Source organism: Dyadobacter sp. SRI_021 (assembly GCF_057586235.1).
Map to the genome: position 1 here is coordinate 863626 of NZ_JBYCZM010000001.1, position 57671 is coordinate 921296.

A 57671-nucleotide genomic window follows, 5' to 3' on the forward strand; every position below is an offset into this window, starting at 1 on the left:
ATGACGACGCAACACCGGGCAGCACCTGACTGCGCAGGAAGGTCTTTACGGTAGTAGTGCCCACTTTCACCGAATCAGGCATTTCTTTTCTTAAATCGGTCAAAAAAACCGCTGATTCACCTGCATACAGGTTAGGGACTTTCTTCTCTTCTTTTCCTTTAATATAAAATATCGCGAACGGGTCCTGGCTTCGGTAGAACTTCGCTTTCACCACGAGCGTATTCTCCCGGATTTCGGTTTGTACATATTCCGGGTTTACCTCCGTATTAAACACAGGAAGCTGCGGGTTCTGAGGCTCTCCTTTAATTGTGAATATCAGCTCAGAAAAGTTTTCGTAAGAGTCCGAGATACGAACCTTCACCTCATGACTCAGAGTATCCGCGATATTCAGCTTGCCGTTAATCGCATTCGTTTTATATAAATTGAATTGATTCCCGTCCGGAACGTAGCATTTCAGAAAACGCTGGCCAGTTGCCTGCTCGGTTTCGTAGTCGATGAGGTTGTTATAATCACGGGTCGAAGCATTGGGAAATACCTCAATATTATAGGAAAACACTTCCTGCCCGTCCATTTTGATTTCAATGCACTGCAAACCATAGCGAAAACCGGTCCCGGTCATCTGGTCAAATGCAACGAGGTCAAGGCCGACGATGCCTGTCGCGGAAACCGGCTCAGTCAATCGCCACGTGCCATCTTTGAGTTTCACCGGCGTATAGACCCGGCGATCAAATTGCCCGTTCACCCGGCCGTTAATGTCCATCGGCCGGATCGCCAGGTTTACGAACTTGGGAGGTGTAACATCCTTGATTTCATTAAACCCAAAATACAGCGGGTTCAGATAGTTATCCTTCGAATCGCGCACTTCGAAATGCAAATGCGGCCCGACCGAACCGCCCGTATTCCCCGACAACGCAATTACCTCCCCTTTTTTGAAGGTAAACTGCCCCGCCTCCGGAAAAAGATCTATTTCAAATGTCTGCTTTTTATATTGCTCCCGCCGCACCCATGTCGCCAGAGGATCACTGAATTTCAGCAAATGGCCATACACTGTCGTTTGCCCGTTCGGGTGGCGGAGATAAATTACATTACCATAACCCGTGCGCTGAACCGCCACTTTGTACACATAACCTTCCGCAGCCGCGTACACAGGCAAGCCCTCGCGCTGCTGCGTGCGGATATCCAGGCCCGCATGGAAGTGGTTGCTCCGCAAATCGCCCAGGCCACCGGCCAGCGAGTTGGGTAAACCCGGACGAATCGGGAACTGGTAATAACCTTTCGGATAGGATTGTTTTTGAGCCAATGCTCCCCCCGCAATACCTGCTAACCCCAATACAAACAATCCTGAACGGACAAATGCCCGAAAATAATGACGCATGAAAAAGTGCTTGAATAGTCGGTACGACGACCGGGTGATATGACGAGTATGGTTTACTTAACGAACAGTTCGAGCATCTTCTTGCCTTCGATCGAGGCCGTCAGCTTGTCGCCGATCTTTACCGGGCCCACGCCTTTCGGAGTGCCTGTAAAGATGAGATCGCCCGTTTTGAGCATAAAATATTTCGAAACAAAGGAGATCAGGTAATTGATGCGGTAGATCATCATCGACGAGTTCCCGTTCTGGCGCATCTCGCCATTCACATCCAGGCTGAAATTGATATCCTGGACATCCGCAAAATCCGAAACCGGCACGAAGTCCGACACCGGAGCCGACCCATTGAATGCTTTGGCAAGCTCCCACGGCAACCCTTTTGCTTTCAGCTCGGATTGCAGGTCCCGGGCAGTAAAGTCCACCCCTATCCCTATTTCATTGTAATATTTATGAGCGAATTTCTCTTCGATGTTTTTCCCCGCCCGGTTGATTTTCACCACCAGTTCGACTTCGTAATGAACGTCTTTTGAAAATTCGGGATAATAAAAATCCTCGCCTGGGCGAAGCTGTGCGGTTTCAGGTTTCAGAAATATAACCGGGGAATCGGGTGTCTGGTTGTTCAGTTCGGCGATATGCTCTGCGTAATTCCGGCCTACACAAATAATTTTCATCAGGGGTCAAATGCTAATTTAAAAGGAATGAACGTCAGGGACAAAGCTACTTACAAAGCGGGGGCCTCACAATATTTGTCACAATTTTTCGGCCCTAATGCAGTTAAAATAGTACGACGGTGCCGACGTCTCGTCGGTGCAGGCCATTAACCAGCGTCCCGCTGACGAACACAACACATTAATTACTATTTTTGAACCGAGTAGTCAGGCCAATTTCGCTTACGCATGAAGAAGTACCTTTCCCAATCCCTTTCCTGTACGATTTTCATCCTCCTGATCACCACATTGCTTTCCTGCGAAGTATTCCGGACGACGCCCGAAAGAAACACCTCTTCCCGAGGATCTTCGTCCCGCGGGCGCACGTCAGCTACCCGCCGCCCGCCTGCCCGCAAGCCCGTAGCGAAGGCGCCTGTGAGAAGACCGTCCAGCAGCAAACCCGCGCCCGCGCGGACAGCTACGACTTACTCCCGCCCTGGTGACGCCAACACCGAGAACGTCCCGCAGGTGGTGCAAATCGCCCGGACCTACACCGGCACGCCTTACCGCTCCGGCGGCAATGATAAACAAGGCATCGACTGTTCCGGCCTCATTTGCCAGGTCTATTCCGAAATGGGCGTGAAAGTCCCCCGCATTTCATGGCAGCAGTCGGAGTTCGGCCAGGAAGTGGGCAGTGTGGAAGAAATCAAGCCTGGCGACTGGTTGTTTTTCGTACCCGAGGCAGGCAAGGAAGGGTATGTGTCACACGCCGGCATTGTTACGGACGTACGCGGGCGTGACGAGATCATATTCATCCACGCTTCAACATCCCGCGGTGTACGCGAAGACAATCTGTTTTCGACCTATTTCAAAGGGCGTTTCGTGAAAGCCATGCGTCCTTTCTAAGCGTACTAACCGCTTACGAATCTTTACTGATTAAAATAAACAACTATCGTAGGGGTAGTGCGGAATCCGGTTGTCCTTTTCGAAATTTGTAGTCGTAACTCCATTTTCCTCTCCGCCCCATGCAAGACACCGCAGCCCCTCCGCCGCTAACCGGCGACCGGACATTGGCCATACAGGCCAGTCCGGGCATCCCTGTTTACATTTTCGCCACCGTTTTCGCATCTTTTTGTGTGATTACCGGGCTCATCTGGGATATTTGCTGGCATTTGAGCATCGGTCGTGACGGCCTGTTGTCTCCCCCGCACCTGGTCATTTACCTGGGTGCCGTAGTAGCCGGTTTGTTTTCAGGCTATGAGATTTTGAGAAAGACATTCTGGGGAAATGACGTTGAGAAAGCGGCCAGCGTCAAAATCTGGGGCTTTTTTTACAGTTCGCTGGGCTCTTTGTTCTGCGTTTGGGGCGCATTATCAATGCTTACCTCTGCCCCTTTCGACGACTGGTGGCATAATACCTATGGATTGGATGTAACGATCCTTTCTCCTCCGCATACTGTATTAATCCTGGGCATTATCGGCATTCAGTTCGGTGCCATGATCAGCGTCATTGCAGTGAAGAACCAGATGAAACTTTTCGGTGGTTTTGAAAGGGCGAAAGCATTGGACAAAACACTATTCTCGTTATTTGCGCTTTCAGCAGGATTTCTGTTAACCATCTGGTTTACATTAATATCCGAGGAACTCGGGAGAATGCGGATGCACCGGTCGAGCTTCTACATATTTGCCGGCGCCGCGTTTCCGCTTCTTTTGGTAGCGGCTGGCAGGGCCGTTTCGCATAAATGGGCCGTTACCGCCATGACAGGTGTTTACACGGCCCTCATGCTTGGTACGCTATGGGTCATTCCGCTTTTCCCCGCCGAGCCTAAACTCGGACCCATCCTGAACCACATTACCCATTACCAGGGCTTCCATTTCCCTCTTTTGCTGATCGCCCCGGCCATTGCGATGGACATCCTGCGCTACCGCTTTGCGCATTGGAATGACTGGAAACTCACTGTCCTGCTCGGCGGGACTTTCCTGATCGTGTTTTTTGTCGTGCAGTGGTTTTTTGGCGGATTCCTGATGGAGTCACCGTATGCGCGTAACTGGTTTTTCGGAAGTCATTACTGGTATTTCGGAAATGATCCCAACTGGCAGTACCGCTACAAATTCGGCCCCTGGATGGTCGAGGAAACGCCCCAGCTGCTTAAAGGGCTGGGCATTGCATTGGTTTTAACATTAATATCAACCCGCATCGGACTGGCGTGGGGTAACTGGATGCACCGGATTCAACGATGAAAAAATATCTGTATTTCTTTCTCCTATTGCTGCAAAGCATAGCCTCATATGCGCACGTAGGAAGTGCAGGCGTGCAAATGCAGGCACAGGCCGGCGCGTACAAATTGCTTGTGAATGTGACCCCGCCGGATGTCATTCCGGGAACGGCACAGGTTACCGTTTTTATCGAATATGGCGAGGCCCGCAAAGTGACGGTACGGCCGATCTACTTTTACTCGGGTGACAAGGGCGCGCCTACCGCCGATCCCCTGACACCCGTGCCGGGACAAAAAGGCCAGTTCCAGGGAGCGGTTTGGCTTATGGAGCCGGGCTCGTCCAGTGCGCAGATTGCCATTGAAGGCGTCCAGGGCGATGCGGAGTTGATTATCCCCGTGGTGGCCGTCTCAACGGCAGAGCGGGATATGCCGAAAGGACTTGGTATTGGCCTCAGCATTGTCGGATTGTTGCTTTTCCTGCTGATGATCACGACCATCGGCGCGAGTGTGAGCGACGGTCTTTTAAAGCCCGGCCAAAGTCTTACCGCAGCTCAAAAACGGAAACGATGGATCAATATGGGCATTGCTACCGCCGTATGTTCGCTGATTTTGTATGGCGGAAGCAGTTGGTGGGATAGCTGGGCTGCGGAGTACAAGCAATGGTTGTACAAACCTCTGAATGCCAAAACAGCGATCATCGAAGCTGACTCACAGCGCGTGTTTCAATTAAAGATAGATACCACCAACTGGGATCACAGGAAGAAGAGTAGCATGCTCAGCACATTGATACCCGACCACGGTAAGATCATGCATACTTTCCTGGTGCGGATGCCGGGGCTCGACGCATTTGCGCACGTCCATCCCGACCGCAGGGATAGCCTCACATTTGAGGCTGCTTTACCCGATTTACCTGCCGGCCAATACTTGGTTTACTCAGATATTGTGCAGTACTCTGGCTTTGCCGAAACGATCGTCGACACGTTGACGATCCACGAGAAACCGACCGCTCACGCCGCCAAAGCAATATCAGAGGACGACACCTACATCATTACCGATCCGCTTGATACGCCCGGCAGGGTGCCTATGGGCGAAAATGTGGTCATTTGCGGGAAACCCGGCACCAAAACTGTTTTCAAGGATGGCTCCTACGCCATTTGGGAAGGCAAGCCCGACAAGGCGCTCGAAGCGGGGAAACCCTATCAGCTTAATTTTGAAATATACAACCCGGACAATAGCCCGTGCTTCCCGGAGCCGTACCTGGGCATGCTCGGCCACGCCGTTGTCATGCGTTCCGATGGCTCAGTTTACATTCACCTGCACCCGAACGGTTCTTACTCGATGGCTGCCGGGCAATCATTTGAAAATCGCATATCGGATACGGCTCATGTAGCTAAATGGCCCAGGCCGGATGTTTTCCGCGACAGTATTGACCGGCATTTAGCTCATCTCAAAGCCATGCCGACCATCGACCGCGAGTTGTTCCTCATGAAGGAAATGGGCATGTACAATGCCACCGAAGGCGGTATGACCGGCATGGAGCACGGTACACGCATTTCGTTTCCGTATGCTTTTCCGAAAGGCGGCCAGTACCGGATATTCCTTCAAATTAAAAGAAATGAAAAGGTGCTGACGGGCGCATTCGATGTTAGGGTCAACGATCCGGTTACCTTATAGTAATTCAGAAGTTCAAATACCTAAAAGAGCGCAGCGATTTTCTCGAAGGAGAGGTCGCTGTAATCGTTGATATACAAGTTACACGGCGGCAATTCCTCGCGGGTATGTGAGCTCAGCACGCCCACTACACGCATACCTGCATTGAGCGCGGCCGAGACGCCCGAGAATGAGTCTTCAAATACAACGCATTGGCCAGGTTCAACGCCCAGGTTCTTTGCCGAACTGAGATAAACTTCGGGATCGGGTTTGTGCTTTTTTACATCCTCACTGGCCAGAATCGAACCCAGCATTTCCTGAACAGGGACCTTGCTCAGGATCAGATCGAGATTCGCCCGAGGCGCGGAGGTGGCCACCCCTAGAACTGCCTCATTTACTTTCAAATCGTGCATGAATTCTACGATCCCTTTGATCGGCTCCACATAGGGCGCATACAATTCACGGAATAGCCCTTCCTTTTCCTCTTCCATTTGCAGCAATTCTTCCCCTTCAACTACGCGTTGCAAAAAATGGCTTAATATATAACTATTGCTTTTACCATACATGTGTTGGGCAAATTCCTCTTCGGTTGGCGAAAGGTTCCGTTTTGAAAAGAACTCGCGGAATGCGCGGGAGTGATAAGGATTCGTATGGACAATCACGCCGTCCATATCAAAAATGATTGCTAATTTTTCTTTCATCCTACAAAGTTAACCATCGAAATTCCTTCCCGGAAATGAAATGCCGAACTAAAAAGTGGTACATCACTTGAAATAATTTGACAATTTTAATTCAAACTTTTTACACGCAACTGACCTTTTTATGGAGCATTCTATTAAATTTACCCACAACGCCTCACACTATTTACTCAAAACTCCCTTGAATTCAGCATCATACTAAAAGCTTCCAGATTTACCCGACCCAATATCCGATCAATTAATTGCTTATATGAATGAACTAGAACGAGCTGGCAATGGAGTCGATGGTCACGCACTTTCGAAGCCCAAAACGCTCACTTCCCTTGAAGTGTATGACCAGTACGGTGCCATGGCATATGGTATTATATTACAAATCCTGCCGCAGGTACACCTGGCACAAGAAGTCCTGGTAAGTGTATTCTCCTCCCCGCAATTGCAATCTTGTAATAGTTATCCTTTTACCTTTGCAGCTTGTGTGATTAAGCTGGCGCGGGCCAAAGCCGTGGAGGCCAAACGTAAACTGACCGCCCTCGCACCCGCAGGAGCTGAATATGCCCAGGGAGACACTTCCCCGCAAAGCATTTTCGACCTTGCATTCAGGCAGGGTTTCACGCCGGAAGAGGTCGCAGGCAAATTGAATATATCCAAAAAGGAAGTACTTCGTTCGTTTCACGAGTTTTTTAAATCATATCGCAACGCGTAAATTTTACACCCATTGAGCAAACAGGAATTTATCGAGAGCGGCATTCTCGAGTCACATTTAATGGGGCTGGCCAGCGAAGAAGAGCAGGCACAGGTCGCGGAAATGATGCTGGCAGACAGTGAAATGGCCGAGTACGTAAATGATCTCGAATACGACATCAAACGTTACTTTGCAGAGGGCTCTGTACGGCCGCCGGAAGCCATACGGGAAATTATATTGCTGAGGAGCATCCGCGAGAAAAAAGGTCGGAGCAACCAGGAAGAACCCGTCGATGCGAAGCAATACCTCAATGTGGAGGTGAACGACACACATATGAAAGTGCATAAGCTGTGGCGCCCTGCATTCATTGCTGTTTTTATCCTGTCAAAAATCTTCCTGATCGCGGGTTTATATTTCTATTTCAAATCCGTGGCACAGCAGGAGGAAATTGAAAAGATGAAGACTGAGACACAAGCGAACAACAAGTAAAAATATCTACCTGTACACACGAAAGCCGGCGGACATTGCGATCCGACCGGCTTTTTATGTTCGTTACAGAATCTTATTTCAGGAATGCGCGGAGCATCCAGGCCATTTTCTCATGCTCTCTAAGCAGGCCGGTCACGTAGTCGCTTGATCCCAGGTCTTTGTAAGTATCTGCAAATTCGGTTACCAAAGGGCGCAGGAGACGAATGATCGTTTCATGGTCATCCAGCAAATTCTGCAGTTGCGTCTTCGGTTCGGTGGTGTACTCCGGTTCGAGGAGGTCGGTCAGTTTCAGAATATCCGCCAGGCGTGCTTCCGAATAGTGGCCGATAGCGCGGATACGCTCTGCGATATCGTCGAGAATCACTTGCAGCTGCTCGTATTGGCCTTCAAAAAGCTTATGCAGTTCGAAGAAATTCATGCCTCCGATATTCCAGTGATAGTTGCGGGTTTTGGTATAAAGTACAAATTCATTGGCGAGCAACTTGTTCAACTGGTAGGCAACGGCCTGGCTATGCTCGTCAGATATTCCGATGTTGGTTTTCATGCGTCTCTGTATTTGATGTGTTGATTGTGTTTGATTCATAAAGGTAACCAAAGCTAGTCGCTAAAAAGTTGCCCTGCAATGTCAAAAAAAGCGATTTTAATCACTTTTTTCACCGCAGGAAAATTGCTGCCCGATATATCGTTACCAAAGCCCTGTTGTTCCGTATAGGTAGGAAAGAATTGTTATATTTGTTAACCTATCTTTTATGAAAGACAGCGAAAGAATCAGTAACCTCGAAGAGATGACGGCAGATATCTATCTTATCCTTGACAGAATTGACAACGATCTCAAAAAGATACGGTTGCTCGACATTAACATGGCAAACGACATACGGTCCGTAGCTTCCATGGCTGCTCGGACGAAGCGTCAACAGCAAATCTATGAGATGAAACATGCAAAATTGCACAGAACACTCCTGGATGTATTTGCCATCGCCCGAAAAAACGCCATTAATATCGAGAACTACGCACGAAACACGCTCGGGAAGGACGACCTTTCGCTATTGTACGAATACATGATGAAAAAATTCGATCTGGCGAAAGAGCATACCGATCGGCTGGAAACAGCATTGAGGAAACATAGAGGCAAAACCAAAAGGCTTGATGATAGTATTGAAGCTATTAAAAAAAAGTTAGACAACCTATAATACCCCGATTACACTTATTATGTTCCCATTCCGCGTAGGCCAGGGCTACGATGTTCACCAGTTAGTAGAAGGCCGGCCCTTTTGGCTCGGCGGCATTTTAATACCTCATACACATGGTGCCAAAGGACACTCCGACGCCGACGTGGTTTGTCATGTGATATGCGACGCGCTCCTGGGCGCCGCCAATATGCGTAATATCGGTTACCATTTTTCCGACAAAGACCCGCAATGGAAGGGCGTCGATAGCAAGATCCTTTTGGCCAAAGTACTGGAAATGATCCGCGAAAAAGGTTATGAAGTGGGCAATGTGGATGTCACTGTCGTATTGCAGACCCCGAAGCTTAACCCGCACATTCCGGCCATGAAAACCTGTCTGGCAGAGGTGACAGGCATTTCAGAAGAAGATATTTCGATCAAAGCGACCACCTCCGAGCACCTGGGATTTGTAGGAAGGGAGGAGGGTATTGCCGCGCATTGTGTTGCATTGATCTATAACCCCGGAGCCTTTCCGGAAAATGCATAGCTAACGTTCCTGTATAAAATAGATTTGCATGAAAAAAGTAATACTATTTCTCTCCCTTTCCACGGGCGTGACTTTCAGCGCATGTGCCCAGCAGTCATCTGCACCACCCACCGAACAACCGCTCGGTTTTGAAGAGTACGACCCTGTTTCCACGCTGAAAGTGGAAGAGCACCCGGTGAAAAGAGCAAAATTTCCATTTATCGACGTGCACAACCACCAATATCAGATGCCATCACAGGACCTGAAAGCATTGGTAAAAGAAATGGATGCGCTGAATATGGGTATTATGGTGAATCTCAGTGGGCGCGGCTGGACACAGGAATGGGCTGAGGGCACAGCTACTTTGAAAGGTTCGCTGGAGAATGTGGCTAAAAACGAACCGAAGCGCATTGCTGTCTTCACAAACCTTCAATTCAAGGGTTTCGGTGAAAAAGACTGGTCTGCAAAGGCGGTAAAGCAATTGGAGGAAGATGTAAAAATGGGTGCGAAAGGTTTGAAAATTTATAAAAGCCTGGGCTTCGCAGGCATCAAAGACGACAAAGGCAACCGTGTGCCGGTGAGCGATCCTCGTTTGCAGCCGGTTTGGCAGAAATGCGGCGAGCTGGGTATTCCCGTACTGATCCACACCGCCGATGTGCCGTCTTTCTGGGACCCGATGGATCGGTATAATGAACGCTGGCTGGAACTGAAAACGCATCCTGGCCGCAAACGCGGGCCTAACGACCCCATTCCATTCGACTCGCTGATCGCCGAGCAGCACCACATTTTCAAGATGAACCCGAAAACGACGTTTATCAATGCGCACATGGGCTGGTATCCCAACAACCTCAAAAAGCTCGACAGCCTGATGATCGCCTTCCCAAACATGTATGTGGAAATAGGCGCGGTGATAGCCGAATTGGGCCGCCAGCCACGCACGGCCAAGAAGTTTTTCGATAAATACCAGGACCGTGTGCTGTTTGGTAAAGACAGCTGGGTGCCTGCCGAATATGCGACGTATTTCCGCGTGCTGGAAACCGAGGACGAGTATTTCCCCTACCATAAAAAATACCACGCGTTCTGGCGCATGTACGGGATGGGCCTATCCGATGAAGTTTTAAAAAAGCTTTACTACAAAAATGCACTGAAAATCATCCCGGGACTCGACAAAAGCCAGTTCCCTGACTAACTTTCAAGCATCATTTGAATGCCTTGGCCTCCCGGACAATCGAACGATATTCGGCTTTGCCAAGGCATTTTTTGTAATACTCCCTGGCTTTTGCCTTGTTGCCCGCCCGCGCAGAAATGCGCGCGAGTCCGGCATAGGCAAATGCATGATATTCTTTCGTGTATTGATCGTCGTGAGGCGTTTTGAGGGCTGCCAGATACTCCTTTTGCGCGGCGGCGTCGTTTTTGCGGTCTTTTTCTTCCAAAATCCCCTGAAATGTCCGCCAGGCAACCGGGTAAAAACCAGTACCTTGTTTCCGAAGCAGCTGCAAGCCTTCATATGCCTCCTCGTATTTGCCTGAGAGCAGTTGCGCTTCCAAATGCTTCATCAGGTAAATAGGGTTTCGCGGGTACATATTCACCAGCTTTTCCATATAAAAAGCGGCCTTCTCAGGCTTTGATTCGTATTTCAGGTAAATGTGAGAGATGTAATAGCATGATTCTGCTTTCGTAATCGTCCCGACTTTTGTAGCTGTATCTACCTGTTTCAGCCCCAGCGCTTTGTCTCCATTTTTGAAAAACACCAGTAAAGGCTTGACGATCGGATGTTCTTCCGGATAAACTTCCACATAATAATTATACATCCCGGATGTGAAGTAAAATTCCGGGTTCTTATGCATCAGTTTGAATCCTTCCACAAATGCATTATAGGCCTTTTTACCCTCACCCGCCGCAGCCATCATCTCCCCGCGGTAATTGTACATCATCGCCATATAACCGCGCGCTACCATCGTGTAAAACACAGCTTCGGGATCGGTACTGTTCTTTCCGTACCGCTTATTAATCGCTTCCAGACACTGATCAAGTTTCTGGATATACTCTTTGGATTTGGCCGGATTATCTTTGATCGGCAGGTATTTCCAATAGAGGATGAATGAGTCCAGGATGTAGGAAACCGGATGGTTGGGATACTTTTTCTCTACCTGATCGATGAACTGGACTGCCTCATCGAATTCGTAATTGTAAATCTTGTCGAGGCTATTCTGGATGTTTTTTAATGAGGCGGGGTCATTCAGCAATTGGGCATTAGCCTGGATGGAACAAAGGGCAAGTAAAATCCCCAGGCACAGGGAACGAAGTGTAATTTGCATGGCTTTCAACTCAAATTGGTTTGGTGGTATCCCAGCTGAACAGTAGCTTTGTTTATAACCCATAATTGAATGCGCGGGTTTCGGCCCCCGGTTTTATTTTGGGCATATACTCTCTATTCAACTTCCTTTTTGATAAAATATGATTCGCTACAAGCAGTTTACTTTGGGTAACGGCCTTCGGGTATTTGTCCACGAAGACTTTTCAACACCCATGGCTGCGGTAAATATCCTGTATAACGTGGGCTCGCGGGACGAGGACGAAGAACGCACCGGTTTTGCCCATTTGTTTGAGCATTTGATGTTCGGCGGCTCCAAAAACATTCCCAGTTACGACATCCCTGTTCAGAACGTTGGCGGCGAGAATAATGCTTTTACGTCCCCGGATATTACCAACTACTACATCACATTGCCGGCAGATAATGTAGAAACGGCATTCTGGCTGGAATCGGACCGGATGTTAAGCCTTTCTTTCGACCCGAATGTGCTCGAAGTCCAGCGCAAGGTCGTGATCGAGGAATTCAAACAGCGGTATCTCAATCAGCCTTATGGCGATATGTGGCTGAAATTACGGCCATTAGCCTACAAAACACACCCCTATCGCTGGGCGACGATCGGGAAGGACATCGGTCACATCGAACGCGCTACCATGGATGATGTGCAGGACTTCTTCTTCCGTTTCTACCGCCCCAACAATGCAGTAATGGTCGTTGCAGGTGCCGTGTCATTCGAAAAAGTGCAGAGATTAGCCGAAAAATGGTTTGGCGGGATCCCGGCCGGCCCAGCTTACGTCCGCAATCTGCCTGCGGAACCGGTGCAAACCGAAGCCCGTTTCCTCGAAACTTCCGCCAATGTGCCGCTTAATTCGCTGATCAAGGTTTTCCACATGCCTGGACGGTATGATGATGGTTTTTACGCAGGCGATTTGCTTAGTGACGTTTTGGGAAGAGGAAAATCTTCACGCCTGTATCAGAAATTGCTGAAAGAACGCGCACTGTTCAACAGTGTGAGCGGCAGCATTATCTCTTCGCTGGATCCGGGACTGCTAATGATTAAAGGAAACCTGAATCCCGGTGTTACATTGGAAGAAGCAGACGCTGCAGTGACCGAAATTTTGCAGGAAATCGTTGAAAACGGTGCGTCGGAAGAAGAAGTAACCAAAGTAAAAAACCAATCGGAGGCGTCCCTGGCCTTCTCAGAAGTAGAATTGCTCAACCGGGCAATGAACCTCGCATTTGCCGCCAACGCCGGCAATGTGGATTGGGCCAATGCCGATGCCGACATCATCCGAGCGCTCACTCCGGATGATATTAACAATGCAGCGAAAACTATTCTAAGGCCTGAGAATACGTCAACAATGTATTACCGCGCCGAAGCGAAATAGGATGAGATATAAGCAAAAAGAGAATGTATTAAATATGATTAAGCTGTCAGCGAGGTATAATTTCATTCCTCTGGCAGAAATGTCAGATAACTGAAATTCTGTTCGTTGAATAGCTCCATCGCGATTTCCTGTAACTGGGCGGCGGTGATCTGTTCGATCTCCCCGAAAATCTCCGGCAGCGAATCGACCTTACCGGTGTCGAGAATACTTTTTGCCATCATGAGCATAAAACTCATATTGCTTTCCTCCGACATGGCCAACTGCCCCATGAGCTGCACTTTGGTTTGATGCAGTTGAAGCGTGGTCAAAGGCACTTCCCGAATGCGTTTCAATTCTTTGTTAATCAGAGAAATGCTCTTATTCAGCTGTTTTTTCTCCGTGCCGAAGAAGATACCCATAAATCCGGTGTCGAGGTAAGGCGTATAATTTGCCTCGATTGAATACACAAAACCATACTTTTCACGCAACGACAGGTTGAACCGCGAGTTCATTCCGGGCCCTCCGAGCAAATTCACCAGCATAAAAAACGGCAAACGGCGCTCATCGAGCAATGCATAGGCAGGCTGGCCCATCGCCACTTGTGCCTGCTGGATCGGACGCTCGCGTTCCTGACGCACAGGCGTGTAGATCAACGGCGCCTTACGTTCCCTGCTGGTCGTGCGATGCGGCACGCCGCCCAGGTACTTTTCGGCAATGCGGACTACTTTTGAAAACGGCAACCGGCTCACCGACGACACTACAATGCGCTCGGTGTCGATATTATGGTTGATAAATTCGTATAACTGCTCCCGGCCAAACGAATTAACCGTCTCGGCCGTACCCAATATATTAGCACCCAACGCATGGTCCGGAAAAATCAGCTGATCGAAATCATCCTGAATGGCGTCCTCGGGCGAATCGACGTACATCGACATTTCTTCCAGAATCACATTCCGCTCACGCTCGATCTGCTTATCGGGAAACACGGAGTGAAAAGTAATATCTGCCAGCAAATCCATCGCCTTCTCGAAATGATCGTCGAGTACTGAGGCGTGAAAGCAGATTTTCTCTTTGGTAGTATAGGCATTCAGCTCGCCGCCGACGTTTTCAAGCCGGTTGATCACGTGGTAGGAACTTCGCTTTTCAGTGCCCTTGAAAGCCATGTGCTCCCAGAAGTGGGCAAGGCCTTGCTGATGAGGTAATTCATCGCGGCTGCCGATATCCAGCATAATGCCGCAATGCGCTATTTGCGTGTAAGGAACCTGCTTATGTGCAATGCGGATCCCGTTGGTCAGCGTGTGTATCTGATATTCTTCGGCTGTTGAAAGGGAGGATGCTTTGGGGTTAGCCCGTTTGCGGACATTGTTTCTCTTCATTCCTTTGTAACACAAAATAGCCACCAATAATTTTCGGTGGTATCCGCAAAAATACAGACTTTTGCCCGGAAAGCCTTGTAGTTACACATTATGCGCATCGGATTCGACGCTAAAAGAGCGTTTGCCAATAAAACAGGTCTGGGAAATTACAGCCGCTTCGTCCTCGACGCATTAAGGGGGCATGAACCCGGCCACGAATACCTCGCCTATACCCCGAAAAATAACCGGCACTTGTTCGACGGATTTCCCAGCGGCTCAATCCGTTACCCGAAAGGTATCATTGATCAAAAGCTCTCCGCGTATTGGCGTTATGCACGCATGACACGCCAGCTGCGCGATGATCGTATCGGCATTTACCACGGCCTGAGCAACGAAATCCCCCAAGGCCTCCAATCCGCTGGCATACGATCGGTAGTTACCATCCACGACCTCATTTTTGAGAGGTTACCGCATTTATTCAAACCCATCGACCGTGCCATTTACCGGCACAAGTTTAAGTCCGCCTGCCAGCGCACCGACTCGGTGGTGGCCGTGAGCGATCAGACGCGCCGCGACTTGATCGAGCTGTACGGTGTGGATAATGCTAAAATCAAAGTCATCTACCAGGATTGCAATCCGGTATTTCAACAACAGCTCGCATTAGCGGAACGCAACCACATTTGTGCTGATTATGGCATAAAAGGGCCGTTTATACTCTGCGTAGGCACGCTGGAAGAACGCAAAAACCAGCACCGGCTAATAGAAGCGTTTGCCCAATTGAAAGACCATGATTTCAAACTGGTATTGGTAGGAAAACCAACCGGCTATTTGTCAAAAATCAAAGAGACGATCCAGCGATTGAAGCTCGAAGATCGTGTGCTACTATTGCATAACGTGTCCACACCGCATCTGCCAGCCTTATACCAAGCGGCGGAGGTGTTTGCCTACATTTCGATATATGAAGGTTTTGGTATCCCCATTGTGGAGGCTCTGCACAGCGGGACTGCAGTATTAGCCGCAAAAGGCTCCTGCCTGGAAGAAGCGGGTGGACCGGGTGGTCTTTATGCAGATCCCTATCAAATAGAAAACATCAGCGAGCAGTTACAAAAACTGGTCACTGATGTTCATCTTCGGAATATCCTATCAGAAGCTGGCCGGGAGCATGTTCAACAATTTTCGGGTAAACACATTGCCCGGCAGCTTGTCCAGCTTTACGAAAGCCTTAACTGATTATTTCTCGCGATACTGTTCGATAATGCGGTACAATGCTTTCTGTTTTTCCAGGTCCGGGAAGAAGTCAAAAAGCTGTTCGTGGCCGTCGTAGTCCAATGTCAAACCGATTTCGAGATTCACCAATGCTTCACGGTACTGTCCCGCATGGATCTGATAAACGGCCATTCGGTAATACAAATCCGCCTCTTCGGACATTTCATCGATCGCCGCTTGCAGCAAATCACAAGCCCGGGCATAGTTGCCTTGCTCGAACAGCACATACGACCATTTGAGCCAGATATCAGGATTGGAAGGCTCTATTTCCGCCGCTTTTTCAAATGCTTCAAATGCCGAAACGACATTACCGACTTTGAATTCGGTTTCTGCCAGCGCCAACCAATAATCGGGGTTCAGTTCGGTGATCTGGATTGCTTTCCGGAGAAAACCGACCGCTTCATACCAACGGCCCAGCTCGCTGAAACAGATACCGAGACCATACCAGCCATCATCCCACTGGCTGTCGAGTTTGACGGTTTGGCGGTAGTATTTAATGGCCGTTTCAAATTCGCCCAACTTCTCATAGCAGGTCCCCAGGCAGCAGCATGTCTCCGGCTGGTCGCCTTCCAGCTCAATGGCACGCAGGTATTGGATTTTGGCGTCCTCGTACTTTTCCAGGTTCATATAAGAGTTACCCAACTGGAAGAATGCAGAAGCAAAATCATCCTTAATGAGCGTCGCGTACTCATAGGCGTGCACGGCATCCTCATGGCGTTCCAGCTTGCTGAATGCAATCCCGAGGTTATACCACGCATGATGCGAGAACGGATCACGATCGACGAGGTCGTTATAATATCCCAAATGGCTTTCCAGCTGGCCTACCAGGTCAAGGCAATGAGCCAGTTCGTAAAGCGCATTCTCGTTATTCAGATTATTGCGAAGCGACCGTTTATAGTATTTGATCGCATCTTCATACTTGCCCCAATTCTGGTAGGTCTGCCCGATCTGGAAATAGATCTCATCCCTGTCCTCTACCCTGCCAAGCAAGATTTCGAGGATTTCGATCGCCTCTTCATATTCTCCCATCATGTTGGCTACCGCCACCTGCATGAAAGAAATCTCGATATCGCCGGGGTGAAAGAGTGATGCACGCTCCAATATTTCGAGGGCTAATTCATGCTCGCCGCGGTTGGCGTGCAGTTGAACCATGCTTAGTAGCAGGTCGAGCGAATAGGGGTAATCCGACAGGCCCATTTCACAAGCTTTGAAAGCTTTTTCCCAATCCCCCTTTTCTATGTAATGTACTGTAACCTTTTCGTAAGTGTCCAAATCAAAAAAGACCGGCTCGCTGGTTTTCAGCATTCTTTCGAACCTGAGCAGTGTCTCCTTCATATAATCCTTCCTTTCACCAAAATTTTTCTCCATCATACGAACCGCTAGGTTAGAATCGAGGGCAAATGCACCACTGTTAATGAAAGAAAGTTATAAAATAATTCCCCGGATTTCAAATCCTCCTGATCAAACTTTCACTAATGCGGGACACCGTTTCCTCAATCGACTTAAATTGAAAATCCAATACTTTCCTGATTTTGCCATTGTCATAGTTGAATTTTCTGGCGGCTGATTGCGCCGTTTCCCTGGTAATCAATGGCTTCGTACCCAACAGCCAGGTCCGCACCGCTTCCACACGCCATATCACTCCTGCCAACCCGGCACCAACCTTAAACGACGGTCTTTTGCGGTGCATTTTATCTGCCATCATATTGAACAAATTATGGTAGGAAATACTCCCCGCGTTGAGCAGAAAGCGCTCGCCGGTAATGTCGGAGCCGGCCAGGCGGTACACGATTTCGGCCACATCCACTACGTCCACGACGTTCGCAATGCCCTCGGTATAAAATGGCTTTTCTCTATATACGTATCTAAAAAGCTGCGTACTGCTCTTCTCCCAATCACCCTCGCCGAGGATAATAGTGGGGTTCACGATCACGGCATGGAGACCTTCGGCAATGCCACGCCACACTTCGAGCTCGGCCATATGTTTGGTTTTGGCATATTCCGAATTTTCAGGTGAATCCTCCCAGCGTTGCTCCTCGCTTAGAACCACATCTTCGCCGGTTGCCTGTTTGCGCGGATCAGGGCGGCCGATGGCGGCAATGCTGCTCACATGCACCAGTTTTCGTGTCCGGTATTTCAAACACACATTCACCACATTGGCGGTCCCTTCCGCATTCACTTTATACATCATTTTCCGGTCGCGCGGCACAAAGGACACCACGGCAGCAGTGTGGACCACGTAATCCATCGCCTCGATGGCTTTTTCGAGGGAAAGTAAATCAAGAATGTCACCTTCCACCCAGGTTAGCTGCGGGTGCGCGTCCGCGAGCAGGCGTCTATCTGCACCAGGACGCACCAGCGCGAATACTTCATGATTTTCCGACAAGAACTTTCTGGCTACTGCACTGCCCACCAAGCCCGTCGCACCGGTAATGAGTACTTTCATGTAAGCAAAACAAATTGTTTGGGTCAAAGTTCGCAGTAAAAAAGTAGTTTGTCACACCATTGCAAGCCTTTTTACTAATTTTACACTCCGGCCACACCGGGGAGCCAGGCCAGGCTCCAATGATTGAACCAAATCCCTGAATTCAAATGCCGATTTCAAATCCCCAAAGATATACCGTCACAGCAGCGTTGATCTACGCCAATGGGCCGATCCACATCGGCCACCTGGCGGGCTGTTATGTACCTGCCGATATATACGTTCGCTACCTGCGCTCCTCCGGCAAGGAAGTGGCGTTTATCAGCGGTACCGACGAGCATGGTGTACCTATTACCATCCGCGCCAAAAAGGAAGGCCTCACACCCCAGCAGGTAGTCGATAAATATTATGAGCAGATCGACGCCTCGTTCAAATCGCTGGGTATTTCGTTCGATATCTATTCGCGCACCAGCAAGCCTGTTCACCACGAAACTTCCCGCGAAATTTTCAGGGATCTGTATGACAAAAAGGTGTTCATCGAGGAAACGACCGAGCAATACTATGATGAAACCGCGCAACAGTTCCTCGCCGACCGATACATTGTAGGGACCTGCCCTGTCTGTGCAAACCCCAATGCCTACGGCGATCAATGCGAGCGCTGCGGTTCTACATTAAGCCCGTTGGAACTGAAAGACCCGCGCTCGACGCTCTCAGGCGCTAAGCCAGTTTTGAAAGCAACCAAAAACTGGTATTTGCCGCTCGACAAAATGCAGCCGGATATCGAGGCGTATGTCAACAGTCATTCCGAATGGAAAACGAACGTTTTCGGGCAATGCCAGTCATGGCTGAAAGACGGTTTGAAACCCCGCGCGATGACCCGCGACCTCGACTGGGGCATTAAGGTACCCGTGGAAGATACCGAGGGCAAAGTACTTTATGTGTGGTTCGAAGCGCCTATCGGCTATATTTCTGCCACCAAAGACTGGTTAATCCAAAAGAATGGCACCGACGAAGGCTGGCAAAAATGGTGGCAGCCGGCTAAGGATGCGTCGGAGGGTGAAACCAAGCTTGTGCATTTCATCGGGAAAGACAATATCGTTTTCCACTGCATTATCTTCCCGGCTATGCTGATGGCCGAAGGTAATTACATCCTGGCTGATAATGTTCCCGCCAACGAGTTCATGAATCTCGAAGGCGACAAAATTTCGACTTCGCGCAACTGGGCCGTGTGGCTGCACGAGTACCTGGAAGAACTTCCCGATAAGCAGGATGTCTTACGTTACGTGCTTACCGCGAATGCGCCCGAAACCAAAGACAGCGAATTCACCTGGAAAGATTTCCAAACCCGCAATAACAGTGAGCTCGTAGGCATTTACGGGAACTTCATTAACCGCGCCGTGGTGCTCACTCAGAAGTTCTGCGAAGGCAAAGTGCCTCAACGCGGCGAGTTGCAGGACATCGACCGCGCCGCGCTCGACGAACTGGCCGCATTCCCGGCGAGGATAGCCGATTCGATGGAAAATTACCGTTTCCGCGAAGCGCTCTCATTGATCATGGACCTCGCCCGTACAGGAAACAAATACCTGGCAGATACCCAGCCATGGCACGCGATCAAAACCGATCCGGAGCGTGTGAATACGATTTTAAATATCGCATTGCAGATTTCAGCAACGCTGTCGATCGTTTCCGAGCCGGTATTGCCATTTACCTCGGCTAAAATTCAGGAGCAGCTGGGCCTATCGGGCAAAAACTGGCAGGATGCAGGTAATGCGGATCTTCTGACCATAGGCCAACCTGTTTTGGAAGGCAAACTGCTTTTCGAAAAAATAGAAGACAGCGTGATCGAAAAACAGGTGCAGAAGCTTCACGATGCCAAACGCCAGAATGAGCTGGAAGGCAAAACTGTACTTCCTGTCAAACCTGAAATCCAATATGATGATTTCACTAAAATGGATATCCGTATAGCGACCATCCTCGAGGCCGAGAATGTCCCTAAAAGCAAGAAGCTATTGAAACTGCTGGTCGACATAGGTGCGGAGCAACGCACCGTTTTAAGTGGAATTTCCGAGCATTTCAAAGCTGAAGAGATTGTCGGCAAAAAGGTGTTATACCTGGCCAACCTCGCCCCGAGAAAGATGATGGGAATGGAAAGCCACGGAATGATCCTGATGGCCGAAGACCGCGACGGCAGCCTCGCATTCGTCCAACCGGGCAAAGATGTCTGGAACGGCGGGACCGTCAACTAACAATACAACGGCCCTGCATCGGCGGAGTACCATGCAGGGCCCTTTTTACTGAAACTCTTTTCTCACCGAGTCGTAGATCGAGTTAACCCGCTCAACCAGCGACAAACATTCCTTGTCGGTCAGGTGGTCGATCGTGTTGCTCACGGCATTCGACACCACACGGCCCTCTTCATTCACTTTGGCACCTTTCTGCTTGATTACGCTGAGAATGCTTTCCCACTCCCCAACCAATCCTTCTGAAAAATACCGCGGTTCGATAATATTGAAGTAGGCTGACTGCGATTTCAGCTTCTGCCTTAGTTTGGACTGGTCAACTTTGAGTTCTTCGACCAACTTGGTAAGCTCAATAAAAGCGAAAATATTAGACTTTTTCATAACGTTGAGATTGACGAGCACTAAGGGAATTAATAGTGCAAGATACAGATATGTAATTCCTTTTTTGAAAAAGTGTGGAATCTTTACTCAATCTTAATGCATTCTATTGGAAGCGTACAACCACTACCCGGATTAATACCAAATACCACCACTATTTACTTCGTAGAATTTGTCGAAAAAGCGCACGGACGGGCTCCTGAGCAACAAAAAAGCCCGGTTAATTGGCCAGGCTTCTTTATAATCTGTCGATATTTTTACCAACGTTCGATATCTACCTTGCGGTGATAATCGCCCTGTTCATCTCCGAAAGGAAGGAACAGAACCAACTGGCGACGACCGTCGTCGTACCTTGCTGATATATTGTCTATATCTACTCCGTCGGGGATGACGAAGGTATTGATGAAACGGATTGTCTTCCACTGCTCTTCGTCGGGCAAATTTTCCTGTGAAAATATGGGCAGCAAGTGGAAAAGCTTTAAGTTATTTGAGTTCCTCTTGCCTTTTACAACCTCCAATTGAAGATCCTCAACCTCGATGCCTGGAATTTTCACAACTACTTCGAAACCGTCCGACCCTTTGTCAAGCTTAATAGAGGGCTCACTCATTCCACCGTTTACTGTGTTGATAAAATCTATATTCATCAACATCTCCCGGGGTATTTTTAGTTTGCTTTCCATAGCTATCGCGTTTTAGGTTCACAAGTTTTACTTATTAACGAAAAACTGCGTGCCAAAGATCGTTTTCGGACAAAAATGTGATGGACGGTGAGGTGTGGAAACGTCTCTTATTTGCTTATAACCAGCTATTGAGGCAAATCGGTGCACTTTACCTCCCCGTTCTTTCTCCGCGATATTAGAGCAGAGAAAAGAATGCCAAAATAACAGCCTCGGCTACACAACTGCGCCAAAATGACACCCTTCAATGCCAATATCCGGTCAGCGGTCGCTGTGCCCAAGGCTACGATCGGGCGCAATAATATCCCTCACCAGCTGTTTGATTTCCTTCGGTTCAGGGAAGTGGCCTTCCCGCTTTCTATCCCAAACCAGCTCTTCGCCGAGCATGATGGTGTACCGCCCCGCGACCTCCGAGGGCCGTAGTTGCACGGCATGTAAATCATCGCTGAAAGTGGTCAACAGCTCCTGGGCCATCCAGGCCGCCCTCAACAGCCAGCCGCATTTGGGGCAGTATTCGATTTCTATGGTTGGTTTCATATCTTCCTTTGCTACAAACACCAAAAATCGGCATTGCAGGCAAAGAATCAAAAAAAGCCGCGAGGGACATTCCCTCGCGGCTACAACAAAATATCAACTGTGTATGAAGTAAATTTGACCTTATCACCAGTGGTTAGCACAGCCTAGGACAAATAGGCCCCTCTCCCGCCGTTTGCGTCGGATCTTCTTGTGTTTTCGCGTTTGCAGGGGCGGTGATATCTTTCCCATTTTTATCCACTCCGATAAAAACCAGAGTTTGCTTCCCATTCTTATCTTTTGCAAAGTAAAATCGAATGCCCACGCATCCTTTCTGTGATAACACCTTCTCCAAAACGGTTTTGCCATAGGAAACAGCTCTTGTCTCTTCCGGTCCGACATCTTTTTGAAACCTCTCCTTCATTTTTTCGAATTCCGAAAGCGGTATCATAGCTCCCATTCGATCCGCGACTAGTTGTTCCTCGGCGGTTAACATTGTACTCTTTTTGCCATTAGGGGCTACCTTTTCATCCTCTTTCTGGCAAGCCCAGGTCAAGGTTACCACACAGATAGCTGAGATAAGAAATCTTTTCATCGATAAAATTGATTAAATGAATAGATAGTTTTGCGTTGATAAACAGCCGTTTACCATACACATAATAACTCACTCTACTAGCACAACCCAAAACAAATAGCCCATCAACCCATTTCAATTATCTGACGGCAAAAAAAGCCGCGAAGGACACCCCTCGCGGCTTTCGAATATAACCTAACCCTTTAATCTTGATGAGAAAGCTTTGAAAAGTCTTCCCTAACGCTTTACAAATGTACAGCACTGCATACAAGCATTTTAGCGCAAAAATCCTCGATTTCAAACATGGGTAAGCTTACAAATATGACACCGTATTAATGCCCGAATCCAGTACGTAAATTTACGTGATTTTCAGAACTCAAGAACAAATTGAATTGATTTACAATTAGTTACAAACTGACCGTTAAATCAATTGCAAATGGTTGGCTTGCCCTTCGCTGCCTCTCTATTTACATTTACATTGATTAATTGTTATACTTTAATTAAAACTATGGACAGCAAGAGATTTACAGGTCGGGAGGGTCGACTGATTTCAGCGTCAGAAGCCCAGGAGCTTACCATTCCACATCAAAAGAGGGAACGTTACTTCACCGACAAAGGCGAAAACTACGTGAAGGCCGAATTCTTCGGCATTCACACATTCAACGAGCTGATTAAACTGCATGGTGACAACTGTGTGGGATTCAGAGTATATTACGGATTGCGAGACGAGGAAGAGGACGGCGACACAAAAACAAACAAATCAAAAAAACCAACCCCAAGACTTGTTCTGGTTCCTGTCGATGCTGAGGGCAAGGACATTATCCGGACTGCACAACTGGGCGGCTTGAAAGATATGCCAACGGGTGGCGAGGCCATGACAGGCGGCCCACTTTGCCCGCGCCAATGTTAGGAACAGGAAAGTTCGAAAATCGATTAATGTATGTTCGATAACCACTTTGCATATATTGTCAATAATCCTATTTCTTCTATTGCAGTATTTGTCACAGTATTACCATTAACACTCACTATAACCAGAAAAGCGTACGTGGACAAATCTTTGCGGTTGCTTTTCTGCTATCTGATATGCAAGCTGATCATCGACGTAGTCATGCTTCACCTGGCTTCCACCAGAACGAACAATCTGATACTATACAACATTAGCATCCCGCTTTTTTACGCATTATTGGGCGGGATGTTCTATTTCCAGTTTACAGGAAAGGCTCAGAAGGGGTTCGTTCTGACCTCCATCTTAGGCGTGTTCCTATTTAGTATTTGGGATATATTTAATTCCAATGAAAATTTGGGCAATCTGAACGAGCACAGACTAGTCCTATATGCTAAGACAGTCGAAGGCGTTTTGATGATTTCACTCATTCTACTTTATTTCTATGAGATCATTAAATCACTGCAAATACCTAACTTGTTGACATTCCCATTCTTCTGGGTATGTTCAGGACTGCTACTTTACTATTCGAGTTTGATATTCTTAGCACCAGTCCTGCATTATGTATACACATGGAACAACCACACTGACCTTGGGATAACTGAAGTGATCCCAAGTATTTTTGAAATTCTATGCGCCTTGCTTTTCAGCGTAGGCATTTATAATTTTTCATCAAGGAATTATGCAAAATAGCGAAGAACTAAAGTGGGCACTTTTGATAGCCTCCATGGCTATGCTGGCCATGGCGTTTTGCATGATCGCATTTGTGATGTACTACCAGAAAAAAAGGTTCGAGGAAGAAAAACGTATCAGCGAGATCGAGAAAAACTACAACCGCCTGCTCCTTGATACCGCGCTGAACTCCGAAGAAACAGAACGACGAAGGATTGCGCAGGATTTGCATGACGACATCGGCACGATGCTATCGTTGACAAAGTTAAGTCTCAATCAGTTGAGTAAGCTGGTAGCCAACTCGGGCGATGAGAAGGAGGAAAGCATTATGAAGAAGTCGCAGTCGCTTGTGGAAGAGACGATCCTGCACGTGCGGCGCATTACGCGCGACCTGGTACCGACGACACTGGAACGGTTCGGGCTGATGGAGGCGATCGAGGAGTTTATCCATAAGCTCGAAGAGGATAATAATCTGATCATTGCTTTTCAGTCAAATACGGAGGAATTTCCGCGTCAGGGCCAGAAACTGGAACTGACGCTTTACCGCATTATGCAGGAGCTGGTCAACAATGCTATTAAGCACGCGAGCTGCACAAAAATCGATATTGTGCTGGAAATCGACGAAGAAATGATAGGTTTGCGGGTAACTGACAACGGCGTTGGTTTCGACCCGGAAAAAATAAAGGAAAGCAACCTGGCCGGGCTGGGTTTGCTTGGAATCGAAAGCCGGTTGGCTATTGTGAATGGAACAGTCCAGTACGAACAGCCGGCCAAGGGCGGTTCCAGCGCCATCGCGAGGATTCCGGTAAACCCGGCATCCGGTAATAAACCTGAACCATTACATCCATTCCGCCGGGAACGAGTGAATATTTAATGCTATGAGCACCCTTAAACTAGGAATCGCCGACGATCACGAACTATTCAGAAAGGGGTTTATCTCCATGCTGAGCGGCATTCCCGACTTCGAATTCGTACTGGAAGCCGGCAACGGCCAGGAACTCCTGGACCGCCTGCCCGCCAACACGCCTGACATCGTTTTCATGGACCTGCAAATGCCTGTTATGGATGGCATTCAGGCTACCGAAGCTGCTTTCGAACGCTTTCCGAACATCAAAATCATCGTCGTTTCGATGTACAACGAGGATCGTTTCGTGATACACATGCTCGAAAAGGGCGTGCAAGGTTATTTGCTGAAAGATACCAGCCCCGATGAAGTCGAAAAAGCGATCAGAAGGGTGCATGAAGAAGGCTTTTACTACAACGACTTCGTTTCCAAGGCCATGCACCGCAAAATGGTGAACCGGCAGGTCAACAAGCATCCATTCTTCCCGAATGCGTGTAATGTGGCGCTTTCCTCCCGCGAGAAAGAAGTATTGCAATTGATCTGCGACGGACTCTCCACGACGGAAATCGGCGACAAACTGTTCATCAGCGTGCGCACGGTCGAAGGGCACCGGTTGCGGGTTTTGGAAAAAACCGGAACAAAAAGTACCGCAGCCGCAGTGGCATTCGCCTACAAAAACCAGCTGCTAAGCTAAGCCTAACGCTTTCATGGTGAAAACTTCCGGGGTTTATATTATATTTCCCGGAGCCATTCTATGTATAGCTATGAAAGTCCTGATCGTTTGCACCAACCACGACTCATATCCGACCAAAACCTCTAAAACAGGTCTCTGGCTGAATGAACTGACGCACTTTTACGACTTAATGGCAAAAAGGCGCATTCTGATGGACATCGTGAGCCCCTTGGGCGGCGGCATCCCTGTGGATGAAAGAAGCCTCGATCTGAAAGACGAATGCAATGCGCGGTATTGGGAAGATGCCTCTTTCCGTGCGAGGCTTCAGGATTCTCTTAAACCATCGGATATTAACCCCAGCGACTACCGGCTGATCTATTTCGCAGGCGGCCACGGCGCGATGTCGGATTTTACTGATAATACCGAACTGCAAAACATCGCGAAAGCTATTTATGAGCGAAATGGCATGGTCACGGCCGTTGCGCACGGCGTTTGCGGGTTGCTCAACGTCCGGCTATCCGACGGCACATTACTCATCCAGGACAAATATGTGACCGGCTACTCCAACGTCGAAGAGGCGCTGGTGAGCTTTGTAAGCGAAGTACCTTTTTACCTCGAAGACAAATTGAAGGAACGCGGCGCGCATTACACCAAAGCGATGATCCCTTTTGTGGAATTCATTGAAATGGATGAACGGCTCATTACCGGGCAAAATTCACATTCAGCCCGGAAAGTAGCGTCGAAAGCGCTCGAAGAACTTTTTGAAAAATAGATGCCGGATTTACTTGATCAACTCACCGAAAAGTGAACGGAAAGTCGGCAGAATGAGATCTTTTTCCGAAACGATCGGGTCGAAAACTCCCCAGTCGATATTCAAATCGGGGTCGTTCCAGAGAATGCCCGACTCGGATTCCTTATTATAAAGGTTGGTGCATTTGTAGCTGAAAATAGAATCTTCCAAAGCTGCGAACCCGTGCGCGAAACCTTCGGGAATATAAGCGATATTGTTTTGCTCCCCGCTCAGTTCAAATACTTCATGCTTGCCGAATGTCGGGGAATCCGGACGGATGTCCACAGCCACATCCAGTACCCTGCCCGAGATCACACGAACAAGTTTGCCTTGCGCAAAAGGCGCGTTTTGGAAGTGCAAACCTCTTACCACACCCTTTTTGGAGAACGACTGATTATCCTGAACAAAGTTTACGGGCAGACCGAGTTTTTTAAATGTCTCCTCATTATACGATTCAAAGAATACCCCACGGTCGTCACCGAAGACCCTTGGGAATATTTCAACTAGACCGGCAATGGAAGTTTCTCTAATCTGCATATTGTGGTTATGTCTTGGTTGGAGCAAAGTTTAATGTTGGGGCAAATTTATGAATCTATTGGAAGAGGTTGTAATTTCGCCGCAATATTTACAAAATCATGACTTATCAAGAGCTCTTCCAGCAAATTTCGACCAAAAAGTCCTATTTGTGTGTGGGTTTGGACACCGATATCCAGAAAATCCCGGCGCATTTGTTGAAAACCGACGATCCGATTTTTGAATTCAATAAGCAGATCATCGACGCCACCGCCGACTATTGCGTTTCCTACAAACCCAACATCGCATTTTACGAAGCGCTGGGACCAAAAGGTTGGGAGAGCCTTCAAAAGACGGTCGAGTACATTCCTAAAAGCCATTTTACCATTGCCGATGCCAAACGCGGTGATATCGGTAACACGTCGGGCCTGTATGCCCGCGCGTTTTTCGACAAATCCTCTTCCGGCCTCGAATTCGATTCCATCACCGTGGCTCCCTACATGGGCAGCGATTCGGTGACGCCGTTCCTTGCATTCCAAGACAAATGGGTGATTTTGCTCGCATTGACCTCCAACCCCGGCAGTGCCGATTTCCAACGGCTCGACGTCGAAGGCGATACATTATATGAAAACGTGCTTCGTACATCGCAGACCTGGGCAGGCGCGGAGCGCATGATGTACGTGGTAGGCGCCACGCATCCGTCTGATTTCCAGAAAATACGCGCTATTGTACCTGATCATTTCCTGCTCGTACCCGGCGTAGGCGCGCAAGGCGGCAACCTGGAAGAGGTTTCAAAGTTTGGCATGAACAAGAGTTGCGGATTGCTCGTGAACGCATCGCGCAGCATTATCTATGCCGGCAATGGTACCGATTTCGCCGAAAAAGCGAAGCACGAAGCAGCAGCGCTGCAACAGGAAATGGCCATTTATCTCGACAAATATTTGTAATCCAATCATTCCGGCACGTCACTACCGCCATATCACAAAATGCAACTTTCTGACCATTACCCCTATTCTATCCAGGGAATCGACCCTGTCCAGCTCATTAACCAGTACGGAAGCCCCCTTTATGTATACGACGGAGCGACCATCCGCAGAAAGGCGGCCGAGCTGCAACATGCATTTGCCGGAGTGAATATGAAGATCAAATATGCCTGCAAGGCCAATACCAACCTGGCTGTGCTGCGACTGATGCGCGAAATCGGGGTGGAACTGGATGTGGTGTCACCGGGCGAATTTGAAATGGGGAAAATGGCAGGCTACGATGCCGGCCAAATCACTTTTACGCCCAGCGGTGTGGACTTCGAAGAAGTACGCGAGGCGGTGGAAGCCGGCGCCATTGTAAACGTCGACAGCATCCCGCTGCTCGAATGGTTTGGACAAACTTATGGCAATACCAAACCTTGCATGATCCGTATTAAGCCCAATGTGGCTGCGGGCGGGCATACCAAGATCATGACGGCTCATGCCGACTCCAAATTCGGCATTTCGGTGCTGCTCCTGGATCAGATTTTGGAAGTGATCAAAAAATACGATATTAAAGTAATCGGCCTGCACCAGCACACCGGTTCGGACATTAAAGACGCTGAGCCGTTCCTGAAAGTGGCCGATATCCTTTTCGAAACCGCGAAACATTTCCCGGACCTCCAAGTGGTAGACCTGGGTGGCGGTTTCAAAGTTTCCTACCTGCCAGGCGACGCCGTTACCGATATGGATTTACTGGGTAAAAAGATCTCGAAACGATTCCAGACCTTCTGCCAGGAATATGGTCGCGAGTTGCAACTCTGGTTTGAACCGGGCAAGTTTCTGGTGAGCGAATCGGGCTTTCTTTTTGTAACGACCAACGTGGTAAAAGAAGACCCGGCGCGTAACTTCGTACATGTCGATTCGGGCTTGAACCACCTGATCCGGCCGATGATGTACGGTTCTTACCACCACATTCTCAATATTTCAAATCCGAAAGGCGAGTTGAAGCATTATAATGTGGTAGGCTATATCTGCGAAACCGATACATTCGCGACCGATCGTGAGCTTCCGGAAGTCCGTAAGGGCGATGTTCTGGCGTTCCTGAATGCGGGCGCCTATGGCCTGACGATGAGTTCAAACTACAACGCCCGCTTCCGTCCGGCCGAAGTGCTGATCGACAACGGCCTGGCGAAGTTGGTGCGCCGCCGCGAAACGATGGAGGATTTGTTGAGAACGCAAACCGACCTTTAAGAATTAGCTACAAATACATCGATGGAAGCTGCACAAAAGTACCTGTGCAGCTTCTTGTTTTTGGTACCGACGTGCATTCCTTTTCAGTCAAAATTTCAATACATTTAGTCATTAACCTATACTTAAACAGATGACGAATGAAAACACTGTACTCCACACTCCTGCTGGCTTGCCTCTCGGCTATTTCCAATGACGGCATTGCACAGTCGGCCAATACCGCCTACGATTCCACGCTTGCCAAAAAACTGAATGCGGATGAATATGGTATGAAAAAGTATGTGATGGTTTTCCTCAAAACCGGCAGCGCGACAAACGTTCCCAAAAGCAGATCGGACAGTGCCTTTGCAGGGCATATGCAGAACATCAACCGTCTGGCCGAGACCGGAAAGCTTGTGGTAGCAGGCCCGTTCTTCAAAAATGATAAGTACCGCGGCATTTTCATCCTCAATGCAGACTCTATCGAGGAAGGCCGGAAACTTGTTGAAACCGACCCGGCCGTGCAAGCGAAACTGCTCGATATGGATTTACTGATGTGGTATGGCTCCGCCGCCCTGTCCGAAACCCTCGAAATCCACAAGAAGATCGAGAAGAAAACCCATTGATTTCTTGCCATTTTGTCCGAAACAATCGCACTACGTCACTTCTTTGAGACAAAATTTCCGATTTAATCCGTCGGCACACCATTTTTCAGTTTGGGTTGTACCATTAACAAAGCGATCAACGCCATGAACTTTAACCAATATACTATCAAGGCGCAGGAGGTTATCCAGCACGCCGCCCAAATGGCTCAGGGCAACCAGCAGCAGGCCATTGAAACGGGGCACGTGTTGAAATCCATTTTGGAAGAGGATCCGAATACGTCACAATTTCTACTTAACAAACTCAATATCAGCGCAGACGTACTCAACAACCGTTTGCAAAAGATATTGGACGGATACCCGCGTGTCAGCGGGGGACAGCCCTACCTGGGCAACGATATGGCCGCTGCCAGTGGCAAGGCTCAGAATTATCTGAAAGAATTCGGAGACGAATTCATCAGCATCGAGCTGCTGATTTTGGGTATACTCAGCGGAAAAGATTCCACAGCCACCATGATGAAGGAGCTGGGATTCAAGGAAAAGGAACTGATCAATGCAATCAAAGAACTTAGAGGAAAGAATAACCCTGTGAAAGATCAAAACGCAGAAGCCAAATACCGCTCTCTGGAACGGTACAGCAAAAATTTGAATGAATTGGCCAAAGCCGGTAAAATTGACCCGGTGATCGGCCGTGATGAAGAGATCAGGCGGGTATTACAGATATTGAGCCGCCGTACCAAAAATAACCCGATCCTGCTCGGTGAACCGGGTGTGGGTAAAACCGCGATCGTGGAAGGATTGGCCCAACGTATCGTGCAGGGCGACGTTCCCGAAAACCTTAAGTCGAAGACCATCGTGTCGCTCGATATGGGTTTGCTGATCGCCGGCGCGAAATACAAAGGTGAATTTGAAGAAAGGCTGAAAGCCGTTATCAAAGAGGTAACCGATTCGGAAGGCGAGATTGTACTTTTCATCGACGAGATCCACACGCTGATCGGTGCGGGTGGCGGTGGCGAAAGCGCCATGGATGCTGCCAACTTGCTGAAACCGGCATTGGCACGCGGAGAATTGCACGCGATCGGTGCTACAACGCTGAAAGAATACCAGAAATATGTCGAAAAAGACAAGGCTTTGGAACGTCGTTTCCAGGCTGTGATGGTAGATGAGCCCAATATTTCCGATGCGATCAGCATTCTGCGGGGTATTAAGGAAAAATATGAATTGCACCACGGTGTCCGCATCCAGGACGACGCAGTGATTGCTGCCGTGGAGCTTTCGAACCGCTACATCAGCGACCGTTTCCTGCCCGATAAGGCGATCGACTTAATGGACGAAGCCGCTTCCAAGCTCCGGCTGGAAATGGATAGCGTCCCCGAGGAACTCGACGAGCTGAACCGCCGCATCATGCAGCTCGAAATTGAGCGCGAAGCGATCCGTCGTGAAAATAATAAGGATAAAGAAACCGTCCTTAACAAAGAAATCGCCGACCTCAGCGAGCAACGCAATACCCTGAAAGCCCAATGGGAAAACGAGAAGGGTAAGGTAAACGAGGTGCGTGCATTGAAAGAACAAAGCGAGCAGCTGCGCCTTGAAGCAGAACAGGCCGAACGTTCGGGCGATTTCGGTAAGGTTGCCGAGATCCGCTACGGCCGCATTCCCGAGGTCCAGGCCAAACTGGAAGAACTTCAAAAATCGGAGCATGCGGAAAGCCTGATGCAGGAAGAAATTACGCCGGAAGATATTGCCGAAGTAGTAGCTAAATGGACCGGTATACCTGTCAGCAAAATGCTGCAAAGCGACCGCGAAAAGCTGCTGCAACTCGAAGAGCATTTGCACCAGCGTGTAGCTGGCCAGAATGAGGCTATTGAAGTCGTATCCGACGCCGTACGCCGCAGCCGCGCAGGTTTGCAGGATGCGAAACGGCCTATCGGCAGCTTCCTCTTCCTCGGCCCGACAGGTGTAGGTAAAACCGAATTGGCGAAAACGCTGGCCGAGTACCTGTTCAACGACGAGAATGCCATGGTCCGGATCGATATGAGCGAGTACCAGGAACGCCACGCCGTAAGCCGCCTCGTGGGCGCGCCTCCGGGATACGTGGGCTACGATGAAGGCGGCCAGCTTACCGAAGCCGTGCGTCGCAAACCTTATAGCGTAATCCTGCTCGACGAGATCGAAAAGGCGCACCCGGATGTGTGGAATATCCTGCTCCAAGTGCTCGACGAAGGTCGTTTGACCGATAATAAGGGTCGCGTGGCGAATTTCAAGAACACGATCATTATCATGACGTCGAACATCGGCAGCCACATTATCCAGGAGAAATTCGCGGAGGACGAAGGTTGGAACCATACGCTGATCATCGAGGAAGCCAAGCAGGCCGTACTCGATTTGCTGAAAGCGTCGGTGAGACCCGAGTTCCTGAACCGTATCGACGAGATCGTACTCTTCGAACCATTGACGCTGAAAAACATTCGCAAAATCGTGGATATCCAGTTCAAAGGCATTCAGCACATGCTGAAAGAGCAGGGTATTACGCTCGACGCGACCGACGAGGCGCTTACCAAGCTCGGTGAAGACGGTTTCGACCCGGCATTCGGTGCACGTCCGCTGAAAAGGGTACTTCAAAGAAGAATCCTGAATGAATTGTCGAAAGGCATTCTGAGCGGACAGGTTGCGAAAGATTCGGTGATCATGATGGAGCTCGACTCGAAAGGCGACCTGGTCTTCGAAAACGTCGGAGGCGTAGAAATATAATCATGGAATAATGCTAATATAAGAGCGGCAGCGATGCCGCTCTTTTTATTTTCCCCAAATCGGGATTTACCACAGGCCCCATTCCCACGTTGTGGAAGCTACGCACCGCCTCTCTGCCGCGTGCTCGACCCAAAAACAAGTCAACAAATTGGCATAGTTTTTGTACAATTATTTATTCTTATAGTCTAACCTTTTAATCCACACCTAAATCCATGGAACAATCACTGAATTCAATCAAAGTCGCGATACTGGTTGCCGATGGATTTGAGCAGGTTGAAATGACCTGCCCCAGAAAAGTCCTAAACCAACGCGGCGCGACCACCCACGTTATTTCGCCCAGCAAAGACGTTGTGAAAGGATGGAGCCATTTGGACTGGGGCGAAAACCACCGGGTCGACGTCCCGCTTGAAATGGCACGTGCCGAATACTACGACGCGCTGCTGCTTCCTGGCGGGGTTATGGGCCTGGACGCATTAAGGATCAACCAAAAGGCGGTCGACTTTGTGCGGTCGTTTTTTATCGCGGGAAAACCGGTGGCGGCGATCTGTCACGGTCCCCAAATCCTGATCGACGCCGACGTTGTACTGGGCCGCACGCTTACCTCGTATGCCGCCATCCGCCATGATCTCGAAAATGCCGGCGCAATATGGGTGGACCAGGAGGTGGTAACCAATAACGGGCTCGTCACCAGCCGCACCACCGACGATCTTTCGGCGTTCGTCAGTACGATGATCCGGGAGTTCAATATGGAATTCCATCATTAACTGCATTAGTCACAGATTCAAACGCTTAGCAGGAGCATCCCGTAACGGATGCTCTTTTTGTTTCCATTTAAAGCCAAAATTGTGGTATTTGCTCTTTCATTACCTGGTTTTCGCATGACACTCATTTCGCTCCAAAACGTCTCTGTCCGCAAATACGAATCAACGGTCCTTTCTAAAATCAACTGGAATATTGAACAAGGAAAAAACTGGGCGATCATCGGCCCGAACGGCTCCGGCAAGTCGGTCCTGCTGGAAGTGATCGCGGGGAAATGGCCTGTACTGAGCGGCAAAATCGTCTACGGCTGGACTACACCGGTCCGCGAAAATATAGAGCTCGCTTCCAACGACTACTCATTCAACCGCATTGTGAGTGCCGGCGCCGAATATTATCAGCAACGCTTTCATGCATACGAGTCCGAGCGCGCACCCAGCGTGCGTGCGATCCTGACCGACCAATTGAAACCGGTAGGAACGGTCGACGATAAATCGGTAACATTAGCCCCTTCCAAAGTAAGTGATGAAGAACTGGATCGCGTGGCAGGCTTGCTATCCATTACCCATTTGCTCGACCACCCGTTTGTGACGCTTTCCAACGGCGAAACGAGGAGAATGCTTTTAGCCAAGTCGCTGCTGAAAAAGCCGAAAGTACTCATGCTCGACAATGCATTCAGCGGCCTCGATGTGCATTCGCGTGAGGTGCTCCGCAGTGCATTAACCGAACTGACCAAACAAGGGGTGACCATCATTATGGCCACTACGGCTACCGAAATCCCCCCATGCATTACCGATGTCCTCGAACTGGAAGCCGGCCAAATTGAAGCGCAAAAACCCGTAGTGCAATTTCGGTCGGCAGCCAGCCATACCCATCAATTTCCGCAGCCCGATCCGCAAAAACTGGCGCATTTCGGTCATCCTGAATTTACCAGCTTTCAACACGCGCTCGATTTGAGAAATATCCGTGTCAAATACGGAGAAGATCAGATTCTCGACGGCGTAAACTGGAAGATCGCGAAGGGAGAAAAATGGGCATTATCCGGACCGAATGGCTCCGGCAAATCGACTTTGCTGAGCATCATTACGGCTGATAATCCACAGCGTTTCGCAAATGACTATGATTTGTTCGATCAAAAACGCGGTGGTGCAGGCGCATCCATCTGGGATATCAAACAAAAGATCGGCCATGTTTCGCCCGAACTCCACTTGTATTTCCCCAGAAATACCACCGTTTTCAAAACCATAGCATCCGGCTTTTTCGATGCGACAGGTGTTTTCTTCAAAAAACTCACCGAAACGCAAATTGAGCGTGTACATGAAGTGGCCGAACTCCTGCATGTGCATGAACTGATCGAAAAGGATTTTTCACAGCTCTCCAAAGGCCAGCAAAGAATGGTACTGCTCGCGCGGGCATTGGTCAAAAACCCGCCGTTGCTCATCCTCGACGAGCCCTGCCAGGGACTGGACACCGACGCGATCGACTATTTTAAGTCGGTTGTAAATGCCATTTGTGATACCGATGAGCGTACTCTGATCTATGTTTCGCATTATCCAAACGAGATTCCGAGCTGTGTAGAGCATTATTTGAAACTGGAAAAAGGAAAAGTGATAGAATCGCGTTAACGATTCCAACTTTTAGTGAAAAACGGAAATCCTCTTTTTCTGTATTAATCAAATCACCAGCTATGACCAGAAAAGTATTTGTTTACATTGCCGCCAGCCTCGACGGCTACATTGCCAAGCACGACGACGACCTGACCTTTCTTTCCCTCGTGGAACAAGAGGGTGAAGATTACGGCTATGGCGAGTTCATCGACACGATTGACACCGTAATCATCGGCCGTAAAACGTATGATAAGGTGCAGGCGATGGGCATCGAATACCTTCGTCCAGATAAGGAATATTACATCATGACGCGCACGCCGCGTGCACAGGAAGGCAATGTCCGATTCCACACCGGCGACCTGAAGGCGCTGATCGACGAGCTGAAACAAAAAGAAGGGAAACATATTTTCGTAGATGGCGGGGCAGAAGTCGTAAACCAGCTCATACGACTCGACCTGATTGACGAGTATATTGTTTCACTGATTCCCATTTTGTTGGGCGATGGCATCCGACTGTTCAAGGATGGCAGACCGGAGCAGAACCTTACTTTCGTGAGCAGTAAGTCTTTTGAAAAAGGTCTGGTACAACTGCATTACATGCGCAGGTAACGCATTGCGCTAGCGGACGGGCCTGGCTTTCACCGGCTCGTCCCATTTGTTTCGAACAAACCCGTTTTTAAGGTTCATCACAATCGAAATGGAGCTGCTGCCAAAACCCGGTACATATTGCGCCCGGCCATAGCCGACTTCGAACCTTTTAATGCGCAGCCACGTGCCGAAGGAAAATCCAGCCAGTGCGCCGCGATTTGTCAAACGAAGCTCCTGCCTTTTCAAATGGTCATAGCCGAGCAGAATGCGGAAGTTGGAATGCGCCAATATTTCCGCGCCCAGCGACAAATGCCTGCCTAGTTTTTCTGCCACTCCCACTTTTTTGGGCAGCTTAGTACCATTGATATCGTAAGTATAAAACAAGTTCGGGTCGTTATAAACCATATCGAAGCGGTTTAAATGATGGGCAGTCAACGACACACGGACCGGCATATATTTGGGTTTGAAGGTTACCCCTATCCGCATATCCAGTGGCAATACCGGCGTCAATGCACCATTGTAGTTCTGCTTTAAAAAGCCGAAGTTTTTGGCCACGAAACCGATTGTAAGGTCCTCCTGCGGATGCCGGAATGTAGCGCCCCAGTCGAATGCCATTCCCCAGGTCTGGTAACTTTCGATGGACGCGCCCACGAACTTGGCCGTCGCGCCTAACGTGAAAGCGCCTAGCGTGTGCCCGTAACCCGCTGAAAGGCCATAATCCGCCGCGCGGAACTCCCCTACCACATTTCCGATGTCGTCCGTTTCCTGCATCGTACCATAATTCAGGTATTGCAGCCCAACCGCCCAAATGCCGCCTGTTTTGCGGACGCGGTTGGCATAACCCATATTCACAAACTTGGTATCCGCCAGGTAAGGCATCAGGTTCAGCGATACGTTATTAATCTTCGCCGAATCGAGCAATGCGGGGTTTTGAAGAAATAATGCGGGGTCGTTACCTTGCGCGGCAATGTGGTTGGAACCCAACGCGGTACTGCGTGCCTGAGCAGGTAATTGGAGAAAATCCAGGCGCGTACGGCCGCCCGTCACCTGGGCGAAAGCGGCATTCCACGGCGAGCAAAGCCACGTGATCAGGAAAAGCAAACCACAGCCTGTCGACCTCATAAACGTCCTATAATTTCCCGAATCATTAAAATGCAGCTATATTTATAACCCAACAAATGTAACCATATCCCCGCATTACATGGAATCCCGATCAGCCGCTGTTTCAAAAAAAGAACTTTTAGATCAAAAAAATGCTGAGGCTGAACTGGGCGGCGGTGAAAACAGGATCCAGGCGCAACATGCCAAGGGCAAGCTCACCGCCCGTGAACGCATTTCCATTCTGCTCGACAAAGGTTCTTTTGAGGAAATAGGGCGGTTTGTGATGCACCGCAGCAAGGATTTCGGGCTGGATAAGGAGCATTACCTTGGCGACGGTGTAGTTACGGGTTATGGCAAAGTCAATGGCCGGCTGGTGTACGTTTTCGCGCAGGATTTCACGGTTTTCGGCGGTTCGCTCTCAGAAACACATGCAGAAAAGATCTGTAAACTGATGGACCTCGCTATGAAAAACGGCGCACCGATCATCGGTCTGAACGATTCCGGTGGCGCCCGCATTCAGGAAGGGGTGCTTTCGCTCGCGGGTTACGCGGATATTTTCTATAAAAACACCCTGGCTTCCGGGGTCATACCGCAAATTTCGGCTGTGATGGGTCCATGCGCCGGCGGCGCGGTTTATTCCCCCGCGATTACGGATTTCATTTTAATGGTTGAAAACACGAGCTATATGTTCGTAACCGGTCCCAATGTGGTCAAAACTGTAACACACGAGGAAGTAACATCAGAAGAACTTGGTGGTGCGATGACGCACGCAACGAAATCGGGTGTGACGCATTTTGTGTCCGCCAATGAGGTCGAATGCCTGCAATCGATCAAAAAGCTGCTGAGCTATATGCCGCAAAACTGCGAGGACGACGCACCGCGGTATCCCTACACGCCCGGCGACGAGCTGCGTCCTGCATTGAATACGCTCATTCCCGAGAACGCCAACCAGCCTTACGATATGCGGGAAGTCATTACCGAGCTTTCTGATGCCGACAGTTTTTTTGAAGTACATGAAAATTTTGCGGAGAATATCGTGGTAGGCTTCTCTCGCATTGCCGGGCGCAGCATCGGCATTGTCGCCAACCAACCCGCCGTGCTTGCAGGTGTGCTCGACATTCATGCCAGCCAAAAGGCGGCCCGTTTCGTCCGGTTTTGTGATTGTTTCAATATTCCATTACTGGTTCTCGAAGATGTCCCCGGCTTCCTGCCAGGCACCGATCAGGAATGGAATGCGATCATCAGCAACGGCGCAAAGCTATTGTATGCATTCTGCGAAGCCACCGTCCCGCGCATCACCGTGATCACGCGCAAGGCGTACGGGGGCGCATATGATGTGATGAACTCCAAGCACATCGGCGCGGATATGAACTTCGCCTGGCCTTCCGCCGAAATCGCCGTAATGGGAGCAAGCGGCGCGGCTGAAATTATTTTCAAACGCGAGATCGCGCAGGCCGAGGATCCCGCGAAGAAATTGCAGGAGAAAATCGACGATTATACCCACAAATTCGCCAACCCTTACCGTGCCGCGCACCGCGGTTATATCGATGAGGTGATCTACCCCGACCAGACCCGCGCGAAGCTGATCCGTGCTTTCGAAATGCTCGAAAACAAGGTGGATGTGCTACCCAAAAAGAAGCACGGCAACATTCCGTTGTAACGAGCACGCAGCGCGTATTGCCCATTTTTCAGAATTTTACAGCCTATTCCCTGGCCTTACCCCATTAATATCGGGTAATGCCCGGGAATGCTTTGGCACATTCCTGATATTGTCCTAATTTCACAAGCACTAAACAATCTCAATTACTTCCTAAAAGAACCTTAACGAATGAAAGAAGAGAAAGGACTTTCCGCGTCCTCACGCAGGAGCTTTATCAAAGGCTCACTGGCGACGCTGGCAACGTTTTCGATCGTTCCCCGCCATGTGCTGGGAAAGGGTTACCTCGCCCCGAGCGACACACTCACCAAAGCCATTGTCGGCACCGGCTCCATGGGCCGCGGCCACATCCCTTATGCAGGCACCAAAGTGGTTGCATTGTGTGACGTGGACAAAAGGCATCTCGACATTGCGGTCAATATGGTCGACAAGGGCGTCAAAACCTTCTCCGACTACCGTGAGCTGATCCAGCTTCCTGAAGTCGACATCGTCCACGTGGCTACCCCGCCGCATTGGCATGGCATTATCGCCGCCGACGCCGCCCGCGCGGGCAAGGACGTGTGGTGCGAGAAACCGATGACGCGCACAATAGGCGAAGGCAAACGTCTGGTGGAAGCCGTTCAGCAGCACGGGAGAGTGTTCCGACTCAACACCTGGTTTCGTTTCGAAAGCAATTTCTACGGAATGAATACTACTGTTAAACCCATTAAAAAGCTCGTTCAGAGCGGCTTGCTCGGCTGGCCATTGAAAGTAACCGTCAGCAAGCATACCGGTTTCGACTGGAAGTTTTATTGGGTAGGTAAAACAAACAATGCCCCTCAACCGGTACCTGCCGAGCTCGACTATGATATGTGGCTTGGCCCAGCGCCGTACAAACCATACAGCGAACACCGTGTGCACCAAACCTTCCGCGGCTACTGGGATTACGATGGTGGGGGCCTGGGCGACATGGGCCAGCATTACATCGACCCTATTCAATATTTCCTCGGTAAGGACGATACCAGCCCGGTAAGCGTGGAAGTGGATGCCCCTCAGCAACACACTGAAGCCGTTGGTACCTGGCGCCGTATTACCTACACCTATGCCGATGGCTGCCAAATCGTGCTCGACGGCGAAGCCAAAGATGACAAAGTAGCGTACATCGAAGGCCCGAAAGGCAAGCTGTACCCAAATTTCAAATCGGATATTCCGGACCTGGAAAAGAAACTCGCCGCATTCCCCGATCCCGAGCCGCAGGTTACTGACTTCGTGGACGCTGTGAAGAACCGCAAGAAGTTCGCATTGAACGAGGAAAACGGTCATCGCTCGTGCACGATCGTGAACATGGGCCTTATTGCATTGCGCCTGGGCCGCTCATTGAAATTCGATCCGGACAAACAGGAATTTATCGACGACGAAGGCGCAAACAGGCTGATCGATCAGCCCATGCGTGCCCCCTGGACCATTTAAGAACTTAAAAGCTAAACTGACAGGCCTTCCGGCTTGCAGCACCGGCATATCCGATGAAAAAAAGACTTTACCCTATTATGGCCTTCTGCCTGGCTTCCTCGCAGCTCATGGCCCAAAACGACAACTCGCTCGACGCCAAAGTGAAGGCGGTGTTGTCGAAACTCCCTTCCCAGAATGAGGCGGCATTGAAGAAAAACATGGAAGAACTCGCCCAGCTCGGCAAGCCAGGCCTGGTTCAGATCGCCTCTATGCTCACGCCCCTCGGCAAAGGAGATAACACTAAGATACAATATGCTTTAGGTGGTTTCACCTATTATGCTTCCCAGGCAGGCAAAGAGGCCCTGCGCAAAGACGCTGCGGAAGCCTACGGCGAAGCATTATCAAAAGTGAATGATCCTGACAGCAAAAACTTCCTCATTTACCAGCTTCAAACCGTTGGAAAAGATGAGTCGGTAGATGTTTTGAAAGGGTATCTCAAAGACGAAAGACTTTCACAACCTGCCGCGCGGACATTGGCGCGCATAGGCTCGCCATCTGCGGGCGCCGCTTTACTGGAAGCATTGGGTAATGCCAGCGGAAGCGCACAGCTCGCGATTACCGAGGCATTGGGCGGCAGCCATAACAAAAGTGCCGCTGCGGTCATCGAAAAAACCGCTGCCAGTTCCGATATCAAGTTGCGCAAGGTTAGCCTTTATGCACTATCGGAAATCGGCTCACCTTCTTCGGAAAGTATTCTGGCGGGCGCTGCACAGAAAGCCGCCTACGGCTACGACGAAGCCGACGCGACAGCTGTTTACCTCAAATACCTCGCAAATCTGGCCGCCAATGGCCATGCCGCGTCTGCTGAAAAGGCGGCGCTCGCATTGATCAAAGCTACGCCGGATGTAAAGCAATCCGCAACTCGCTCTTCTGCATTGAAGATTTATTCGGATGTTAAAAAGAGAGAATCTGTACCCGTTCTGGTAAGCGCATTACAGAGTACCGACGCTCAATACCGTGCCGCCGCATTGAAATTAGGCCAGAAATACCTGATGGCCGACGGCACTACCCCATGGTTGAATGCATTCAAAAAAGCCAACCCTACCGTACAGGCAGAGATTATTACCATGCTGGGCCGTGCGGAATCGAAAGATGCATTACCGGTGGTTTTGAAGGCATTGACTTCGAAAGATAGCAAAGTAAAAACGGCTGCGATCTGGGCCGCTGGACGAATCGGACAGGAAAGCAGCGTTGCCAAGCTGATCCCGGTTTTGAAAACGGCCAATGCGGATGAAATCGCGGCGATTAAAAGCAGCTTGCTGACGATCAAAGGCGCTTCACTCGTGGATCAGGTCGCAACGGCCGTTCCTACCCTTCCCGCACCAGCACAATCGGCGCTGATTGATGTGCTGGCCGCCCGTGCAGCCAGTTCGAAATTGCCGGTTGTTTCAGCGCAGTTGAAGAGCACGAATCCCGAAGTACGGAAATCGGCTTTCAATGCATTGAAATCGCTGGCTACCGGCAACGATCTGCCACAACTGTATGCATTATTGAATAGCGTTTCCAATGCTGACGAGATTGCGGCTACACAAAGCGCTATCAACGCGGCGATTAAGGAAAGCGGCGACGCAGACAGCCAGACCGACGCTGTTTTGAAACAAATGCAAGCTGCCCCGGCTGATAAACAAGGTAATTACCTTGCAGTATTGGCTGGTATTGGTGGTAAAAAGGCTTTGAAATCGGTGGTGGAAGCATACGGAAACGGGGATGCTACGAAGAAGAAGTCGGCTATCGCGGCACTTTCCGCCTGGGTCGACGCGAGCGCTGCCAAAGAATTGCTCAACATTGCAAGCAGCACCAGCGATTCCGATGATTTCAATGCTGCGTTGACGGGCTATGTTGCTGCCACGGCAAAATCGGGCAAAACAGCTGCCAACAAAGTGATTATGCTCCGCGAAGCATTGGCGATTGCCAAAACCGACGCGCAGAAGGAAGCGATTATCAAGGAACTGGGAAGAAACAGAACCTTTAATTCACTACTGCTGGCCGGCAAATACCTGGATAATGCAGGTACGCAGCAAGCTGCGGCGCAGGCTGTTATGAACATTGCATTGAGTAACAAAAACCTGTACAGCGCTGAAATTCGTGAGCTATTGACCAAAGCTGGCCCGCTTTTGAAAGGCCAGGACGCTGATTACCAAAGAGAATCGATCCGTAAGCATTTGGCTGAGTTACCTGCCGGTGAGGGCTTTGTATCGCTATTTAATGGCAAAGACCTCTCGGGATGGAAAGGTTTGGTACAAAACCCGATCGCACGCCGCAAAATGAGCGCTGATTCGCTGGCATTCAAGCAGAAGAAAGCGGATGAGGCGGCATTCAAGGATTGGTTTGCCAAAGACGGTGAACTCGTTTTCTCCGGCCATGGCGATAACCTTTGCACCGTGAAGCAATACGGTGACTTCGAAATGTACGTCGACTGGAAAATTCAGAAAGATGGCGACGCGGGCATTTACCTCCGGGGTACGCCGCAGGTACAGATCTGGGACACCTCACGTGTGAGCGTAGGCGCGCAAGTGGGCTCGGGAGGGCTCTATAATAACCAAAAAAACCCGAGCAAGCCTTCGAAAGTAGCCGATAATGCGATTGGCGAATGGAATACCTTCCATATCACGATGATCGGAGATCGCGTATCAGTAGACCTGAACGGGGAAAATGTGGTGGATAATGTGGTGCTCGAAAACTATTGGGACCGCAACTTGCCGATTTTCGCAAAAGAGCAACTCGAATTGCAGGCGCATGGCAACGAGATCCACTACCGCGACATTTACGTTCGCGAAATCCCTCGCCCGGAATTCACATTACCCGAAGCCGAGCAGAAGGAGGGTTTCAAAGTGCTCTTCGATGGTACCAATATGTTTGAATGGGTGGGCAACAAGACCGACTATTTCATTCAGAACGGCGAGCTCGTTGTCGATCCAAAAAAAGGCGGGAAAGGCAATCTGTACACCAAAGACGAATACAGCGATTTCGATTTCCGTTTCGAATTCCAGCTTACGCCGGGCGCGAACAACGGCCTGGGTATCCGCACGCCGATGGAAGGCGATGCAGCCTACGTAGGAACCGAAATCCAGATCCTGGACAACGATGCAGATATTTACAAAGATTTGCACGAATATCAGTACCACGGTTCAGCATACGGCATTATTCCTGCCAAAAGGGGCTATCTGAAACCGGTTGGGGAATGGAACTACGAAGAGGTACGCGTGCAAGGCTCCAAAATCAAGGTAACCCTTAACGGCACCGTAATCCTCGATGGCGACCTTGCCGAAGCCAGCCAAAACGGCACAGCCGACCATAAAGATCACCCGGGCCTGAAAAGGACCAGCGGTCACCTCGGATTCCTCGGCCACGGTTCCGAACTCAAATTCAGGAATATCCGCATCAAAGACCTGAACAAAGCGGCACCTGAACCGGTGGAGACAGGAAAGAAAAAGAGTAAGAAGAAGAAATAATTTGAAGATGCCCTGCAATTTGCGGGGCATTTCTATTTCCGTGGCTTTACCGGAATACACGGCTAATGTCAACATAGATGATATTCCACGGGCACTGAGTATCACCGCATTGAAACAGATTCTGCCTACATTTTAGACTTGCCTATCAGCGCCTTGCCGGGTGATTTGAAACTGCCCCTGCACCCGCCTCGACCAAAGATTTTGGCACCAACTTATTCCGAAAGCCGATTACGGGATGATCAAAATCCCCTCCGCGATCATGGACGATGAATTCAACTACCTGCGCAACCCGCCATTTTGCAAGGCGATAATCTATTCCATCCGGTCGGTCCGCGATTTTGTCTATGACGTCAGGCTTAAATTATAGAAAAAAATTAAAAAATGCCCTCTTGGATCACTTTGGGCAATTTTATTTAGCTTTGATATAATAATCAGAAAATCAAGATCAAAAAAGTAAATAAGCTGTGTTTGGCTCTTGAGTTGATAAAATAAATATATTTATTCCATCTAAATCAATAAAAAACAAGGCGTTTCATGGACATTTTTGTTGGTAGTCTTTCTTTTAAGTTAAAGGAAAGCGAGCTGCGTGAAGCTTTCGAAAAGTATGGTAAAGTGAGCTCAGCGAAAATCATCATTGACAAAATTACACGTCAAAGCAAAGGGTTCGGGTTTGTGGAAATGCCTGATGAAACAGAGGCCAGAACCGCCATTAATGCATTGAACGGGGCCGATATGTATGGCAGGCCATTGGTTGTGAACGAATCACAGAAGAGAGAACCAAGAGGCGACGGCGGTGGTGCGCCCCGCCCCGATACACGCAGTCGGGAGGGCTTTAACCGGCCACGACCGGCGGGAAATGACGGTCCAGGAAACAGAACGCCTTATACTCAAGATAGAAATACAGGTAGGGACTATAACCGGCAAGAACCATCTCTGGACGACGACGATCAGGATGATGACGATGCACCAGGCACTCCGGCAAGACCCGCCGAGCGTAATTTCGGCGACCGGGGCTTTTCGGGAGGAGGTAACTTCCGCCAGCCGGATAAGCAGCGCGACAAAGGGCATCACGATCGCGGACATGACCATAATCGTCATCAGGGAGGTCGGCCTAAAATGGAGGACCGCTACTCGAAAAAAGGCGGAGGCGGTTCGAAAGATTACGGCCGCCGGTATGGAGGTGGCGACGATGATTGGGATTGATACGTTACAAATGAAAAGAGCCTGCAATCACTTGCAGGCTCTTTTCATTTCCTGAATATGAAGTAAACGGCCAGTACCAGAAACAGGAAACCGACAAAGTGGTTCCACCGGAATGTCTCCGTTTTAAAAAAAACGAGCGTAAAAACCATGAATATGACCAGTGTAATCACTTCCTGGATCACTTTCAGTTCCACTAATGAAAATGGACCACCATTCTCTTTAAAACCAATCCTGTTGGCAGGGACCTGAAAACAATACTCAAACAGGGCTATTCCCCAACTGATGAGGATAATGGAGAATAGCCCCAGTTTACTAAACCAGGCCATCTCCTTGAATTTCAAATGTCCGTACCACGCCATAGTCATGAAGGCGTTGGACAATACCAGAAGGCCTATAGTCAGGACTGATTTCATGCAGCTGCTTTAACTTTGTTATCGCGAAAAAACAACACGAACAGCACCAGTACTACCCCTGCGATGCCCGCAGGCACCATCCAGATCGATGTCCAGTTTTTCACATTGTCGACGGTGTACATATCTGCCACCACACCGGCAATCCACGAACCGATACCCATACCGATACCATAGGTAGCAATCGAAATCAGGCCTTGCGCAGAAGAACGGTACTGCTCGCCCGCTTTGCTGTCGGTGTAAATCTGGCCGGTAACGAAGAAGAAGTCATAGCAAACGCCGTGCAGCACAATCGCCAGGTAGAGCAGCCATTCGCTCGAAGCGTCGCCGTAACCGAAGCCGATGAAACGGATGATCCAGGCGATAAGCCCTACTACCAGCATCCATTTCACGCCGAAACGAGAAAAAGCCAGTGGGATCAGCAACATGAACACAACTTCCGAAGCTTGCCCAAGCGACATTTTATTCTCCACATTGGTCATACCGGAATCCGTCAGCGACGGGTTTGCCATTGCATAGTAGAATGACAACGGGATACAGATCAGCAGGGAAGAAATAAAGAAGATTGCGAAAGAGCGGTCCTTGAACAATTTGAATGCGTCCAAACCCAAAATGTCGGAAAAAGAGGTGTGTGAACTTGGTTTTGGAGGGGTATCAGGCAAGAAGAAAGAATAAACGCCGAGAAACGCTGCAGTAAACATTGAAATCTTGAAAATCAATGCGGTACCGCCAATTTCATAGTATCCGATAATGTTCGTTACCGCGATCCAGGCAACGGTTCCCATAACACGGATGGCGGGAAAATCCTTTTCGGAGTTGGTAACCTGCTGCATGGCAATGGACGTCGTAAGCGACATCGCCGGTGCGAAAGTGATACAATAAGCAAGGATCACCCAGAAAAACGTGTCAGGATCTTTGACTTCCGACAGCAAATACAGAATACCGGCCCCTACCAAATTGAGGATACCCAACACCTTTTGTGCTGCGAAATAACGGTCGGCGATCATTCCCACGAAGAATGGCGCGATGATCATCGCAATGGAGAATGCCGCGTATGCATTTCCAACCTGGACGCCCGTTGCGCCCAATTCTGTAAACATATACTTGCTCATTTGCCCGTACCATGCACCCCACACAAAATAGAGCAGGAACATCATGGCCATCAACTGAAAGCGGGTCGAATTTTTCATAAACTAGGTTAACGGTTGTAGGAGATTGATTGGTATAACATGAGATAATAGGTTACTTTTTGATAAGCTTCTGAAACTCGTTCAGTTTCAGCAATGCCTCGATGGGCGACAGGGTGTTGACATCCACGAGCAGCAGCTTTTCCTTCAACTCGTCCAGCTTCGGGTCTGCCGGCTCGAAAATGCTGAGCTGGAAATTGTTTTTGGGAATATCCTTCACCCGCTTCTTGTGCTCGTGCGCCACGTGGTCTTTTTCCAGGTGCTGCATGATTTCGCTCGCCCGCAAGACGATTGGCTGCGGCATACCGGCGATCTGCGCCACGTGGATACCAAAACTGTGCGCGCTGCCGCCGGGTTTCAGTTTCCGGAGGAAAACCACTTTGTTATCCACTTCCTTTACGGCCACATTGAAGTTTTTGATGCGCGGGAAATCTTCCGCAAGCTGGTTCAATTCGTGGTAATGGGTGGCGAAAAGTGTTTTAGGCCTGCAATTCGACTGACTATGGAGGTATTCTGTAATGGCCCACGCAATGGAAACGCCGTCGTAGGTGCTCGTTCCACGGCCGATTTCGTCCATCAGCACGAGACTCTTGCTGCTCAGGTTGTTCAGGATGCTGGCTGTTTCAGTCATTTCGACCATAAAAGTACTTTCCCCTTTGCTGAGGTTATCGCTCGCTCCTACCCTGGTGAAAACCTTGTCGACCAGGCCGATCGTCGCCGATTTGGCCGGGACAAAGCTGCCCATTTGCGCCATCAGTACAATCAATGCAGTTTGCCGGAGCAATGCCGATTTACCGGCCATGTTCGGACCGGTAATGATGATGATCTGCTGGCTGGCATCGTCAAGGTAAACGTCGTTTGGCACATAGCTTTCTCCCACAGGCAATTGTTGCTCGATTACCGGGTGACGTCCCTCCTTAATATCCAGCTCGTTGCCTTCACTGATAACCGGCTGTACGTATTTGTTCTTCCGGGCAGCTAATGCAAAGGAACTCAGCACATCCAGCGCCGATATGACCTGCGCATTTTGCTGGATCGCGGCCACATATTCCGAAGCCGTTTGTACGATTTCACTGAATATCCTGAATTCGATCGCCGCAATGCGGTCCTCCGCATTCATGATTTTTTCTTCGTATTCTTTGAGCTCGGGCGTAATGTACCGCTCCGCATTGACGAGCGTCTGTTTCCTGATCCAGTCGGAAGGAACTTTACTCTGATGTGCGTGGGTAACTTCGAGATAGTAGCCAAATACCTTGTTATACGCAATTTTAAGCGAACCGATACCTGTCCGTTCAATTTCGCGGTTTTGAAGTTTGATCAGGTAATCCTTGCCTTCGTAGGAAATAGCGTGCAGTTCGTCCAGTTCGCTATCGACTCCGCTCTGGATCATCCGCCCCTGGTTAGAGAGTACGGGAGCATCATCGCGGAGTTCCCGTTCGATCTTCTGAACCAATGCCCCGCAGGCATCCAGTTGGGAAGCGAATTTATCGAGCATACCGCCCGCCAGCAATTCCTTTACGGGGGCGATCTGTTTCAATGATTTTTTAAGCTGAACCAATTCCCGTGGATTGATGCGACGCACCGCCACTTTGGAAATCAGTCGCTCCAAGTCGCCAATCTGCTTGAAATATCCTACCAGCGATTCGTGGAGCTCTTCGTGCGTGAGGAAATGCGCTACGGCGTTCAGGCGCTCCTCTATGGGCGCCTTGTCTTTCAACGGCAATACCATCCATTTCCGCAGCTGCCTCGCGCCCATGGGCGTAACCGTGTGATCGAGAATGTCGATCAGCGGCACACCACCTTCCTGCTGGGGGTACACGAGTTCCAGGTTGCGAACGGTAAAACGGTCGAGCCACACATATCTTTCCTCCTCCAACCTTGTAATGCGGCTGATATGCGCAACTTCCTTGTGCTCGGTTTCACGCAGGTAATGCAAAATTACACCCGCCGCAATAATACCCAGCGGCAGGGATTCGATGCCGTAACCTTTTAAAGTTGTAGTCTGAAAATGCCCTGTAAGCTGCTCATAGCCATAATCGTAGCCGAAGCACCAGTCTTCCAGGTGAAAAGTGTGGTATTTCCCTCCGAAGAGTTCGTTGAATTCCTGCTTGTGTTTTTTGCAATACAACACCTCGGCCGGACCAAAGCCTTGCAGCATTTTATCCACGTACGCCGCATTACCCTGCGACGCCATGAATTCGCCGGTAGAAATGTCGAGAAAGGCGATTCCGTAAAGACCGTCACTACCGACGTGTATCGCCGCCAGGTAGTTGTTTTTGCGGATATCGAGCACATTGTCGTTGAATGACACGCCGGGTGTAACAAGCTCGGTTACGCCGCGCTTCACAATGCCTTTTGCAGCAGCGGGATCTTCGAGCTGATCGCAAATCGCCACGCGTTCGCCCGCACGAACGAGTTTCGGCAGATAATTGTCCAGGGAATGGTGTGGGAAACCCGCGAGCTCCTCGTGCGCACCGCCATTGTTCCGGCGCGTAAGTACGATCCCCAGGATCTTGGAAGCCCTTACCGCATCCTCTCCGAAAGTCTCATAAAAGTCGCCAACCCGGAAAAGCAGCAACGCTCCGGGGTATTTGGCTTTAATCTGATTGTATTGTTTATTAAGCGGAGTTTCTTTGTGTGCCTTTGCCAATTATCAGCCTAATTTTAAGAACAAGGATTTGTACAAAATTAAGCCTTCTCTCCGGTTTGACAAGTCAGGGCAAACGATTTATACCCTTGTCAAAAGGTCCTTTCATAAAAAAGTTTAGCCTCTTTCGGTGTAACTTCCCATACGTCCCCTGGTTTAGGAAAATTTATTTTCTTATCCGCCAATGAAATTTTTCCGATAGACCAGCGCACCAGCCGGAGTGTCGGAAAACCGACGGCCGCCGTCATCCGCCGCACCTGCCGGTTCTTGCCCTCGTGCAATGTAACCGATAGCCATGAAGTAGGGATATTCTTTCGGAAACGGATGGGCGGATTACGTTCGGGAAGCTCTGGTTCCGCTATTTTTGAAACCTCTGCCGGCAATGTCTTATACTGTTTCCCATTGATAGAAATAGCAACGCCATTCGAAAGCTGCCGGCAAGCCTCGTCAGTCACCTCGCCCTCCACCTGCACGTAATACGTACGCGTATGCCTGTTGCGCGGTTCGAGCAGCTTGGTTTTAAGGAAATTATCGTTGGTCAGCAGCAAAAGGCCTTCGCTATCCGCATCCAGGCGACCGACAGGGTAAATGTCCTTGGCAAATGTAAAATCCAGATCGGCTAATGTCTGGTGATCGCCCTCGCGGGAGAATTGGGAGAGCATGCCGAAGGGTTTGTAGATGAGGTAGTATTGGAACAAGATGGAGAATATTAATGAACAAAAAATAGCTATTCTAGAAATTCCGTAAGGTCAATTGAAAAGCCTGGAAGGATTTCCTTATCAGAAAGAATCTCATTGATCTGCTTGACTTCGACAGTTCCATCGATGCGAAAAACATGAACCTTTTCATCGAAACTGTCGATCAACCAGCCCAATTGGGCTCCGTTAGCAATGTATTCTTTCATTTTTTCCACCAGATATTGTAAGCTATCAGATACGAAACGGATTTCAATAACGAAGTCCGGACAAATCGGAGCAAATTTCTGCTTTTCCTCTTTGGAAAGAGCATTCCACCTTTCCCTCCTGATCCACGATACATCCGGCGATCTAACAGAACCATCCGGCAACTTAAAACCAGAAGATGATTCAAAGACTTTCCCTAGACCTGCCTGTTTGTTCCAAACATTTAAAGCAGTAATTACATCTGCATTAAATCCTCCTCCGATTGATCCAGTTGGTGACACAACTATAATATTTCCATGCGAGTCCCTTTCGAACTCTAGTGTGTCGTTTATTTGGCAGAACTCAAAGAATTCGTCATCATTCATCGGCCTAACCGTGCTAAAAGTCACCAGCATCTCGGTATCCATAGGTCATTGAGTTTTTGCTTCTACCAAAATAAACAATTATCACCTGCATCGAAACACACATTTAACCGATATCCCCTACCGAATTTCCAACCACACAGGACAATGGTCCGAGTGGACAGCATCGTTGTACTGCCGGGCGGCGATGATGCGGTCTTTGATCGGTTCGGCTACGGAAATGTAATCGATGCGCCAGCCTTTGTTATTGCCCCGGGCACCGGCGCGGTAAGTCCACCAGGAGTATTGGCGCAATGTCGGATTCATGAAGCGGAAAGCGTCGGTGTAACCGTTCGCGAACCATTCGGTCATCCAGGCGCGCTCTTCGGGTAGGAAGCCGGACGACTTCTGGTTTCTTACCGGGTCGTGAATGTCGATTTCGGTATGCGCGATATTATAGTCGCCACAGATAATCAGGTTCGGACGCTCTTTTCTCAATTCGTTTACCCAAACAAAAAAGTCGGCAAGAAAGCGCATTTTCACGCTCTGGCGCACATCGCCACTTGTACCCGACGGGAAGTAGCAGTTCAGCACCGTGATATCGCCGAAATCAGCCCTTAACACACGTCCTTCCGAGTCATAGGCAGGAATACCGCATCCTTCCACCACACGATCCGGCTTGATTTTGGAGAATATCGCGACCCCGCTGTATCCTTTCTTTTCGGCCGCGTGCCAACCCGCCAGTTCGTAGCCCAGCTCCCGGAAGCCCGAAAGGTCGACTACATCGGGGGTGGCCTTCACCTCCTGGAAACAAAGAATATCGGCCGGCGTGGTTTGAAGCCAGTCGAGCAGGCCATTTTTTAATGCGGCACGAATGCCGTTCAGATTGTAGGTAAGTATTTGCATAAATGAGGGGCAGGCGTTGGCGGCCTTAGTAAAACAGTACCTGTTTTCCGGTATAAGCCGATTCCCACTTTCCGGATTCGCCGCGCGACATGATCCAAGCCCGGTATTTTCCCTCGGGAAGCTTTGCCTTATAAAGCGAGTACTGATAATTGTTGCTGTAATATGAGGCTTTTTGTAAAAAATCCGAAACCGTGTTGGATTCCGGGACCGCTGGGAGCACGATCGTATGTTGCTCCGATTCCAGGACAATGTAAAAGGTTTCCTTTTGCGCTTTCTCCGGCGTCACAAAAAACTGGAAATACTTTGCCGGGAGGTTGCTTTCGCCATTTCTGTATTGTGATCTCGCGTCGAAGCTCCCTTCGAACGGCTTTCCGGAACCGGTCTGACGGATCAGGTCTTCCTGTGCCGGCATATCGTAAAACTGGTAGAAGTCCGTGATTCCGTCCGATTCAAGGCCGATGATCAGATCGCGCATACGCGTAGGATGGTTCCAAAAAGGAATATCGGTAAACAGATCCCCGACAGTCAGGAATGTCTTGTAGTTCTTCCAAAAATAGCTATCGATCACCAGGTCATCGTGCAGCTTTCGAATCGATACAATGGAGGTGAAATAGCTCAGGAAATTCAATCCTACAAAAGACCCCGTCGCAACGATGGCAGCGAGCTTTTTCCAGGCTTTGAAATTCTTTAAAACAATCAGAACACAGACATAGCAAGCAGCGACCAACACAATTCCGAATATCATATATCGTCTCGAAAACACGGTGCCGCCGTACATAACATAGTTGTTGATCGGCCGGCTGATGACGAACATCGCACCCGTGCCCATGATGAACATCATTGTGCCCAGCAAGAACCAGTCTGACCAGGTGGGCTTGCGTGCAAGCAATATTCTCAATGCCCAGGCAGCGAAAATGAATGTAATACCGGCCCCCAGCACGACACAAGCGATCATGTCTTTGTGAAACACCGGCACGAGCGGATGCCGGACGTCGAGGTACAAAGCATTACCCCAGAATGCCATCACGAAGACCACATTGAAAAACGGGTGGTTCCAAACTTTCTCGCCAGGGGAGCTGACGAACTGGTAGTCGAAAAAGAAATAGAACAGCAAGACTGCCACGCTGGCTGCAATCCACCAGAGCAGGTTTTTGAAACGCTTCTGAAAGGCTAGTATGATCATTCCCACGATCCACGCGAGCAGTCCGCTTCCGCTTGTAAAGGTGGTAAGCAATGCGGCAACGAGCCCGATGCGAAAGCCCTTCTCATCTTCACGCGCGAGACCGTAGGCCGTTAGCATCGCAAAGAAGATCAGTGGTGTGTTTTGTAGCGCCGCAATCCCCCAATAAGCATTTTCAAAGTAAACCAGATTGAAAAGTATATAGGGAACAGGAATGAACCAATACCAGGAAATCCCCTCCCTTTTCAGGCTGCGGTAAAACAAATAGCCTATACCTAGCATGAAAAGATCCCCGATGATGATCTGCGTTTTGATATTGACCGTGCCGGTCAGCACGAACATGACCAGCATGACGATCCGCTCGAAACCAAACCGGTGCTGGTTCACCTGCTCGAAAAGCGCTTTCAGCATTCCCGTAAAACTCTCCGAATTACGCAGTTTCTGCACGGTTTCGAGCAGGTTGAAATCGTCGGTATAAGGGATATTGACGAGGTGCGCATCGAGGAGGATGAAAAAATAGAGCACCGGCAGCACGATCAGGCCAATGCCGGTCCATTGCCGCCAGGACTTTATTTTTTCTATCAAAAACGTAGCTCCAAACAGCAGCAGCAGCACAACAACAAGGCTGTAATACTCAAACAGATGAGGATCTTCGAGGAATAGCTTCAAAACGTAGGGGATATTTGGGAACTGAATGCGCCTGCTTACCGCGTTCCGGTAATCATCTGGCTGGTTATTTCTTTCTCAAAAGTAATGTAGCCGGGATAATTGACCTGCTTTCCGGCTATATCCAGCGTCGGCCTCACCTTCACAACAAACTTCGATGGCCTGGCATCCGACTTGCCGGTGAGGGCGAGGATCATGTCTACAAACTGATCGCGCGTTTTGTCGTTCGAAAGCAACTGGTACGCATTGGTTTGCAGGCTTACAGGTACCCGCGTGGGCGTAGTGCCCGGCATTACTTCAATCAATTGGCTCAGATAGCCGTTAAAAATCTCGCTTTCTGTCAGCAGCACCTTGTATTCCAGCTGGTTGATCGCCGCCCGCTTGCGGGTAGGATTCGTGATATCCACGTTCACCCGGAGGTTCAACGGTACATCTTTTCGTAACAGTCCCATGGCCAACCGCGGATACCTGGCCAGGTCGAAATCGCTGAAACTTCTGATATTCCTGAACTCGCGGATGTCGATCCCCGCCAGATACACGCTATCGACCGATGCAATATCATATTTACAATCACCAAAAACCTTCGCTTCCGAAACCTGGCGGCTCACGCCGCAACTTGTCATTACAACCGCAACCAGGACGATTGCAGCCAACCAAATGTGTTTTTTCATTACAATGTATTTTTCGCAAGTTAAACAGTAGGTATCAGAACGCATACCCGGGGCAGGGATTATTACTTTCTGGTGTTATTTTTTTGCGTGCTTTCTAGCCAGCCTCTACATTTGCACACTCTAATTTTCACCCAATCGACACGAACAATGGCCAGCTGGTATTTAGGAAAAATTCGGTATCAAAAAGAAGATGAAGCAGGAAGGTTGAAAACGATCAATGAGACGTACCTCGTGGATGCAGTTTCATACACCGAGTCGGAAGCGAGGCTGTACAAGCAGATCCTCACCGATGCCAGCGATTTCAGCGTGACCGCCATCAGCAGAATGCGCCTCGCCGACCTCTTCTCGTATGAAGAAGGCGAACAGTGGTTTAAAGCGAAGGTCATTTACTTCTCCGTAGATGAAAAAAGCGGCAAGGAGAAGAAAATTGTAAACTATATGCTGGTGAATGCGGAAGGCATCCAGCAAGCCCTCGACCGGATCAACGAAAGCATGCGCAACTTCCTGATCCCGTACGAAGTGACTGACATTACCCTCACGCCTATCCTCGATGTGTTCCCATACTCAGCAGATGAAGATAAGGAACCGGAGATTCCCGCCAATATGCGTCCGCTATCCGAGGTAATGGCCGAACGCGCACAGGCGGAGGCTAGCACGGAAACCGTGGTTCCAGTAGAGAACGCATAACAAATGTCATCCTGAGCGCAGTCGGAGGGCATGTGAGACGCCTCCGTACTGACTGTCTTCGACTTCGCTCCTGACATTTATCAAACATCAGTCATTCACCTTCAATACTGTATACCCCTTGGCATTCGCCGTATATGGATCTTTTCCAAAGTTTTTCAGTTTCAATACTACATCCTTAGAATTGATTTCCGAGAGCAATAAATCCGAAGGCAGCAGGTTCATGTAATCGAATGAAACCGGTAGGCTAACGGCGCTTTCGACAAATTCCAGGCCGTAGAGCGGGTAGACACTGAATGGTGTTTTGGTAAGCCAGATTTTCTCCTGACTACCGGAAGTGGCGTAAGTCAGGTCGTATTCCGTACTGGTAAGGCCGAATTCCTCTCTTTTATTTTCTGTGGGAATTACGTAGGTCTTGAAATCGTCCTGCTGTTGCTTTTTCGTATCCGCATCAGGTTTAAATTCTTTCACCACCTCATTAATCCTCACTTTCTTCCCGTCCTCGTCCGTGCCGCAGAAAATGTATTTCCCGTCGGGGAAGCCGATGACAAAATCGAACGATTTCCCACCCTGTCCGAAACTTGTTTCCTTTACAAAACACATCGCACCGGTAACCGGGTCGAGGTGTACTTTAAGTGTACCTGAAGTCTTGTCGGCTTTGTTCTGGTAATCGAAAACCAATGCGTGGCTGAAATAGTACTGGCCTTTGTCGGGCTTCCAAAGCAATGCGCGCTGCTTGTCGGCGGGTATCTTTTTCGGGGCTTGTGCCGATGCCGGCAAAACAGCGCCCAGGAGGCACACCGAGAGAGTGAAGATAGAAATGTAGCGTTTCATTTTACAGGTTCTTTAAAATAGATGCAAGCTAGAAAGAGCCTGCTGAAAAACCATACCATCGCTGCATTTTCCACGAACATCGTAAATTGCACCGCATTTGACCAATCTACATGAGTCTTTCATTCCAGCAAAAAAACATTACCCTTGCCCCGGGTCGTCGCATTTACTTCGCGTCGGACTTTCACCTTGGAGTACCCACCGCCACTGCAAGCCGTGAGCGCGAAAGGCGCATCGTAAGCTGGCTGGAATCGATCAGGCACGATGCGCAGGTCATCTTTCTCGTAGGCGATATTTTTGATTTCTGGTTTGAATACAACCGGGCGATACCGAAAGGCTTTGTGCGTTTGCTGGGCAAGCTGGCAGAGCTGGCAGATGATGGAATCGAACTTGTCATTTTCACAGGCAACCATGATATGTGGATGTCGGGCTACCTCACCGAAGAACTCGGTGCACCCATTTACCGCAATCCGGTAAGCTTCACCGTTACCTCATCGACAGGACAGAAAAAGCTCCTCGTTGGCCACGGCGACGGTCTGGGCCCGGGAGACCATACCTACAAGTTTTTGAAGAAGGTATTCGAAAACCGCTTTTTCCAGTGGCTCTTCCGCGTCGTACACCCGGACGTGGGCATGTGGATCGCCTCCGAATGGTCGAAACGCAGCCGGCTGGCCAATGTCAATAAGGGTGAAGAGCGCTTTTTGGGTGCGGACCATGAATGGCTATTTCAGTATTGCCGTGAGGTGGAAGCCGTAGCCCCGCACGACTACTACATTTTCGGGCACCGGCACCTGGTGCTGGACATGCATGTCAGTGCCCATTCACGCTACATTAACCTCGGCGAATGGGTTACCCAGCAGCATTATGCCGTATTTGACGGAAATGATTTGCAGTTGAAGAAGTTCGAACCGGCGGTTTAGTTTCCGCTCCGCTTTTTGGCGGCTTCCACTTCGGCAGGACTTGGAACGATGAAGTCCTGCTTCGTAATATTTTCACGCGGGGTTGCATTCAGCTCTTTGCTCCAGTCCTTTTGTTTCAAATCCCCGTTTTTAACAGATTTGATAAACTTAGCCCATGCAAATGGATTCAGGAATGGAAAGCTCGTCGCAAAGCCCTTGTTCGCCGCCGATTCCCGGCCGAACATCAGCTGGTCCATCGAATACCGGTAGTTGGTCTGCGCGTTGTTGGGCATTTGGGCTGCAAGACGGTTGATATAATCCGGATCTGTGCTTTTTGCCAATGCATCCCGCTCTGCCTGATCTGGCAATTTGAGTGCGAGAAAAGCTTTTTTAAATTCCTCTTCGGTCGAATAAGGGTAAATCGTTACACCGGAAAGTGTCACTACATCCTCTCGCAGGGCCACAATCGCCGAATAGATATCCGAGTTGTAGCCTCTCGGAACAATGTGGAATTGCTTTTTATATCCTACATAACTGAACACGATACTATCGCCCGGGAAAACCGGAATCGTAAATGAACCGTCGCTATTAGCAAGCGTTCCCCGTCCAGCATTGACGATAAAAATGGTGGCACCCGGCAAGCGCTCCGTGGTTTTACCTCCCACGACTACCCCCGAGAAGATAATCGCCTTCTGTTCACCTTGAGCAAATGCTTCCCGCCCACACAACATTCCCGCCAGCACGAGGAAAAATATTAAAAGACTTCGTTTCATTCCTTCCAGATTACGCCCCGGGAAGCACCCGGAACTTTGATTAGCACGATGATAAATTTCTCTTCAAATAGTGTTTGCTGAATGCCTGTAAAAATTCCGTTCCTTATTTTACAAACGACCTGAGTAACCAGGCATTGCCTTATGAATTATACAAAGCGATTTTGCTCAGGAAAATAACTTCAAAAATGTAACAATAAATGGCGCCGACAGCAAAAGACCGTCGAAACGGTCGAGGAAGCCGCCGTGGCCCGGAATACTGCTTCCCGAGTCCTTGATGGCAATACTCCGCTTGAACAACGACTCCACCAGGTCGCCGTAAGTACCGACCACTACAATAATGGCGCCGATGCAATACCACTTCCAGGGTTCGAAGGTACGGAAATAATGCCCCAGCGCAAATGCGATGATCCCCGCAAACACAGCGCTGCCCATAGACCCTTCCCAGGATTTTTTCGGCGAAATGCGCTCGAACAGCTTCCTTTTCCCAAACTTGGTACCTGCGAAATACCCCCCGATATCCGACGCCCACAAGAGCAGCAGACTGCCGAGCACGATCTCGTAATTGTAAATTCCTCCGCGCAGCGCCATCACGATGATCAACGCGAACGGCAACGCGACGTAAATAATGCCCAGGAACGTAAAACCGATGTTCGTAAAAGGTTTTAGGTCGTTCTTTTTATAGAGTTTGATAAAAAAGATCATCGACAGCAGCGGGCTGATAATGAAGTAATTTTCAAACTCGACAATGTCCTGTTCAATCAAATACGCAAGAAGTATCATGACTGTGCCACAGAACGTACCATAATATGTCAGCGGCTGGTTACCGTCGAGGCCGAGCAGTTTGTAAAATTCAAGCTGTGTGAGGGAGCTGATGGCGCAAAAAAGCAGCAAAAACGACCATTCACTGTAAACAATGCAACTAATAATGACAAATACGCCCGCTAACCCGGTGATGGTCCTTTGCTGTAAATTACTCAGGTTGTTTAAGCGCTTCTTCATTCGTTAGTATTGTTTGGGCCGTCGCTAGGTCGGCCGCGGGCACATGCACTTCAAAGTTTCCAAAGATCGGGTAGTTGCTGTCCTGTTTGTTCACAATCACCGCCCCGATTCCATTCTGTTCCAAAACCTCCCGGGCAATTTCGGCCCGGATCGCCTGCCCGCTCTGGTAGGCCTTCGCCCAGTTATTCTCCATTATTTT

General features: G+C 49.4%; 55 protein-coding genes (1 of these 55 running past the window's edge). 29 read left to right on the forward strand and 26 right to left on the reverse strand.

Features of this window, described 5'->3' with window-relative positions:
* Together AC2YIT_RS03570 and AC2YIT_RS03575 are read right to left on the reverse strand one after the other, a co-directional pair.
* Positions 1–1375 carry the 5' portion of a M23 family metallopeptidase gene (locus tag AC2YIT_RS03570; RefSeq protein WP_487278246.1) on the reverse strand. 584 nt of this gene lie to the left of the window's left edge, so only the first 1375 of its 1959 coding nucleotides appear in the window; it begins with the start codon at positions 1373–1375; the stop codon falls past the left edge of the window.
* 53 nt (positions 1376–1428) lie between these two features.
* A complete protein-coding gene (locus tag AC2YIT_RS03575) occupies positions 1429–2040 on the reverse strand; it encodes a fumarylacetoacetate hydrolase family protein (RefSeq protein WP_487278247.1) in 612 nt (203 codons plus the stop codon).
* A 225-nt stretch (positions 2041–2265) separates the two neighbouring features.
* Here AC2YIT_RS03575 and AC2YIT_RS03580 point away from each other — a divergent pair, with 225 nt between their 5' ends.
* The 3 genes from AC2YIT_RS03580 (at position 2266) to AC2YIT_RS03590 (ending at position 5905) form a co-directional block, all read left to right on the forward strand.
* On the forward strand, positions 2266–2922 hold the full coding sequence (locus tag AC2YIT_RS03580; RefSeq protein WP_430842370.1) for a C40 family peptidase: 657 nt from the start codon (positions 2266–2268) through the stop codon (positions 2920–2922).
* Between the two features lie 119 nt (positions 2923–3041).
* Complete coding sequence (locus AC2YIT_RS03585) at positions 3042–4256, forward strand: hypothetical protein (RefSeq protein ID WP_487278248.1); 1215 nt, start codon at positions 3042–3044, stop codon at positions 4254–4256.
* Positions 4253–5905 (forward strand): hypothetical protein, encoded by a 1653-nt coding sequence (locus tag AC2YIT_RS03590; protein WP_487278249.1) that lies wholly within the window; start codon positions 4253–4255, stop codon positions 5903–5905. Before AC2YIT_RS03585 ends, AC2YIT_RS03590 begins: the two co-directional genes overlap by 4 nt.
* 20 nt (positions 5906–5925) lie before the next feature.
* Here the strand turns inward: AC2YIT_RS03590 and AC2YIT_RS03595 are convergent, their stop codons facing one another.
* Positions 5926–6582: an HAD family hydrolase gene (locus tag AC2YIT_RS03595; protein WP_430842364.1), complete on the reverse strand. Its 657-nt coding sequence runs from the start codon at positions 6580–6582 to the stop codon at positions 5926–5928.
* A gap of 247 nt (positions 6583–6829) precedes the next feature.
* Between AC2YIT_RS03595 and AC2YIT_RS03600 the strand changes: the two genes are divergently transcribed.
* Positions 6830–7282, forward strand: a complete 453-nt coding sequence (locus tag AC2YIT_RS03600; protein WP_487278250.1) for an RNA polymerase sigma factor — start codon at positions 6830–6832, stop codon at positions 7280–7282.
* A gap of 12 nt (positions 7283–7294) precedes the next feature.
* Positions 7295–7750 (forward strand): hypothetical protein, encoded by a 456-nt coding sequence (locus AC2YIT_RS03605; RefSeq protein WP_430842360.1) that lies wholly within the window; start codon positions 7295–7297, stop codon positions 7748–7750.
* A gap of 73 nt (positions 7751–7823) precedes the next feature.
* On the opposite strand, the gene AC2YIT_RS03610 is transcribed toward AC2YIT_RS03605, so the two are convergent.
* Positions 7824–8294 carry a Dps family protein gene (locus tag AC2YIT_RS03610; RefSeq protein ID WP_106596983.1) on the reverse strand — a complete coding sequence of 157 codons (471 nt, stop codon included), beginning with the start codon at positions 8292–8294 and terminating at the stop codon, positions 7824–7826.
* Between the two features lie 205 nt (positions 8295–8499).
* Between AC2YIT_RS03610 and AC2YIT_RS03615 the strand changes: the two genes are divergently transcribed.
* Genes AC2YIT_RS03615 through AC2YIT_RS03625 form a run of 3 tightly spaced genes read left to right on the forward strand, consistent with a single transcriptional unit; the run spans position 8500 to position 10631 of the window.
* Entirely contained in the window at positions 8500–8940 is a 441-nt protein-coding gene (locus AC2YIT_RS03615; RefSeq protein ID WP_430842358.1) for a hypothetical protein, read from the forward strand.
* A 19-nt stretch (positions 8941–8959) separates the two neighbouring features.
* Positions 8960–9463 carry a 2-C-methyl-D-erythritol 2,4-cyclodiphosphate synthase gene (ispF, locus tag AC2YIT_RS03620; RefSeq protein ID WP_487278251.1) on the forward strand — a complete coding sequence of 168 codons (504 nt, stop codon included), beginning with the start codon at positions 8960–8962 and terminating at the stop codon, positions 9461–9463.
* A gap of 28 nt (positions 9464–9491) precedes the next feature.
* Positions 9492–10631 carry an amidohydrolase family protein gene (locus AC2YIT_RS03625; protein WP_487278252.1) on the forward strand — a complete coding sequence of 380 codons (1140 nt, stop codon included), beginning with the start codon at positions 9492–9494 and terminating at the stop codon, positions 10629–10631.
* A gap of 10 nt (positions 10632–10641) precedes the next feature.
* Here the strand turns inward: AC2YIT_RS03625 and AC2YIT_RS03630 are convergent, their stop codons facing one another.
* Complete coding sequence (locus AC2YIT_RS03630) at positions 10642–11760, reverse strand: tetratricopeptide repeat protein (protein ID WP_487278253.1); 1119 nt, start codon at positions 11758–11760, stop codon at positions 10642–10644.
* A gap of 139 nt (positions 11761–11899) precedes the next feature.
* On the opposite strand from AC2YIT_RS03630, the gene AC2YIT_RS03635 reads away from it, so the two are divergent.
* Entirely contained in the window at positions 11900–13141 is a 1242-nt protein-coding gene (locus tag AC2YIT_RS03635; RefSeq protein WP_487278254.1) for a M16 family metallopeptidase, read from the forward strand.
* A gap of 62 nt (positions 13142–13203) precedes the next feature.
* On the opposite strand, the gene AC2YIT_RS03640 is transcribed toward AC2YIT_RS03635, so the two are convergent.
* Positions 13204–14496, reverse strand: coding sequence for a M16 family metallopeptidase (locus AC2YIT_RS03640; RefSeq protein WP_487278255.1), 1293 nt, complete (start codon positions 14494–14496; stop codon positions 13204–13206).
* A 90-nt stretch (positions 14497–14586) separates the two neighbouring features.
* On the opposite strand from AC2YIT_RS03640, the gene AC2YIT_RS03645 reads away from it, so the two are divergent.
* On the forward strand, positions 14587–15705 hold the full coding sequence (locus AC2YIT_RS03645) for a glycosyltransferase family 4 protein (RefSeq protein WP_487278256.1): 1119 nt from the start codon (positions 14587–14589) through the stop codon (positions 15703–15705).
* On the opposite strand, the gene AC2YIT_RS03650 is transcribed toward AC2YIT_RS03645, so the two are convergent.
* Positions 15706–17112, reverse strand: a complete 1407-nt coding sequence (locus AC2YIT_RS03650) for a tetratricopeptide repeat protein (RefSeq protein ID WP_430842344.1) — start codon at positions 17110–17112, stop codon at positions 15706–15708.
* 76 nt (positions 17113–17188) lie between these two features.
* Positions 17189–18187, reverse strand: coding sequence for an NAD-dependent epimerase/dehydratase family protein (locus AC2YIT_RS03655; protein WP_487278257.1), 999 nt, complete (start codon positions 18185–18187; stop codon positions 17189–17191).
* A 146-nt stretch (positions 18188–18333) separates the two neighbouring features.
* Between AC2YIT_RS03655 and metG the strand changes: the two genes are divergently transcribed.
* Positions 18334–20409 (forward strand): methionine--tRNA ligase, encoded by a 2076-nt coding sequence (gene metG, locus AC2YIT_RS03660; protein ID WP_487278258.1) that lies wholly within the window; start codon positions 18334–18336, stop codon positions 20407–20409.
* Positions 20410–20454: 45 nt separating this feature from the next.
* Here the strand turns inward: metG and AC2YIT_RS03665 are convergent, their stop codons facing one another.
* The 4 genes from AC2YIT_RS03665 to AC2YIT_RS03680 form a co-directional block, all read right to left on the reverse strand.
* Positions 20455–20784, reverse strand: coding sequence for a hypothetical protein (locus tag AC2YIT_RS03665; protein WP_430842339.1), 330 nt, complete (start codon positions 20782–20784; stop codon positions 20455–20457).
* Positions 20785–21038: 254 nt separating this feature from the next.
* Positions 21039–21461 carry an Hsp20/alpha crystallin family protein gene (locus AC2YIT_RS03670; RefSeq protein WP_223400226.1) on the reverse strand — a complete coding sequence of 141 codons (423 nt, stop codon included), beginning with the start codon at positions 21459–21461 and terminating at the stop codon, positions 21039–21041.
* A gap of 258 nt (positions 21462–21719) precedes the next feature.
* Positions 21720–21995 (reverse strand): Rdx family protein, encoded by a 276-nt coding sequence (locus AC2YIT_RS03675; protein ID WP_430842337.1) that lies wholly within the window; start codon positions 21993–21995, stop codon positions 21720–21722.
* A 133-nt stretch (positions 21996–22128) separates the two neighbouring features.
* On the reverse strand, positions 22129–22566 hold the full coding sequence (locus tag AC2YIT_RS03680) for a hypothetical protein (RefSeq protein WP_430842335.1): 438 nt from the start codon (positions 22564–22566) through the stop codon (positions 22129–22131).
* A 487-nt stretch (positions 22567–23053) separates the two neighbouring features.
* On the opposite strand from AC2YIT_RS03680, the gene AC2YIT_RS03685 reads away from it, so the two are divergent.
* The 4 genes from AC2YIT_RS03685 to AC2YIT_RS03700 all read left to right on the forward strand — a co-directional run bounded on the left by AC2YIT_RS03685 (position 23054) and on the right by AC2YIT_RS03700 (position 26449).
* Positions 23054–23455 (forward strand): hypothetical protein, encoded by a 402-nt coding sequence (locus AC2YIT_RS03685; RefSeq protein ID WP_430842333.1) that lies wholly within the window; start codon positions 23054–23056, stop codon positions 23453–23455.
* Between the two features lie 715 nt (positions 23456–24170).
* Positions 24171–25034 (forward strand): sensor histidine kinase, encoded by an 864-nt coding sequence (locus AC2YIT_RS03690; protein ID WP_430842331.1) that lies wholly within the window; start codon positions 24171–24173, stop codon positions 25032–25034.
* 4 nt (positions 25035–25038) lie between these two features.
* A complete protein-coding gene (locus AC2YIT_RS03695; protein WP_019940293.1) occupies positions 25039–25698 on the forward strand; it encodes a response regulator transcription factor in 660 nt (219 codons plus the stop codon).
* A 70-nt stretch (positions 25699–25768) separates the two neighbouring features.
* A complete protein-coding gene (locus AC2YIT_RS03700) occupies positions 25769–26449 on the forward strand; it encodes a type 1 glutamine amidotransferase domain-containing protein (protein WP_430842329.1) in 681 nt (226 codons plus the stop codon).
* Positions 26450–26458: 9 nt separating this feature from the next.
* Here AC2YIT_RS03700 and rfbC read toward each other — a convergent pair whose 3' ends face one another.
* On the reverse strand, positions 26459–27004 hold the full coding sequence (rfbC, locus tag AC2YIT_RS03705) for a dTDP-4-dehydrorhamnose 3,5-epimerase (RefSeq protein ID WP_430842327.1): 546 nt from the start codon (positions 27002–27004) through the stop codon (positions 26459–26461).
* Positions 27005–27102: 98 nt separating this feature from the next.
* Between rfbC and pyrF the strand changes: the two genes are divergently transcribed.
* From pyrF to AC2YIT_RS03740, 7 genes are all read left to right on the forward strand, one after another.
* Positions 27103–27927, forward strand: coding sequence for an orotidine-5'-phosphate decarboxylase (pyrF, locus tag AC2YIT_RS03710; protein ID WP_430842325.1), 825 nt, complete (start codon positions 27103–27105; stop codon positions 27925–27927).
* Between the two features lie 39 nt (positions 27928–27966).
* Positions 27967–29196 (forward strand): diaminopimelate decarboxylase, encoded by a 1230-nt coding sequence (gene lysA / locus AC2YIT_RS03715; protein WP_487278259.1) that lies wholly within the window; start codon positions 27967–27969, stop codon positions 29194–29196.
* Positions 29197–29333: 137 nt separating this feature from the next.
* On the forward strand, positions 29334–29798 hold the full coding sequence (locus AC2YIT_RS03720) for a YciI family protein (protein ID WP_487278260.1): 465 nt from the start codon (positions 29334–29336) through the stop codon (positions 29796–29798).
* A gap of 123 nt (positions 29799–29921) precedes the next feature.
* Positions 29922–32525, forward strand: coding sequence for an ATP-dependent chaperone ClpB (gene clpB, locus AC2YIT_RS03725; protein WP_487278261.1), 2604 nt, complete (start codon positions 29922–29924; stop codon positions 32523–32525).
* Positions 32526–32737: 212 nt separating this feature from the next.
* Positions 32738–33289 (forward strand): type 1 glutamine amidotransferase domain-containing protein, encoded by a 552-nt coding sequence (locus AC2YIT_RS03730; RefSeq protein WP_487278262.1) that lies wholly within the window; start codon positions 32738–32740, stop codon positions 33287–33289.
* A gap of 114 nt (positions 33290–33403) precedes the next feature.
* Positions 33404–34906 (forward strand): ATP-binding cassette domain-containing protein, encoded by a 1503-nt coding sequence (locus AC2YIT_RS03735; RefSeq protein WP_487278263.1) that lies wholly within the window; start codon positions 33404–33406, stop codon positions 34904–34906.
* A gap of 62 nt (positions 34907–34968) precedes the next feature.
* Entirely contained in the window at positions 34969–35496 is a 528-nt protein-coding gene (locus tag AC2YIT_RS03740; protein ID WP_487278264.1) for a dihydrofolate reductase family protein, read from the forward strand.
* Between the two features lie 9 nt (positions 35497–35505).
* Here the strand turns inward: AC2YIT_RS03740 and porQ are convergent, their stop codons facing one another.
* Positions 35506–36597: a type IX secretion system protein PorQ gene (gene porQ / locus AC2YIT_RS03745; protein WP_487278265.1), complete on the reverse strand. Its 1092-nt coding sequence runs from the start codon at positions 36595–36597 to the stop codon at positions 35506–35508.
* 79 nt (positions 36598–36676) lie between these two features.
* On the opposite strand from porQ, the gene AC2YIT_RS03750 reads away from it, so the two are divergent.
* The 5 genes from AC2YIT_RS03750 to rbp all read left to right on the forward strand — a co-directional run bounded on the left by AC2YIT_RS03750 (position 36677) and on the right by rbp (position 44376).
* On the forward strand, positions 36677–38236 hold the full coding sequence (locus tag AC2YIT_RS03750; protein ID WP_487278266.1) for an acyl-CoA carboxylase subunit beta: 1560 nt from the start codon (positions 36677–36679) through the stop codon (positions 38234–38236).
* Between the two features lie 168 nt (positions 38237–38404).
* On the forward strand, positions 38405–39682 hold the full coding sequence (locus tag AC2YIT_RS03755) for a Gfo/Idh/MocA family oxidoreductase (RefSeq protein ID WP_430842307.1): 1278 nt from the start codon (positions 38405–38407) through the stop codon (positions 39680–39682).
* Positions 39683–39735: 53 nt separating this feature from the next.
* Positions 39736–43173, forward strand: a complete 3438-nt coding sequence (locus tag AC2YIT_RS03760) for a 3-keto-alpha-glucoside-1,2-lyase-like domain-containing protein (protein ID WP_487278267.1) — start codon at positions 39736–39738, stop codon at positions 43171–43173.
* A gap of 235 nt (positions 43174–43408) precedes the next feature.
* A complete protein-coding gene (locus AC2YIT_RS03765) occupies positions 43409–43540 on the forward strand; it encodes a hypothetical protein (protein ID WP_487278268.1) in 132 nt (43 codons plus the stop codon).
* Positions 43541–43707: 167 nt separating this feature from the next.
* The gene (gene rbp, locus AC2YIT_RS03770; protein ID WP_430842301.1) at positions 43708–44376 is read left to right on the forward strand and encodes an RNA-binding regulator; all 669 of its coding nucleotides are present in this window, start codon (positions 43708–43710) and stop codon (positions 44374–44376) included.
* Between the two features lie 44 nt (positions 44377–44420).
* Here the strand turns inward: rbp and AC2YIT_RS03775 are convergent, their stop codons facing one another.
* The 8 genes from AC2YIT_RS03775 to AC2YIT_RS03810 all read right to left on the reverse strand — a co-directional run bounded on the left by AC2YIT_RS03775 (position 44421) and on the right by AC2YIT_RS03810 (position 53286).
* Positions 44421–44789 carry a DMT family protein gene (locus AC2YIT_RS03775; RefSeq protein ID WP_430842299.1) on the reverse strand — a complete coding sequence of 123 codons (369 nt, stop codon included), beginning with the start codon at positions 44787–44789 and terminating at the stop codon, positions 44421–44423.
* Positions 44786–45976, reverse strand: coding sequence for an MFS transporter (locus AC2YIT_RS03780; RefSeq protein ID WP_487278269.1), 1191 nt, complete (start codon positions 45974–45976; stop codon positions 44786–44788). The genes AC2YIT_RS03775 and AC2YIT_RS03780 overlap by 4 nt, the downstream gene beginning before the upstream one ends.
* A 52-nt stretch (positions 45977–46028) precedes the next feature.
* A complete protein-coding gene (gene mutS / locus AC2YIT_RS03785) occupies positions 46029–48623 on the reverse strand; it encodes a DNA mismatch repair protein MutS (RefSeq protein WP_430842295.1) in 2595 nt (864 codons plus the stop codon).
* A gap of 89 nt (positions 48624–48712) precedes the next feature.
* The gene (locus tag AC2YIT_RS03790) at positions 48713–49318 is read right to left on the reverse strand and encodes a pseudouridine synthase (RefSeq protein WP_487278270.1); all 606 of its coding nucleotides are present in this window, start codon (positions 49316–49318) and stop codon (positions 48713–48715) included.
* A 29-nt stretch (positions 49319–49347) separates the two neighbouring features.
* The gene (locus AC2YIT_RS03795) at positions 49348–49929 is read right to left on the reverse strand and encodes a Uma2 family endonuclease (RefSeq protein WP_487278271.1); all 582 of its coding nucleotides are present in this window, start codon (positions 49927–49929) and stop codon (positions 49348–49350) included.
* A gap of 75 nt (positions 49930–50004) precedes the next feature.
* On the reverse strand, positions 50005–50769 hold the full coding sequence (locus AC2YIT_RS03800) for an exodeoxyribonuclease III (RefSeq protein ID WP_487278272.1): 765 nt from the start codon (positions 50767–50769) through the stop codon (positions 50005–50007).
* A 25-nt stretch (positions 50770–50794) separates the two neighbouring features.
* Complete coding sequence (locus AC2YIT_RS03805; RefSeq protein ID WP_487278273.1) at positions 50795–52618, reverse strand: hypothetical protein; 1824 nt, start codon at positions 52616–52618, stop codon at positions 50795–50797.
* 35 nt (positions 52619–52653) lie between these two features.
* On the reverse strand, positions 52654–53286 hold the full coding sequence (locus AC2YIT_RS03810; RefSeq protein WP_487278274.1) for a hypothetical protein: 633 nt from the start codon (positions 53284–53286) through the stop codon (positions 52654–52656).
* 147 nt (positions 53287–53433) lie between these two features.
* Here AC2YIT_RS03810 and AC2YIT_RS03815 point away from each other — a divergent pair, with 147 nt between their 5' ends.
* Positions 53434–53973, forward strand: coding sequence for a DUF4494 domain-containing protein (locus AC2YIT_RS03815; RefSeq protein WP_430842284.1), 540 nt, complete (start codon positions 53434–53436; stop codon positions 53971–53973).
* A gap of 87 nt (positions 53974–54060) precedes the next feature.
* Here AC2YIT_RS03815 and AC2YIT_RS03820 read toward each other — a convergent pair whose 3' ends face one another.
* The gene (locus AC2YIT_RS03820; protein WP_430842282.1) at positions 54061–54804 is read right to left on the reverse strand and encodes a hypothetical protein; all 744 of its coding nucleotides are present in this window, start codon (positions 54802–54804) and stop codon (positions 54061–54063) included.
* Between the two features lie 110 nt (positions 54805–54914).
* On the opposite strand from AC2YIT_RS03820, the gene AC2YIT_RS03825 reads away from it, so the two are divergent.
* Entirely contained in the window at positions 54915–55721 is an 807-nt protein-coding gene (locus tag AC2YIT_RS03825; RefSeq protein ID WP_487278275.1) for a UDP-2,3-diacylglucosamine diphosphatase, read from the forward strand.
* Here AC2YIT_RS03825 and AC2YIT_RS03830 read toward each other — a convergent pair.
* The 3 genes from AC2YIT_RS03830 to AC2YIT_RS03840 all read right to left on the reverse strand — a co-directional run bounded on the left by AC2YIT_RS03830 (position 55718) and on the right by AC2YIT_RS03840 (position 57665).
* Complete coding sequence (locus tag AC2YIT_RS03830; protein WP_487278276.1) at positions 55718–56473, reverse strand: carboxypeptidase-like regulatory domain-containing protein; 756 nt, start codon at positions 56471–56473, stop codon at positions 55718–55720. The two genes, AC2YIT_RS03825 and AC2YIT_RS03830, sit on opposite strands and share 4 nt — an antisense overlap.
* A 165-nt stretch (positions 56474–56638) precedes the next feature.
* Positions 56639–57472, reverse strand: a complete 834-nt coding sequence (locus tag AC2YIT_RS03835; protein WP_430842276.1) for a phosphatidate cytidylyltransferase — start codon at positions 57470–57472, stop codon at positions 56639–56641.
* Positions 57444–57665 carry a putative signal transducing protein gene (locus AC2YIT_RS03840; RefSeq protein WP_430842274.1) on the reverse strand — a complete coding sequence of 74 codons (222 nt, stop codon included), beginning with the start codon at positions 57663–57665 and terminating at the stop codon, positions 57444–57446. The genes AC2YIT_RS03835 and AC2YIT_RS03840 overlap by 29 nt, the downstream gene beginning before the upstream one ends.
* Between the last annotated feature and the right edge of the window lie 6 nt (positions 57666–57671).

Coding starts and splice junctions, on each gene's coding strand:
- AC2YIT_RS03755 (WP_430842307.1), top strand. CDS start 38,405: ATGAAAGAAGAGAAAGGACTTTCCGCGTCCTCACGCAGGAGCTTTATC.
- lysA (WP_487278259.1), top strand. CDS start 27,967: ATGCAACTTTCTGACCATTACCCCTATTCTATCCAGGGAATCGACCCT.
- AC2YIT_RS03575 (WP_487278247.1), bottom strand. CDS start 2,040: ATGAAAATTATTTGTGTAGGCCGGAATTACGCAGAGCATATCGCCGAA.
- metG (WP_487278258.1), top strand. CDS start 18,334: ATGCCGATTTCAAATCCCCAAAGATATACCGTCACAGCAGCGTTGATC.
- AC2YIT_RS03840 (WP_430842274.1), bottom strand. CDS start 57,665: ATGGAGAATAACTGGGCGAAGGCCTACCAGAGCGGGCAGGCGATCCGG.
- rfbC (WP_430842327.1), bottom strand. CDS start 27,004: ATGCAGATTAGAGAAACTTCCATTGCCGGTCTAGTTGAAATATTCCCA.
- AC2YIT_RS03625 (WP_487278252.1), top strand. CDS start 9,492: ATGAAAAAAGTAATACTATTTCTCTCCCTTTCCACGGGCGTGACTTTC.
- AC2YIT_RS03760 (WP_487278267.1), top strand. CDS start 39,736: ATGAAAAAAAGACTTTACCCTATTATGGCCTTCTGCCTGGCTTCCTCG.
- AC2YIT_RS03645 (WP_487278256.1), top strand. CDS start 14,587: ATGCGCATCGGATTCGACGCTAAAAGAGCGTTTGCCAATAAAACAGGT.
- AC2YIT_RS03600 (WP_487278250.1), top strand. CDS start 6,830: ATGAATGAACTAGAACGAGCTGGCAATGGAGTCGATGGTCACGCACTT.
- AC2YIT_RS03695 (WP_019940293.1), top strand. CDS start 25,039: ATGAGCACCCTTAAACTAGGAATCGCCGACGATCACGAACTATTCAGA.
- AC2YIT_RS03650 (WP_430842344.1), bottom strand. CDS start 17,112: ATGATGGAGAAAAATTTTGGTGAAAGGAAGGATTATATGAAGGAGACA.
- ispF (WP_487278251.1), top strand. CDS start 8,960: ATGTTCCCATTCCGCGTAGGCCAGGGCTACGATGTTCACCAGTTAGTA.
- AC2YIT_RS03680 (WP_430842335.1), bottom strand. CDS start 22,566: ATGAAAAGATTTCTTATCTCAGCTATCTGTGTGGTAACCTTGACCTGG.
- AC2YIT_RS03810 (WP_487278274.1), bottom strand. CDS start 53,286: ATGAAAAAACACATTTGGTTGGCTGCAATCGTCCTGGTTGCGGTTGTA.
- AC2YIT_RS03825 (WP_487278275.1), top strand. CDS start 54,915: ATGAGTCTTTCATTCCAGCAAAAAAACATTACCCTTGCCCCGGGTCGT.
- AC2YIT_RS03750 (WP_487278266.1), top strand. CDS start 36,677: ATGGAATCCCGATCAGCCGCTGTTTCAAAAAAAGAACTTTTAGATCAA.
- AC2YIT_RS03700 (WP_430842329.1), top strand. CDS start 25,769: ATGAAAGTCCTGATCGTTTGCACCAACCACGACTCATATCCGACCAAA.
- AC2YIT_RS03800 (WP_487278272.1), bottom strand. CDS start 50,769: ATGCAAATACTTACCTACAATCTGAACGGCATTCGTGCCGCATTAAAA.
- rbp (WP_430842301.1), top strand. CDS start 43,708: ATGGACATTTTTGTTGGTAGTCTTTCTTTTAAGTTAAAGGAAAGCGAG.
- AC2YIT_RS03630 (WP_487278253.1), bottom strand. CDS start 11,760: ATGCAAATTACACTTCGTTCCCTGTGCCTGGGGATTTTACTTGCCCTT.
- AC2YIT_RS03820 (WP_430842282.1), bottom strand. CDS start 54,804: ATGAAACGCTACATTTCTATCTTCACTCTCTCGGTGTGCCTCCTGGGC.
- porQ (WP_487278265.1), bottom strand. CDS start 36,597: ATGAGGTCGACAGGCTGTGGTTTGCTTTTCCTGATCACGTGGCTTTGC.
- pyrF (WP_430842325.1), top strand. CDS start 27,103: ATGACTTATCAAGAGCTCTTCCAGCAAATTTCGACCAAAAAGTCCTAT.
- AC2YIT_RS03635 (WP_487278254.1), top strand. CDS start 11,900: ATGATTCGCTACAAGCAGTTTACTTTGGGTAACGGCCTTCGGGTATTT.
- AC2YIT_RS03655 (WP_487278257.1), bottom strand. CDS start 18,187: ATGAAAGTACTCATTACCGGTGCGACGGGCTTGGTGGGCAGTGCAGTA.
- AC2YIT_RS03585 (WP_487278248.1), top strand. CDS start 3,042: ATGCAAGACACCGCAGCCCCTCCGCCGCTAACCGGCGACCGGACATTG.
- AC2YIT_RS03590 (WP_487278249.1), top strand. CDS start 4,253: ATGAAAAAATATCTGTATTTCTTTCTCCTATTGCTGCAAAGCATAGCC.
- AC2YIT_RS03795 (WP_487278271.1), bottom strand. CDS start 49,929: ATGGATACCGAGATGCTGGTGACTTTTAGCACGGTTAGGCCGATGAAT.
- AC2YIT_RS03615 (WP_430842358.1), top strand. CDS start 8,500: ATGAAAGACAGCGAAAGAATCAGTAACCTCGAAGAGATGACGGCAGAT.
- AC2YIT_RS03775 (WP_430842299.1), bottom strand. CDS start 44,789: ATGAAATCAGTCCTGACTATAGGCCTTCTGGTATTGTCCAACGCCTTC.
- AC2YIT_RS03830 (WP_487278276.1), bottom strand. CDS start 56,473: ATGAAACGAAGTCTTTTAATATTTTTCCTCGTGCTGGCGGGAATGTTG.
- AC2YIT_RS03665 (WP_430842339.1), bottom strand. CDS start 20,784: ATGAAAAAGTCTAATATTTTCGCTTTTATTGAGCTTACCAAGTTGGTC.
- AC2YIT_RS03740 (WP_487278264.1), top strand. CDS start 34,969: ATGACCAGAAAAGTATTTGTTTACATTGCCGCCAGCCTCGACGGCTAC.
- AC2YIT_RS03675 (WP_430842337.1), bottom strand. CDS start 21,995: ATGAAACCAACCATAGAAATCGAATACTGCCCCAAATGCGGCTGGCTG.
- AC2YIT_RS03670 (WP_223400226.1), bottom strand. CDS start 21,461: ATGGAAAGCAAACTAAAAATACCCCGGGAGATGTTGATGAATATAGAT.
- AC2YIT_RS03765 (WP_487278268.1), top strand. CDS start 43,409: ATGATCAAAATCCCCTCCGCGATCATGGACGATGAATTCAACTACCTG.
- AC2YIT_RS03815 (WP_430842284.1), top strand. CDS start 53,434: ATGGCCAGCTGGTATTTAGGAAAAATTCGGTATCAAAAAGAAGATGAA.
- AC2YIT_RS03835 (WP_430842276.1), bottom strand. CDS start 57,472: ATGAAGAAGCGCTTAAACAACCTGAGTAATTTACAGCAAAGGACCATC.
- AC2YIT_RS03595 (WP_430842364.1), bottom strand. CDS start 6,582: ATGAAAGAAAAATTAGCAATCATTTTTGATATGGACGGCGTGATTGTC.
- AC2YIT_RS03720 (WP_487278260.1), top strand. CDS start 29,334: ATGAAAACACTGTACTCCACACTCCTGCTGGCTTGCCTCTCGGCTATT.
- AC2YIT_RS03690 (WP_430842331.1), top strand. CDS start 24,171: ATGCAAAATAGCGAAGAACTAAAGTGGGCACTTTTGATAGCCTCCATG.
- AC2YIT_RS03735 (WP_487278263.1), top strand. CDS start 33,404: ATGACACTCATTTCGCTCCAAAACGTCTCTGTCCGCAAATACGAATCA.
- AC2YIT_RS03685 (WP_430842333.1), top strand. CDS start 23,054: ATGGACAGCAAGAGATTTACAGGTCGGGAGGGTCGACTGATTTCAGCG.
- AC2YIT_RS03580 (WP_430842370.1), top strand. CDS start 2,266: ATGAAGAAGTACCTTTCCCAATCCCTTTCCTGTACGATTTTCATCCTC.
- AC2YIT_RS03610 (WP_106596983.1), bottom strand. CDS start 8,294: ATGAAAACCAACATCGGAATATCTGACGAGCATAGCCAGGCCGTTGCC.
- AC2YIT_RS03730 (WP_487278262.1), top strand. CDS start 32,738: ATGGAACAATCACTGAATTCAATCAAAGTCGCGATACTGGTTGCCGAT.
- AC2YIT_RS03640 (WP_487278255.1), bottom strand. CDS start 14,496: ATGAAGAGAAACAATGTCCGCAAACGGGCTAACCCCAAAGCATCCTCC.
- clpB (WP_487278261.1), top strand. CDS start 29,922: ATGAACTTTAACCAATATACTATCAAGGCGCAGGAGGTTATCCAGCAC.
- AC2YIT_RS03780 (WP_487278269.1), bottom strand. CDS start 45,976: ATGAAAAATTCGACCCGCTTTCAGTTGATGGCCATGATGTTCCTGCTC.